Origin of the sequence: Sulfitobacter dubius, from assembly GCF_900113435.1 — a bacterium.
Taxonomy (GTDB): domain Bacteria; phylum Pseudomonadota; class Alphaproteobacteria; order Rhodobacterales; family Rhodobacteraceae; genus Sulfitobacter; species Sulfitobacter dubius.
The window spans coordinates 959,369-1,014,614 of sequence record NZ_FOPG01000001.1 but is presented as its reverse complement, the minus strand read 5'-3'; the positions used below and the strand labels follow the sequence as shown (position 1 = coordinate 1,014,614).

54 protein-coding genes and 4 tRNA genes (2 of these 58 cut by a window edge) are annotated in these 55,246 nt (G+C 60.5%); 25 read left to right on the top strand and 33 right to left on the bottom strand.

Annotated features, from left to right (window positions below; all coding sequences use genetic code 11):
• Window positions 1-552, bottom strand: partial view of a helix-turn-helix transcriptional regulator gene (locus tag BM229_RS04995; RefSeq protein WP_093926541.1) — the 5' portion only. The gene continues 105 nt to the left of window position 1, outside the view; only the first 552 of its 657 coding nucleotides appear in the window; the start codon lies at window positions 550-552; its stop codon lies off the left edge, out of view.
• Between the two features lie 171 nt (window positions 553-723).
• Between BM229_RS04995 and BM229_RS04990 the strand changes: the two genes are divergently transcribed.
• From BM229_RS04990 to BM229_RS04975, 4 genes are read left to right on the top strand one after another with little or no spacing between them, the layout of a single operon-like run.
• Window positions 724-993, top strand: coding sequence for a twin-arginine translocase TatA/TatE family subunit (locus tag BM229_RS04990; RefSeq protein ID WP_093926540.1), 270 nt, complete (start codon window positions 724-726; stop codon window positions 991-993).
• 4 nt (window positions 994-997) lie between these two features.
• Window positions 998-1,618, top strand: coding sequence for a Sec-independent protein translocase protein TatB (gene tatB, locus BM229_RS04985; protein WP_093926539.1), 621 nt, complete (start codon window positions 998-1,000; stop codon window positions 1,616-1,618).
• 5 nt (window positions 1,619-1,623) lie between these two features.
• A complete protein-coding gene (gene tatC, locus BM229_RS04980) occupies window positions 1,624-2,481 on the top strand; it encodes a twin-arginine translocase subunit TatC (protein WP_093926538.1) in 858 nt (285 codons plus the stop codon).
• A complete protein-coding gene (locus BM229_RS04975) occupies window positions 2,478-3,326 on the top strand; it encodes an ATP-binding protein (RefSeq protein WP_093926537.1) in 849 nt (282 codons plus the stop codon). Before tatC ends, BM229_RS04975 begins: the two co-directional genes overlap by 4 nt.
• A gap of 64 nt (window positions 3,327-3,390) precedes the next feature.
• Here BM229_RS04975 and BM229_RS04970 read toward each other — a convergent pair whose 3' ends face one another.
• From BM229_RS04970 to cysG, 11 genes are all read right to left on the bottom strand, one after another.
• Window positions 3,391-4,641, bottom strand: a complete 1,251-nt coding sequence (locus BM229_RS04970; protein WP_244152112.1) for a M23 family metallopeptidase — start codon at window positions 4,639-4,641, stop codon at window positions 3,391-3,393.
• Between the two features lie 56 nt (window positions 4,642-4,697).
• Window positions 4,698-5,354: a protein-L-isoaspartate(D-aspartate) O-methyltransferase gene (locus tag BM229_RS04965; protein ID WP_093926535.1), complete on the bottom strand. Its 657-nt coding sequence runs from the start codon at window positions 5,352-5,354 to the stop codon at window positions 4,698-4,700.
• Complete coding sequence (gene surE / locus BM229_RS04960; RefSeq protein WP_093926534.1) at window positions 5,351-6,136, bottom strand: 5'/3'-nucleotidase SurE; 786 nt, start codon at window positions 6,134-6,136, stop codon at window positions 5,351-5,353. The genes BM229_RS04965 and surE overlap by 4 nt, the downstream gene beginning before the upstream one ends.
• Before the next feature lie 72 nt (window positions 6,137-6,208).
• Complete coding sequence (locus tag BM229_RS04955; protein ID WP_093926533.1) at window positions 6,209-6,862, bottom strand: SDR family NAD(P)-dependent oxidoreductase; 654 nt, start codon at window positions 6,860-6,862, stop codon at window positions 6,209-6,211.
• Between the two features lie 65 nt (window positions 6,863-6,927).
• On the bottom strand, window positions 6,928-7,188 hold the full coding sequence (locus tag BM229_RS04950; RefSeq protein ID WP_093926532.1) for a pilus assembly protein PilZ: 261 nt from the start codon (window positions 7,186-7,188) through the stop codon (window positions 6,928-6,930).
• A gap of 190 nt (window positions 7,189-7,378) precedes the next feature.
• Window positions 7,379-8,227, bottom strand: a complete 849-nt coding sequence (locus BM229_RS04945; protein ID WP_093927221.1) for a ferredoxin--NADP reductase — start codon at window positions 8,225-8,227, stop codon at window positions 7,379-7,381.
• Between the two features lie 68 nt (window positions 8,228-8,295).
• The gene (locus BM229_RS04940; RefSeq protein ID WP_093926531.1) at window positions 8,296-8,724 is read right to left on the bottom strand and encodes a DUF934 domain-containing protein; all 429 of its coding nucleotides are present in this window, start codon (window positions 8,722-8,724) and stop codon (window positions 8,296-8,298) included.
• Window positions 8,721-9,512: a phosphoadenylyl-sulfate reductase gene (locus BM229_RS04935; RefSeq protein WP_093926530.1), complete on the bottom strand. Its 792-nt coding sequence runs from the start codon at window positions 9,510-9,512 to the stop codon at window positions 8,721-8,723. The genes BM229_RS04940 and BM229_RS04935 overlap by 4 nt, the downstream gene beginning before the upstream one ends.
• Window positions 9,502-11,178 (bottom strand): nitrite/sulfite reductase, encoded by a 1,677-nt coding sequence (locus BM229_RS04930; protein ID WP_093926529.1) that lies wholly within the window; start codon window positions 11,176-11,178, stop codon window positions 9,502-9,504. The genes BM229_RS04935 and BM229_RS04930 overlap by 11 nt, the downstream gene beginning before the upstream one ends.
• Window positions 11,178-11,474, bottom strand: coding sequence for a DUF2849 domain-containing protein (locus BM229_RS04925; protein ID WP_093926528.1), 297 nt, complete (start codon window positions 11,472-11,474; stop codon window positions 11,178-11,180). Before BM229_RS04925 ends, BM229_RS04930 begins: the two co-directional genes overlap by 1 nt.
• 1 nt (window position 11,475) lies before the next feature.
• Entirely contained in the window at window positions 11,476-12,870 is a 1,395-nt protein-coding gene (gene cysG / locus BM229_RS04920) for a siroheme synthase CysG (RefSeq protein WP_093926527.1), read from the bottom strand.
• A 144-nt stretch (window positions 12,871-13,014) separates the two neighbouring features.
• Between cysG and BM229_RS04915 the strand changes: the two genes are divergently transcribed.
• Window positions 13,015-13,476: an Lrp/AsnC family transcriptional regulator gene (locus BM229_RS04915; RefSeq protein ID WP_007120312.1), complete on the top strand. Its 462-nt coding sequence runs from the start codon at window positions 13,015-13,017 to the stop codon at window positions 13,474-13,476.
• Between the two features lie 45 nt (window positions 13,477-13,521).
• Here the strand turns inward: BM229_RS04915 and tpiA are convergent, their stop codons facing one another.
• The 10 genes from tpiA to BM229_RS04865 all read right to left on the bottom strand — a co-directional run bounded on the left by tpiA (window position 13,522) and on the right by BM229_RS04865 (window position 22,549).
• Window positions 13,522-14,271, bottom strand: coding sequence for a triose-phosphate isomerase (gene tpiA, locus BM229_RS04910; RefSeq protein ID WP_093926526.1), 750 nt, complete (start codon window positions 14,269-14,271; stop codon window positions 13,522-13,524).
• 83 nt (window positions 14,272-14,354) lie between these two features.
• On the bottom strand, window positions 14,355-14,717 hold the full coding sequence (locus tag BM229_RS04905) for a HesB/IscA family protein (RefSeq protein WP_067265014.1): 363 nt from the start codon (window positions 14,715-14,717) through the stop codon (window positions 14,355-14,357).
• A 54-nt stretch (window positions 14,718-14,771) separates the two neighbouring features.
• Window positions 14,772-15,485, bottom strand: a complete 714-nt coding sequence (locus BM229_RS04900; protein ID WP_093926525.1) for a DUF3307 domain-containing protein — start codon at window positions 15,483-15,485, stop codon at window positions 14,772-14,774.
• Between the two features lie 114 nt (window positions 15,486-15,599).
• On the bottom strand, window positions 15,600-16,217 hold the full coding sequence (locus BM229_RS04895) for a hypothetical protein (RefSeq protein ID WP_093926524.1): 618 nt from the start codon (window positions 16,215-16,217) through the stop codon (window positions 15,600-15,602).
• Between the two features lie 117 nt (window positions 16,218-16,334).
• Window positions 16,335-17,546: a glycerophosphodiester phosphodiesterase family protein gene (locus BM229_RS04890; protein WP_093926523.1), complete on the bottom strand. Its 1,212-nt coding sequence runs from the start codon at window positions 17,544-17,546 to the stop codon at window positions 16,335-16,337.
• A gap of 187 nt (window positions 17,547-17,733) precedes the next feature.
• Entirely contained in the window at window positions 17,734-18,096 is a 363-nt protein-coding gene (locus tag BM229_RS04885; protein ID WP_093926522.1) for an SUF system Fe-S cluster assembly protein, read from the bottom strand.
• A 95-nt stretch (window positions 18,097-18,191) separates the two neighbouring features.
• Window positions 18,192-19,574, bottom strand: a complete 1,383-nt coding sequence (rimK, locus tag BM229_RS04880) for a 30S ribosomal protein S6--L-glutamate ligase (protein ID WP_093926521.1) — start codon at window positions 19,572-19,574, stop codon at window positions 18,192-18,194.
• A 68-nt stretch (window positions 19,575-19,642) separates the two neighbouring features.
• Complete coding sequence (locus tag BM229_RS04875; RefSeq protein ID WP_167360194.1) at window positions 19,643-21,295, bottom strand: mechanosensitive ion channel family protein; 1,653 nt, start codon at window positions 21,293-21,295, stop codon at window positions 19,643-19,645.
• 100 nt (window positions 21,296-21,395) lie between these two features.
• Window positions 21,396-21,671, bottom strand: coding sequence for an NfeD family protein (locus tag BM229_RS04870; protein ID WP_093926519.1), 276 nt, complete (start codon window positions 21,669-21,671; stop codon window positions 21,396-21,398).
• Complete coding sequence (locus BM229_RS04865) at window positions 21,671-22,549, bottom strand: SPFH domain-containing protein (protein WP_093927220.1); 879 nt, start codon at window positions 22,547-22,549, stop codon at window positions 21,671-21,673. Before BM229_RS04865 ends, BM229_RS04870 begins: the two co-directional genes overlap by 1 nt.
• A gap of 127 nt (window positions 22,550-22,676) precedes the next feature.
• Here BM229_RS04865 and tgt point away from each other — a divergent pair, with 127 nt between their 5' ends.
• From tgt to BM229_RS04820, 9 genes are all read left to right on the top strand, one after another.
• Window positions 22,677-23,804 carry a tRNA guanosine(34) transglycosylase Tgt gene (gene tgt / locus BM229_RS04860; protein WP_093926518.1) on the top strand — a complete coding sequence of 376 codons (1,128 nt, stop codon included), beginning with the start codon at window positions 22,677-22,679 and terminating at the stop codon, window positions 23,802-23,804.
• 96 nt (window positions 23,805-23,900) lie between these two features.
• On the top strand, window positions 23,901-24,995 hold the full coding sequence (locus BM229_RS04855) for an alkene reductase (RefSeq protein WP_093926517.1): 1,095 nt from the start codon (window positions 23,901-23,903) through the stop codon (window positions 24,993-24,995).
• Between the two features lie 233 nt (window positions 24,996-25,228).
• Window positions 25,229-27,640: an endopeptidase La gene (lon, locus tag BM229_RS04850; protein ID WP_093926516.1), complete on the top strand. Its 2,412-nt coding sequence runs from the start codon at window positions 25,229-25,231 to the stop codon at window positions 27,638-27,640.
• Window positions 27,641-27,790: 150 nt separating this feature from the next.
• Window positions 27,791-27,865 (top strand) — tRNA-Val (locus BM229_RS04845).
• A gap of 115 nt (window positions 27,866-27,980) precedes the next feature.
• The gene (locus tag BM229_RS04840; protein WP_093926515.1) at window positions 27,981-28,562 is read left to right on the top strand and encodes a histidine phosphatase family protein; all 582 of its coding nucleotides are present in this window, start codon (window positions 27,981-27,983) and stop codon (window positions 28,560-28,562) included.
• Window positions 28,559-29,128, top strand: coding sequence for a histidine phosphatase family protein (locus tag BM229_RS04835; protein ID WP_093926514.1), 570 nt, complete (start codon window positions 28,559-28,561; stop codon window positions 29,126-29,128). The genes BM229_RS04840 and BM229_RS04835 overlap by 4 nt, the downstream gene beginning before the upstream one ends.
• Window positions 29,129-29,169: 41 nt before the next feature.
• Window positions 29,170-29,245 (top strand) — tRNA-Val (locus BM229_RS04830).
• A 348-nt stretch (window positions 29,246-29,593) separates the two neighbouring features.
• Window positions 29,594-29,670: transfer RNA gene (locus BM229_RS04825), tRNA-Asp, on the top strand.
• A 151-nt stretch (window positions 29,671-29,821) separates the two neighbouring features.
• Window positions 29,822-29,898: transfer RNA gene (locus BM229_RS04820), tRNA-Asp, on the top strand.
• A gap of 126 nt (window positions 29,899-30,024) precedes the next feature.
• Here the strand turns inward: BM229_RS04820 and BM229_RS04815 are convergent.
• Both BM229_RS04815 and BM229_RS04810 read right to left on the bottom strand, forming a co-directional pair.
• Window positions 30,025-31,395, bottom strand: coding sequence for a M20/M25/M40 family metallo-hydrolase (locus tag BM229_RS04815; protein ID WP_093926513.1), 1,371 nt, complete (start codon window positions 31,393-31,395; stop codon window positions 30,025-30,027).
• A 79-nt stretch (window positions 31,396-31,474) separates the two neighbouring features.
• The gene (locus tag BM229_RS04810) at window positions 31,475-32,557 is read right to left on the bottom strand and encodes a histidine kinase dimerization/phosphoacceptor domain -containing protein (protein ID WP_167360193.1); all 1,083 of its coding nucleotides are present in this window, start codon (window positions 32,555-32,557) and stop codon (window positions 31,475-31,477) included.
• Window positions 32,558-32,780: 223 nt separating this feature from the next.
• Between BM229_RS04810 and hemA the strand changes: the two genes are divergently transcribed.
• The 3 genes from hemA (at window position 32,781) to ispG (ending at window position 36,626) form a co-directional block, all read left to right on the top strand.
• Window positions 32,781-34,004, top strand: coding sequence for a 5-aminolevulinate synthase (hemA, locus tag BM229_RS04805; RefSeq protein WP_093926511.1), 1,224 nt, complete (start codon window positions 32,781-32,783; stop codon window positions 34,002-34,004).
• Between the two features lie 120 nt (window positions 34,005-34,124).
• Window positions 34,125-35,414, top strand: a complete 1,290-nt coding sequence (locus BM229_RS04800) for a helix-turn-helix domain-containing protein (RefSeq protein ID WP_093926510.1) — start codon at window positions 34,125-34,127, stop codon at window positions 35,412-35,414.
• 87 nt (window positions 35,415-35,501) lie between these two features.
• Window positions 35,502-36,626: a flavodoxin-dependent (E)-4-hydroxy-3-methylbut-2-enyl-diphosphate synthase gene (ispG, locus tag BM229_RS04795; RefSeq protein ID WP_093926509.1), complete on the top strand. Its 1,125-nt coding sequence runs from the start codon at window positions 35,502-35,504 to the stop codon at window positions 36,624-36,626.
• A 160-nt stretch (window positions 36,627-36,786) separates the two neighbouring features.
• Here the strand turns inward: ispG and BM229_RS04790 are convergent, their stop codons facing one another.
• Together BM229_RS04790 and BM229_RS04785 are read right to left on the bottom strand one after the other, a co-directional pair.
• A complete protein-coding gene (locus BM229_RS04790; protein WP_093926508.1) occupies window positions 36,787-37,170 on the bottom strand; it encodes a hypothetical protein in 384 nt (127 codons plus the stop codon).
• Between the two features lie 103 nt (window positions 37,171-37,273).
• Window positions 37,274-38,023, bottom strand: coding sequence for a DsbA family protein (locus BM229_RS04785; RefSeq protein WP_093926507.1), 750 nt, complete (start codon window positions 38,021-38,023; stop codon window positions 37,274-37,276).
• 96 nt (window positions 38,024-38,119) lie between these two features.
• Between BM229_RS04785 and BM229_RS04780 the strand changes: the two genes are divergently transcribed.
• The 4 genes from BM229_RS04780 (at window position 38,120) to prfB (ending at window position 44,475) form a co-directional block, all read left to right on the top strand.
• A complete protein-coding gene (locus BM229_RS04780; RefSeq protein WP_093926506.1) occupies window positions 38,120-39,262 on the top strand; it encodes a pyridoxal phosphate-dependent aminotransferase in 1,143 nt (380 codons plus the stop codon).
• Window positions 39,263-39,321: 59 nt separating this feature from the next.
• Window positions 39,322-40,542: an N-acetylmuramoyl-L-alanine amidase gene (locus BM229_RS04775; RefSeq protein WP_244152111.1), complete on the top strand. Its 1,221-nt coding sequence runs from the start codon at window positions 39,322-39,324 to the stop codon at window positions 40,540-40,542.
• Window positions 40,543-40,671: 129 nt separating this feature from the next.
• Window positions 40,672-43,227, top strand: coding sequence for a penicillin-binding protein 1A (locus BM229_RS04770; RefSeq protein WP_093926504.1), 2,556 nt, complete (start codon window positions 40,672-40,674; stop codon window positions 43,225-43,227).
• Window positions 43,228-43,350: 123 nt separating this feature from the next.
• Window positions 43,351-44,475 (top strand): peptide chain release factor 2, encoded by a 1,125-nt coding sequence (prfB, locus tag BM229_RS04765; RefSeq protein WP_093926503.1) that lies wholly within the window; start codon window positions 43,351-43,353, stop codon window positions 44,473-44,475.
• A 6-nt stretch (window positions 44,476-44,481) separates the two neighbouring features.
• Here prfB and BM229_RS04760 read toward each other — a convergent pair whose 3' ends face one another.
• On the bottom strand, window positions 44,482-45,279 hold the full coding sequence (locus tag BM229_RS04760; protein ID WP_167360192.1) for a helix-turn-helix domain-containing protein: 798 nt from the start codon (window positions 45,277-45,279) through the stop codon (window positions 44,482-44,484).
• A 217-nt stretch (window positions 45,280-45,496) separates the two neighbouring features.
• On the opposite strand from BM229_RS04760, the gene BM229_RS04755 reads away from it, so the two are divergent.
• Window positions 45,497-45,856: a hypothetical protein gene (locus BM229_RS04755; RefSeq protein WP_093926501.1), complete on the top strand. Its 360-nt coding sequence runs from the start codon at window positions 45,497-45,499 to the stop codon at window positions 45,854-45,856.
• 13 nt (window positions 45,857-45,869) lie between these two features.
• On the opposite strand, the gene ilvN is transcribed toward BM229_RS04755, so the two are convergent.
• From ilvN to BM229_RS04725, 6 genes are all read right to left on the bottom strand, one after another.
• The gene (ilvN, locus tag BM229_RS04750; RefSeq protein ID WP_093926500.1) at window positions 45,870-46,430 is read right to left on the bottom strand and encodes an acetolactate synthase small subunit; all 561 of its coding nucleotides are present in this window, start codon (window positions 46,428-46,430) and stop codon (window positions 45,870-45,872) included.
• 71 nt (window positions 46,431-46,501) lie between these two features.
• Complete coding sequence (locus tag BM229_RS04745) at window positions 46,502-48,256, bottom strand: acetolactate synthase 3 large subunit (protein ID WP_093926499.1); 1,755 nt, start codon at window positions 48,254-48,256, stop codon at window positions 46,502-46,504.
• Between the two features lie 411 nt (window positions 48,257-48,667).
• Window positions 48,668-49,486, bottom strand: coding sequence for an arginyltransferase (locus tag BM229_RS04740; RefSeq protein WP_093926498.1), 819 nt, complete (start codon window positions 49,484-49,486; stop codon window positions 48,668-48,670).
• Between the two features lie 72 nt (window positions 49,487-49,558).
• A complete protein-coding gene (locus tag BM229_RS04735; protein ID WP_093926497.1) occupies window positions 49,559-49,996 on the bottom strand; it encodes an RDD family protein in 438 nt (145 codons plus the stop codon).
• Window positions 49,997-50,069: 73 nt separating this feature from the next.
• The gene (locus tag BM229_RS04730; RefSeq protein WP_093926496.1) at window positions 50,070-50,477 is read right to left on the bottom strand and encodes a DUF2852 domain-containing protein; all 408 of its coding nucleotides are present in this window, start codon (window positions 50,475-50,477) and stop codon (window positions 50,070-50,072) included.
• A 134-nt stretch (window positions 50,478-50,611) separates the two neighbouring features.
• Window positions 50,612-51,079, bottom strand: coding sequence for a YbaK/EbsC family protein (locus BM229_RS04725; protein WP_093926495.1), 468 nt, complete (start codon window positions 51,077-51,079; stop codon window positions 50,612-50,614).
• 142 nt (window positions 51,080-51,221) lie between these two features.
• Between BM229_RS04725 and BM229_RS04720 the strand changes: the two genes are divergently transcribed.
• From BM229_RS04720 to BM229_RS04710, 3 genes are all read left to right on the top strand, one after another.
• Window positions 51,222-54,023, top strand: a complete 2,802-nt coding sequence (locus tag BM229_RS04720) for a [protein-PII] uridylyltransferase family protein (protein ID WP_093926494.1) — start codon at window positions 51,222-51,224, stop codon at window positions 54,021-54,023.
• Entirely contained in the window at window positions 54,020-54,292 is a 273-nt protein-coding gene (locus BM229_RS04715) for a hypothetical protein (RefSeq protein ID WP_093926493.1), read from the top strand. The genes BM229_RS04720 and BM229_RS04715 overlap by 4 nt, the downstream gene beginning before the upstream one ends.
• A 61-nt stretch (window positions 54,293-54,353) precedes the next feature.
• On the top strand, window positions 54,354-55,246 hold the 5' portion of the coding sequence (locus tag BM229_RS04710; RefSeq protein ID WP_093926492.1) for an RSP_2647 family RNA methyltransferase. Its footprint extends 334 nt past the window's final position; the window shows 893 of its 1,227 coding nt (coding positions 1-893); it begins with the start codon at window positions 54,354-54,356; its stop codon lies off the right edge, out of view.

Below are 55,246 nucleotides of genomic sequence, written 5' to 3'. Positions count from 1 at the left end.
GTCGTCTTCACACCATGCGGTCAGCAGCCAAAAACGCCCCCAATTCTCTACCCTAAGCGGTCGGACGACCCGAGCGTCTTCGTTCACGATGCCAATCCGCAATTTCTGCCGCGCCTGTATCGCCGCGCGCAGCACGGGTAGATGTGCAAAGATCCGTGTCGCCTTGCCCTGCGGGTGCAGCGCGTGGCGCCATGCGGCACCTTCGGCGATGCTCTCGGTCGGTAGGACGGCGTCGAACTTTGCGGCCAATGTCCCGGCCGCGCCCTGCAAATCGGCATCACCCACCTCCGCCGCAACTGCGAGGCCAAGGTTTAGCGCCTCTAGTTCAGTTGGGGTGAGGGTGATGGGCGGCAGGGTGATTGCAGGCGTGATCCGGTAGCCTTCGCCCCGCGTCCCGGCGACGGGCACGCCCGAGGCGCTGAGCTTGTCCATATCGCGGTAAATTGTACGCACCGATACACCCAGAGAGGCCGCCAGATCATCCGCCCGATGCACCCGGCCATCCCGCAGGGTGTCGATCAGTGTGACCAGCCTAAGATTGTTGTTTCTCATGCTCCTGACATAAGCACGTCAGGAGTGATTCTGCATCCGCGAAATCTGCGGTGCATGGCACCAAGCGCTGCCGTCTCGATCGCTTTGCCTCTTCATGGCCCCGGCAAGGGCCGCTATCACAGGACAAACCGGTGCGCCCGCACGCGTGCCAAACAAGATGGGAGAACAGACATGTTGAACAATATCGGATTGCCGGGCCTGCTGCTGATCGCGGTTGTCGTGCTGGTGCTTTTTGGCCGTGGCAAGATTTCCTCGCTCATGGGCGAAGTCGGCAAAGGCATCACCAGCTTCAAAAAAGGTATCAGCGAAGGCGAAGAAGAGACCAAGCGCACGGACGACATCAAACATGTCGACGAAGTGCATCATGCCGACCTGCCCGAGCATGCCGATCAGGGCACGCATCCTAAGACCGACCTGAAGGCCGACAAGGACCGGGTGTAACCCGATGTTCGATCTGGGTTGGACGGAACTTCTGGTCATTGGCGTGGTGGCCCTGATCGTGGTCGGCCCCAAGGATCTGCCCGTGCTGTTTCGGCGCGTCGGGCAATTCGTGGGCAAGGCCAAGGGCATGGCGCGTGAATTCAGCCAAGCTATGAACGACGCCGCTGATGAAAGCGGTATGCGCGAGGTGTCCTCGTCGCTGAACAAATCGCTGAAAACCGCGACCAATCCCCTGGGCAGCGCGATGGACGAGGTAAAGGACGCGACCCGTTCGCTGACCAACTTTGACCCCGACAGCGAGACCGGCAAACTGGCGGCGCAAAAGGCAGAGGATGTGAAAAAGATCCAAGCCAGCACCGCCCGCGCCGCTGCCGAGCGCAAGCAACGCGAAGCGGCTGAAGCCATGACACAGGCCGAGGCGGCTGAGGCAAAGTTGTCTGACGCGACCCCGGCAGAGGCTGCCAAACCTGCGGCAAAAAAGGCGGCCCCGGCAAAACCTGCCATCGAAAAGGCGCCAGCGGCTAAGAAGCCAGCGGTTAAGAAGACGGCCGCCAAGAAACCTGCTGCGAAAAAGCCTGCCACCAAGAAGCCAGCGGCCCCCAAACCAGCCGCGAAAAAAGAGTAAATTAAATGAGCGCCTCCGACGACTATGATATCGACGACAGCTCGGCCCCGCTGATCGAGCATCTGGCCGAGCTGCGCACGCGGCTCATCCACTCTGTCATCGCCTTCATCATCGGTATGGTGATCTGCTTTACCGTCTGGAATCCGATCTTCAACTTCCTGACCGAACCGCTGTGCTCGGCCATGGCCGAACGGGGGCAGGAAGACTGCGGACTGATCCTGATCAAGCTGCAAGAAGGTTTCTTTGTCGCGATCTCGATCTCGCTGTTGGGCGGTCTGGTGCTGGGTTTTCCTTTCATCAGCTACCAGCTGTGGCGCTTTGTGGCGCCGGGGCTTTACAAGAACGAGAAGGGCGCCTTTCTACCTTTCCTGATCTCCTCGCCGGTGATGTTTTTCCTCGGTGCGGCCTTTGCCTTTTACGTCGTCACCCCGCTGGCCTTCGATTTTTTCCTTGGGTTCCAGCAGGCTGGCACGCTTGTTGGTGAAGGGCCCGATGGTGAGAACGGCATCGCGGCCATCGCATTCCAAGGCTCGGCGCAGGAATACCTCTCGCTTACGATCAAGTTCATCGTAGCCTTTGGCCTGTGCTTCCAGCTGCCCGTGCTGCTGACCCTAATGGGCAAGGCCGGGCTGGTCAGTTCCGAAGGTCTCGGCAATGTGCGCAAATATGCCGTGGTGGCGATCCTTGTGCTGGCAGCCCTTGTCACGCCGCCAGATGTGATCACGCAGGTGATCTTGTTTGTTGTGGTCTACGGCCTTTACGAAATCTCGATCTTCCTCGTGCGCCGGGTCGAGAAAAAGCGCGACGAGAAGCTGCGCGAAGAGGGCTACTTTGACGACGAAGACGAGGAAGACCTGCTGTGATCGACGATCCGATGGACCGTATTGCGGCGGCGCTGGAGCGCATGTCTCCGGCGCCGCTTTCAGCCCCCGACTTTGACGCGGCGACGGCGTTTGTCTGGCACACCGACCCCGACCGTCTGGTGCCGGTGCCGCAGGTCGCGCGGATAGACCTACCGCTGTTGATTGGCGTTGACCGGGCAAGGGATACTTTGCTGGCTAATACCCGGCAGTTTGCAGCTGGATTGCCTGCGAACAATGCCCTTCTTTGGGGTGCGCGCGGCATGGGAAAATCAAGCCTTGTCAAAGCAATACATGCTGATGTTCATGCATCGCATGAAGGGCTGCGCATTGTTGAATTGCAGCGCGAGGATCTGCCGTCGGTCGGGCGTCTGCTGAGCCTTCTGCGCGGGGCATCGCAGCGGTTCATCTTGTTTTGTGATGACCTCAGCTTTGGCCATGATGATGCGCATTACAAGTCGCTGAAGGCGGTGCTGGATGGCGGTATCGAGGGGCGGCCTAATAATGTCGTGCTCTATGCCACATCCAATCGCCGTCACCTGATGCCGCGCGACATGATCGAGAATGAGCGTGGCAGTGCGATAAACCCGTCCGAAGCAGTGGAGGAAAAGGTCTCTCTCTCTGACCGTTTTGGGCTGTGGCTGGGGTTCCACCCCTGCGATCAGGACCAGTATCTCGCCATGATCCGGGGCTATTGCGATGCATTCGGGGTCGAGATCGACGACGAAACCCTGTGTGCAGAGGCTGTCGAATGGCAGGCCACGCGCGGTGCCCGGTCGGGGCGTGTGGCATGGCAGTACTTTGTGGATCTCGCCGGCCGCAAGGGTGTCCCGGTTACGGGCGGCTGAGCAACGGTATCTCGATGTTAGACAAAAGGGGCCTGCATTACTTGCGGGCCCCTTTTTCGTATTCTTACTGAATATAGGGCGTTGGATCGACGCTTTCAAAACCCTTACGCACCTCGAAATGCACATGCGATTCTGATCCGCCGCGCAACTTGGCAATCTGCTGGCCGCGGCTGACACTGTCGCCTTTCGAGACGTTCACCCCATCCACATTTGCATAGACCGTCAGCAGGTTGTCTGGGTGGCGGACCACGACAATCGGGATGCCATCCGCGCTTTTGGTGATGGCGGCGACAGTGCCGCCCTCGGCGGCTTTCACAGGCGCGCCGGGGCTACCTTGGATGTTGATACCCTCGTTCTTGCCCTTCGCATAGGCGCGGATGATTGAACCCTGAACGGGCGGGGTCATTTTGGCGGCTTTGGCGGGCGCAGTGGTCTTGCCGACATCGGCCACGGGCTTTTCTGGCTCGGCCTTGGGCGGCAATGGCTGCGCGGTCTCATCTTGGGGCAGCGGTTTGGCGGCCGAGGGTGGCGTAGGCGTAGGGCTGCCCGCGCCGGGGGCGCTGGTGGCGGGCTGCACAGGAGGTGTCGCAGCAGCACTTGAGGTCGTGTTGGTCGCCTGACGGGGGGGCGCTTGTTTTTCAACTGGGATCAGCAAGAACTGGCCTTCGCGGATCGCAAAATCGGGGCCAAGCCCGTTCCATTCGGCCAGCGCTTTGACTGGCACGTTATAGAGGCGGGCAACGGTATAGGCCGTCTCTCCGCGCTCCACCCGGTGACGGACCGGCTCTTTGGATTGCGGTGCCGAGGGCTGAGGCGCGGGCGCGCTGGTGGAGGGGCTGCTGCTTGCGGGCGGCAGGCTTTGTGTCTGCACCGTTGGCGTCGCCGGGGCGCGATCAATCGCGCTGCCTGCGAGGGTGGTGATGTCGACGCTGCCATCGGTGCCGGGGGCGGGTTCGGCCACACGGCGGGGCAGGGCGATGATTTCGCCTTGGCGCAGCGGTACGCTGAGTTCGATGCCGTTGTAGCGGGCCAATTCATTGCCATCTGCGCCTACGCGGGCAGCCACGTCTTTGAGCGTATCACCCCGGCGGGCGACAGCGACTTGGTAATTTGGATAAGCGATGACGCCCCGCGCATCGGGTTTGGGGCGATCCGCAAGGGGGCCGCGTGCGGCCTCGGCAGTTGAAAAACCATCGCCAAAGGTACTGCGCATGTCGTAATCAAGCGGCTGATTTTCGCAACCGGCCAGCAGTATCGCACTGGTTCCGGCCATTAGGGTCAGCCGCGTGTGGCGGCGCAAGCGTGTTTGGCGCATCTGCAAGTCCTCATCTTCGCCCCCTTAAAGATATGGGGCGTTGTCTCTCTAACCTATTAACCGTCCTTGCCCAAGCCTTCCAGCAGGGGGACAAAGCGCACGGCACGCAATTCGTCGTATTCCAGCCCGTCAGCGGTCTTTCGCACGCGAATTAGGTGCTGAACAGTGTCCGATTGGCCCACGGGCAGCACCATGATGCCACCCTCTTTGAGTTGGGCAAGCAAGGGGCCGGGCGGGTCTTCGGCGGCGGCGGTGACGATGATCCGATCAAAGGGCGCCTGTTCGGCAAGGCCGAAGCTGCCGTCGGCGGTAATCGCGGTGATGTTGTTGAGATCCATCGCTTCAAACACGCCCCGCGCCTCTTGTACCAAGCGCCGGTGCCGGTCGATCGTATAGACCCGCCGCGCGAGCTTGCTGAGGATCGCCGCCTGATAGCCCGAGCCGGTGCCGATTTCGAGCACCTTATCGCGGGACGACACCTGCAAGGCTTGGCTCATCAACCCCACGACTGAAGGCTGGCTGATCGTCTGGCCGCAGGCGATGGGCAGGGGCATATCCTCATAGGCGCGGCTGGCGAAGATGCCGCGGATAAAGGGGCCGCGGTCAATCGCTTCCATCGCCGTCAGCACACGCGCGTCGGTCACGCCCTTGGAGCGCAGCGCGTAGAGGAACTGCATCTTACGTTCCGCTTCAGAGATGGGCGGCTCATTCATCCGTTAATGCCTGCCAGTGTGTCTAAGGCCGTGTGATCCGTCAAATCGCAGCGCATTGGTGTGACCGAAACATAGCCGTCAAGGTTCACGCAGGCATCGCTGCCCGGTGCAGTTTGCACGCGCTGGTCGCCGCCTTTAATCCACAAGAAACGGCGCCCCGATGGCGAAAGATGTGCTTCGGTGGAAAAACCGGTGCCGGGGCGGCGGCCTTGGGGGGCCAGCCGGATGCCGCGCACGTCCGCCCCTGCGACGGGGGGGAAGTTCACGTTGTAGAAAAGGCCATAGGCGGCTTCTTCGCTGGGACTGTGGTCCAGAATGCGACGGCAGGTTTCAACGCCGTGTTGGGCGGCGGCCTCAAAAGGATCGGCCAGATCGCGGTTCGCCGGGCCGAAGTATTGCGACAGGGCGATGGCCGGAAGGCCCTGCAACGCCGCCTCTATCGCGCCGCCAAGCGTGCCGGAATAGAGCGCGTTTTCAGCGGCATTGTTGCCCCGGTTCACGCCGGAAAGCACCAGATCGGGGGGGGCGGCAGTCATTGTGTCATGGATCGCGGCAAGCACGCAATCGGCGGGGGAGCCTTCGGTGGCGAAGACGCGGTCGTCCAATTGCGTGATCATCATCGGCTTGGTGTAGCTGATGCAATGACCCACGCCGGATTGCTCGAACGCGGGTGCGACGGTCCAGACCTCGCCCTTGGGCCCGGCCAGTTCCTCGGCAATGGCGCGCAACACGGCCAGACCGGGCGCGTTGATGCCGTCATCGTTTGTAATCAAAATACGCATGAATGGCCCCTTTTTGCCTTGATAGGCGAGGGGCGGACCGGCGGCAAGCGCAGCGCGCCGGTGCCGCGCAGTTCAGGAGGCGGAGTTTTCCGACAGTTGCGCCAATACCGCAGCGGCCTGCGTGGCTGTGTCGCTGAGCGCCGCGCGGTCCTCACCGGGGAAGAAGCGCGCGCGGGTGGCGGTGGGCATCGGGTCGGGGGTGAGGATATGCACGCGCGGGCCGATCTGCGCGGTCTCGACCTGCCAAGAGGTCGCTAGCGCGATCTGCGCGGCCTTGGTAGCCCCGTAGCTGCCGAAGAATTTCGTCCCCGCCCTCGGATCGTCAAAGAAGACCGCCGTGCCATCGGCCCCCAAAAGCGGCGAGACGAAGGTGATCAACCGCGCGGTGGCGGTGACGTTTCCGGCGATGGATTTCTCCATATCCTTGGCGTCGATGTGATCGGTGGGCGTTAGCGGAGCAGCGTGAACGGCGCAGTGCAGCCAAAGGTCGAGCCCGCCCCAGCGGTCATGGATGCCCCGGCACAGCACGGCCATGGCATCGGCGTTGGTGATGTCCATCGGGGCCAGCGTGGCGCTGCCGCCCTTGGCTTGGATGCGGTCATCCAACTCTTCCAGCGCGCCGGTCGTGCGACCGACCGCGATGATGTGATGGGTGGGGGCCAAGGCCTCTGCCAATGCGGCGCCAAGGCCGCGCGATGCGCCGGTGATCAATGCTGTCTTGCTCATGACCGCGATGTGCACTGCCCCGCGCGGCAGGTCAAGAGGCGCGGTGCCGCGCCTCCTTGGACGTGTTAGCTTTGCGGCAATCGCAGCACCTTGTTGCCGCGACGGCTGGACAGCACCAGCGCGCCTTGCCCAATTGCCGCGACAACGCCACCTGCGACTTGATCGCCCACGCCGACGCGGGAAATCTTGCCGCCGCCTTCGCGGATCAGGGCCCCGGGCGTCGTTTCACTGCCGAAGATGCCAATCAGCGCGGTGCTGGACAGATCGGCTTTTTCAGTTGCCAGATCGGAGACTTTCTTTGGGGTCGGGGTCCCAGTGCTCGCCATGATGTGCCTTTCGCCTTTGATTGCATTTCGCGCGGCGGTCCCCCACGCTAGAAAGCCGTCAGCTAACGCCTGCCGCAGTGCAGCGGAAGGGGGCGAAATTGGCGTGCGCAGGGTTCTGCCAGATCGTCGGCAAAGGGGCGCCGACGATGCATGGTGTAACGTTGCGACCTTTCGGAAGGCTTAACTTGGCCTAACCGACAAAGGCTTTTTCAACGACGAAATGTTGTGGGTCGGAATTGGCACCCTCGGTCAGGCCAAAGCCTTCGAGAATCTCCATAATATCCTTGTTGAAGCCCAGACTGCCGCAGACCATGGCGCGGTCATGAGTGGCGTTGATCTGCGGAACGTCCAAATCTGCAAATACCGTTCCATCCTGCAAAAGGTGCGTGATGCGGCCCATCTTGGGGCTCTCTTCGCGGGTGGTGGTCGGATAATAACGAATCTTGGCAAGGTTGTCGGTGCCGATCAACTCTTGCATCAGCTCGTCGGCCTTCAGCCCTTCGATCAACTGGCGGCCATACTCCAGTTCCGCCACATCGCGGCAGGTGTGGGTGACGATGACCTCGTCGAATTTCTCATAGGTCTCGGGTTCGCGCAGCAGGCTGGCGAAAGGCGCAAAGCCGGTGCCGGTGGCGAACATCCACAGCCGGTCGCCCGGCAGCAGCGCATCATGGACCAGCGTACCCACGGGCTTGGGCCGCAGGATGATCTGATCGCCGGGCTGGATGTGCTGTAGTTTCGAAGTCAGCGGGCCGTCCTGCACTTTGATCGAATAGAACTCCAACTCATCGTCCCACGCGGGCGAGGCGATGGAATAGGCGCGCAGCAGCGGTTTTTGCTTGCCCGTCTCGGGCTGCGGATCGCCCATCAGGCCGATCATGACGAACTCGCCCGAGCGGAAGCGCAAGGACGCGGGCCGCGATACCCGGAACGAAAATAGCTGATCCGTCCAGTGGGTGACTGAGGTCACGGTCTGGGCGTCGGGCAACGTCGGGACGGGCTTGGCGGCGGTTTGGTTCACTGTGCTTTGCTCGGTCATCATGGTTTCCGCAAATCGGTTTGCGGCCTCTACTTATGGCATGGAAGGGGGGAGGGCAATGAAGCGGCCTATTTGGCCGCCGCTGCCTGTGGGGAGGCTCCGCGAAGGCGCGACTGATAGTCATGGGCCTGCCAATCGGCGCGGGCCAGCCATTGGTCCTCAGGTTGACGCGCGGCCAGATCCTTGTCGATCTCGACCTCATCAAAACCCGCGCGGCGGGCCATGGCGTATTGGTCGGCCAGCACATGCCCGCGGGCGCGCAAACGGCCCTTGTAGCCGCGGAGGCGCAGAACGCGCGCGATGGTAAAACCGCGCCCATCCGCGAAAGAGGGGAAGTCGACGCGGATCATCTCGAGCGCCGGGGTCAGCGTGAGGGCATGGGCATCGGCGTCAGAGGCTAGATCGACGGCGCGGCAATCATTCGCCGCACCCTCCTCGCAATAGCCATGGGTCCAGTCGTCGGCGGTGAAACCTGTGTCGGTTACGAGTACGCTCATGATTTGTCTCCTGTTCGGACCACTTTGCCGTTTACAAAATGGATGCCGCATTCTTCTTTGTTCTGATCGCGCCAGCGTCCGGCACGCGGGTCTTCGCCGGGTGCCACGGGCGAGGTGCAGGGCGCGCAGCCGATCGAAGGGTAGCCCTTGGCCACCAGCGGATGCCGGGGCAGGCGGTTCTCGGTGATGTAATCCGCCACATCCGAGGTTGCCCAATAGGCCAGCGGGTTCACCTTGATGCGCGGGGCAGCACCATCATCGGGGATCTCGACTTCAAAGAACTCCAAGGTCGCGCGGCTGCCCGATTGAAAGCGCTTGCGCCCGGTGATCCAGCCGTCATGGCCCGCCAGCGCGCTTTGCAGGGGCCGGGTCTTGCGCAGGGCACAGCAGGCGTCGGTGTCATACTGATGCAGCGTGCCATCGGGATCCTGTGCCGCGATCTCTTCGCTGCGCAGGGTCGTGACATTGCGCAGGCCCAGCCGCTCGCTCAGCTCCTGCTGGTAAACCAGCGTTTCGGCAAAGAGCATTTCGGTGTCGATAAAGAGCACCGGAATATCCCGCGACACCATGGAGGCAAGGTGCAACAGCGCCACCGACTCCGCGCCAAAGCTGGAGACGAGGGTGAGGTTCTCGATCTCAGCATCGGCGCGGCGGATGACATCCGTGGCCCCGTGGTGGCGCAGGTCGGCATTAAGCCGCGCTACCTTTTCCTCGACCGCGCGCAGCCCCTCGGGGGACGGCGCAGCGGTATTTGAAAAAGGATGAAGTTCAGGGGTGTCAAGCGGCATTGGCCTGATCCTTGCTGGCCGTCTCAGGGTAAAGCGCGGCCTTGAAGGGGGCGAGGCCGAGGCGGCGGTAGGCTTGCAGAAAGGTCTCCGAAGGATCGTTACGCAGGTCGAGATAGCCCAGAACGAGGCGTTCGATGGCCGGGATGATTTCCTCAGCCGAGAAACCGGGGCCTGCACGTTCACCGATGCTGGCGTTCTCAGTGCCGTCGCCGCCGAGCGTGATCTGATAGTTCTCCACGCCCGCACGGTCGAGGCCGAGGATGCCAATGTGGCCCACATGGTGGTGGCCGCAGGCGTTGATGCAACCGGAGATTTTTATTTTAAGCGGGCCGACGTCATGCTCCAGCTTCAACTCGTCGAAGCGGGTGGCGATCTCTTGGGCGATGGGAATCGAGCGGGCGGTGGCCAGCGCGCAGTAGTCCATGCCGGGGCAGGCGATGATGTCCGAGATCAAGCCGATGTTGGCAGTGGCGAGTTTTGCCTCTTTCAGCGCGGCATGCAGTGCGGGCAGGTCGCTGCGGTGCACATGGGGGAGGATCACGTTTTGCTCATGGCTGATGCGTAGCTCATCATGGCCAAAGCGGCGGGCAAGGTCGGCCATCACGCGCATCTGATTTGCCGTCGCGTCGCCCGGCGTGGCGCCGTGGGCCTTGAGGCTGATCGAGACGATGGCATAGCCCGGCGCGCGGTGCTCGGCGAGGTTGGTGTCAGCCCACGCGCGGAAGACCGGATCGTTGGTATAGGCGGACTCGTAGGCCGCGAGCGAGGCGGTTTTGAACTGGGGGGCGGCGAAATCAGATTCGATGCGCGACAGCACTTGTTGATCAACGCCGGTGAACTGGCTGCGGATCAGCGCATATTGCGCGTCGACGCGGGCGCGGATGTCTTCGATGCCGTTCTCGTGGACGGTGATCTTGATGCGCGCCTTATACTTGTTGTCGCGGCGACCGAGCACGTTGTAGACGCTGACGATGGCTTCGAGCGTGGGCAGCAGATCGTCGGCACTGACGAAGTCGTAGAGCACCTTGCCGATCATCGGGGTGCGGCCAAGGCCGCCGCCGACGATGACCTCGAATCCTTGCTCCCCGTCGCGCTCGACGATGCGCAGGCCGATGTCGTGGGCTTTGATGACTGCACGGTCGGCGGCGGCACCGGTGACGGCGACCTTGAATTTGCGCGGCAGGAACTGGAATTCCGGGTGGTCGGTGGACCACTGGCGGATCAACTCGGCCACGGGGCGGGGGTCGGCGACCTCATCGGCGGCGGCACCGGCGAAATGGTCGGCGGTCACGTTGCGGATCGTGTTGCCGGAGGTTTGGATCGCGTGCAGGTTCACCTCGGCCAGCGCGTCGAGCATATCGGGCACGTCGCGCAGCTCGGGCCAGTTGTACTGGATGTTCTGGCGCGTGGTGAAGTGGCCGTAGCCCTTGTCCCACTGCTCGGCGATACGGGCGAGCTGGTCCATCTGGGCGCTGTTGAGCGTGCCATAGGGGATCGCCACGCGCAGCATATAGGCGTGCAGTTGCAAGTAGAGGCCATTCATCAGGCGCAGCGGTTTGAACTCATCCTCAGTGAGCGAGCCATCGATGCGTCGCTCGACTTGGGCGCGGAACTGGGCGTTGCGCTCGGCGAGGAATTTATCGTCGAATTCGGTATAGCTATACATCACAGGGTCTCCTGTTTGCCGTGGGCGTAGTTCGACGGGCCTTTGGCGCGGAACTCTTCGCGGAAGTGTGTGGGGCGGGGGCCGCCCGCTTCGGGGGCCACATCGGCGAGGTAGACGCCGACGACCAGATCCTGCTGGCTCAGCGCGTCGATCAGGCGCAGATCGGCGTCGGCCTCATCGGTGAGGACTTCGGCCTCGGAAAGGCTGCGGGTCCAGCCGGTGGCGGTTTGGTAGACAACGTCGCCTTCGAGCAGCGCATTGGCGGTGATGACCTTGGGGGTGAAAGGCTTGGGCATATCAGGCCAGCTCCTCTAGCGGGGTTTGGGTGGCAGCTTGGACGGCGGCGCGCGGGGCGAGGCCGTAGAAGGTGAGCGCGGGGCCGGTCATCTCGGCATCGGCCAGATCGCGGGGCAGATCGTTCAGCGTGGTCGACAGCACCCGTTGATCGGCGCGCGAGGCGTTTTCGATCACGGTGACGGGTGTGGCGCGGTCGGCCCCGTGCATCAGCAGGCGGCCTTGGACAAAGCGGGCAGATTTCTTGCCCATATAGATCGCGGCGACCTCGTTGGGACGCGCGAGGGCGGCCCAGTCGTGATCGGCGAAACCTTTCATGTCATGCCCGGTCAGAAAGCGGACCGAGGCATTGCGGCCCCGTTTGGTCAGGCTTTGACCGATGCCCGCCACAGCGGCAGAGGCGGCGGTGATGCCGGGCACGATGTGCCAGCCGATGTCATGGGCGTCGACCGCGTCGATCTCTTCGTCGAGGCGGCCAAAGACGGTGGCATCGCCGGATTTCAGCCGCACCACTTGCGCGCCGCTTTGGGTGTGTTCGACCAGCAGGGTGTTGATGTGCTCCTGGGCCGTGGAGGGGCCAAAGCCCTCTTTGCCCACGTCGATCATCAGTGCTTCGCGGCGGGCGAGTTCGAGAATCTCGGGGCTGATCAGGCGGTCGTAGATCACCACATCGGCCTCATCCAGCGCACGTCGGGCTTTGAGCGTCAGCAGTTCCGGATCGCCGGGGCCGCCGCCAACGAAAGCCACATGACCTGCGCGGGCTTCGCGGGCGAGGTGGGTCTGCAGCAGGTCTTTCAACGCCGGGCGCACGCTATCCTTGCCCTCGGCCATGGCGCGGGGGCCAGCGGCAAAATAGTAGTCGCGCCAGAAATCGCGGCGCGCGCGGCCCATGGGCAGGGCGTCGGCGAGCTTGCGAAAGCCTTTGCCGATCCGCGCCAGCGGGCCGAGGGTGACGGGCAGGCGTTCTTCAAGATCGGCCTTGATGGCGCGGGCCAGCACCGGGGCGGCGCCTTCGGTGCCGATGGCCACGGTCACCGGGTCACGGTCGACGATGGCGGGGGTGATGAACTGGCTGTCGTGCAGATTGTCGACGATGTTGACCAGCACGCCAGCCGCGCGGGCAAGGGACGCGTTTTCGGCATCCAGCGCGTCATGCTCATCTGCCGCATAGAACAGCAGGGCACCGGGGAGGTCGGCAGCGCTGAGCGCGCGGCGGTGCAGGGTCAACTTGCCCGCCGCCTGCCACTCCACGATCTCAGGCGCAGGGTTCGGCGCAAAAATATGCAGTTCGGCGCGTGTCTTCATCAATAGGCGCAACTTGGCCAGCGCCGCTTCGCCGCCGCCGGAAAGGAGGATCTTTTTCTCGCTCGTGGCGAGGAAGATGGGAAAGTGATCCATGATGCGCCCTGTATTCTGTTTGACGTGACCTCATATATAGGAAATATTCCCGATAATTGGCTAGTTGCTGGCGCAGATAAGAACGTGTGTTCGCTTTAGTCGTGGGTTGAGTATGAACGTCCTGCCGGGACGAGAGAGAAGAGAATGACTGTCCGAATTGATGAGACCGACCGGAAGATTTTGGCGCAGCTGCAACGGGATGCGAGCCAATCGCTGGACGATATCGCCCGCGAAGTGGGCTCTTCAAAGACCCCGGTGTGGAATCGGATCCGCAAGCTGCGGGAGGCCGGGGTGATCGGACAACAGACCGTGGTGCTGGATTCCGAAGCGCTTGGGTTTGAGGCGTGCTTTTTCGTGCTGATCCGCACCTCGGAGCATGAGGCAGCGTGGCAGGCGGCGTTTCTGAAGGCGTTGCAAGACCGGCCAGAGGTGCAAGAGGCGCACCGGCTGGCGGGGGATATCGACTACATTCTAAAGGTACGGGTCAAGAATGCGCGGGCCTATGATGTGTTCTATCAGGCGCTGATTTCGGAGGTGAAGGTGCACAACGTGACGGCGCTTTTGTCGATGGAAGAGATCAAATCGACGACGATGCTGCCGTTGTAAAACCTTGGGGCGGCGCATCTTTTCAGATGGCCGCCCCGGTTGTTTTCAGGACTGCGCGAGCGCTGCGACGATGGGCGCGAAGTCCGCGGCCTTGAGGCTGGCCCCGCCGACTAACGCGCCGTCGACATTCTCCACTGCAAAGATCTCGACCGCATTTGTTGCTTTCACCGAGCCGCCGTAGAGCAGGGGAAGCGCATTGCCGATATCTGCACCGAAACGACTGATGAGGCGCGTGCGGATGAAGTCATGCACTTCTTTGATCTGCGCGATGCTGGGCACTTTACCGGTGCCGATGGCCCAGATCGGCTCATAGGCGATCACGGTATTTTCCGCATCAACAGCATCGGAGAGGGAGCCGTCAAGCTGGCCCCCGATGATGTCGAGCGTTTCGTCCGCGTCACGCTGTGCCTCACTCTCGCCGATACAGACAATGGCGGTGAGCCCGGCAGCCCAAGCGGCGCGGGTCTTGGCTTGCACATCAGCGTCGGTCTCACGGTGCGCATCGCGGCGTTCGGAATGGCCAAGGATCACATGGGTCGCGCCGCTGTCGGCCACCATGGAGGCGGAAATATCGCCCGTATAAGCGCCCGCATCTTCGGCATGGCAATCCTGCGCACCGATCTGGATCGGGCTGCCGTGGGTCGCGTCGGTGGCGCGGAACAGCAGGGTGCTGGGCGGGCAGATCACGACCTGTGGCGGGTTTTCGGGCAGGCCCGTGGCAAGGCTGTGAAGTTCTGCCAAAGAGGCGGCGGTGCCGTTCATTTTCCAGTTGCCGGCGGCGATTTTGGGGCGCATCGGTTCCGTCCTGATCTGTTGATATTGTTAGATCAGTTCGCAGGCCCGTGGCCTTTCGTCAAGGCCGGGGCAGATCGGCACGCTTACTTCGCGCCGAGGCTTTCGTCGAATTTGATCGATTCGCCGCACCCGCAGGCTTCGGTCACATTGGGATTGCGGAACTTGAAGCCGGACTCGAGCAGCGTTGTCTCATAGTCGATCTCGGTGCCGAAGAGGAACATCTGCGCCATCGGTGCGATCATCACGCGCGCGCCATCTTGCTCAACCACCTCATCGTTGGGGTCGGTCGCTTCGACATATTCCATGGTGTATTCCATGCCCGCACAGCCGCCTTTTTTGACGCCAATGCGCAGCCCCGCATGGCCCGCCGATTGCATCAACTTTGCAATCTGACCAGCGGCTTTGGGGGTCATGGTGACGGCTTGCTTGCCGGGTATGCCAAACATCAGAAATTCTCCTATGCCGCCAAGATAGGGGTGCGGGGCGGCGATCTCAAGCCGTCAGAAGGAATTCATTGCAGCCTTGGTAGCAAAGGCCGCGATAAGCGCCCAGCCGAAGGACGCCAGCGTGCCGATAATGACGTATTCGCTGATTTTTTGGTTCTTTTTCACCGTGTCGAACCGCAGAATCGATTTTGCCGCGATGAGAAAGCCGATGCCCGCAGGCTCTCCAATCATAACCATGAGGAAAATCAGGGCACGTTCCAGCAAACCGATGATACGGCCCGCATTATCAAGCCCATCGGGCTGGGCCTGCGCTTTGTGGGGGAGCATAAGGCCACCCACCGCTGGGCCACCTGCAAGGGTGGCGATGATTAACCCCGCGAGGAAGAGGGCGGGCGGAATAAGCGTTGTGCTATGGGCGGCCCAGATGCCACTTGCGAAAGCCTCAGGCAGATAGAGGGCAAGGAGGGCGATGGTGACAAGATGCGCGGCCTGATCGGTGAGGTAGGGCCAAGGCCGCTCACGGTGGCGCGCAGGCACGGCGTAGGTTTTGGCCGCGTCAATCGCTACATGAGCGAGGGCAAGAAAGGCGGCGGGGATGGGGCTACCGCCAAGAGCCAGTGCCGTCAGGGCAAAGACAATGACCCCATGCAGCAAAAGGACTTGGGGTTTGCGTTTGGCGGTGACCATCGCATTGGTTTGAAAGACGAAATCCGCTAGCAGATGGGCGAGCAGGCAAGCGAGGGCGGTGGCGATGGCCTGTTCGGTCATAGGGGGTCCGGCTGTTGGTGGTTGTTGTCATTTGAAAAGCCGTAGCGAGCGATGGCAAGGGTCTTTCTCTACATGAAATACAGGTTTATTTGGCTGTAATTATAAATAACAGCTTTAAAGGGCTGTTTGTCGATCTTCCAGTACGTCGCAAACCTCTCGTAACTCATCGATCCCCGCCGCATCGACATGACCCTGCACGCTTTGCTGGGTGAGGTCGAACTGCTGGGCGAGGCTGGCTTGCACAGGGGGCTCGGGGGCGAGCATGTAATAGGCGACATCGGCCTGCCTGACCGTCCACCCGCCTGCGATCCGGTCAGCAAGGGGGAGAGCCGTGCGCAGGGCGGGCGGGGCATCCGGCGCATGCATCCGCCGCGCGCGGGGCATCGTATCAAGTGCGTGGCCGGAACGGACCAGCGCCGCCCCGTCGGCGCGGGAGAGGTCACCGCCGGCGAAATGCGCATCTCCCAGCCCGATCCCGAAACGCGTGTCTGCGGTCTTGCCACAACGGCGCACGGCAGCGCGCAGGACGAGGGCCGCGCGAAAGGTGAACTGAGGCGTCACGGCCATTTGCCAGCCGTCACCGCGAAAGCGGGTTATACGTGTGGGCTGGTCTTGCCACGTTGCGACGGCGTCGGCGGCCTCCTCAAGTCGGGCAAAAACCGTATCCAGCTCCGCGCGTGTCATCGCAGTGGATTTCACGATATCGCCGGTAAAAATTGCCCAAGTTTCCATGGCTTGCCTCTTGTTTCCCGCAATGTCGCAGGAAGGCGAAACCCATGCAAGCCCGGCCAAAGAAAAGGGCCGCCCGGTGAAGGGCGGCCCTGAAAGCGATCTAAAGTAGTGGGCGGATCAGAGGCCCATGCAGTTCGCGTAATAGGTCACGGTCGCGGGCCAGTCGGAGAAGACACCGGCCACGCCCACGTCTTGGGCCAGCACATCCAGCGCCACCAGATAGTCGCTATCGTCTTTCACCACGTCGCTGATTGATTGGAAGTACCAGCCGCCACCGGAGGCCAGCGGGCCGGAGCGTTCCAGCGTCCATGCGATCAGGGTCAGACCCGCCTCTTTCGCGGCCATGGCATAGTCAGAGCCCGCGATTGCGCCGTCCTTGTTGGTCATTAGCATGTTCAACGATGGAGCGAGGTAATTCACGCCCTTGGCTTTCAGATCGGCGAAATCTTCTTTCCATGTTTCTGGGTTCTGCTCATCAAAACCATCGGACCATTCAACCAGATAGACGGCCTGCTTGCCGAATTCGGGCGTGTTCTCAACCCAGTAGAGCACATCGTCGAGATTGAAGGACTGCGGCCAGACGTCAGAGGCGGGGATGCCTGCAGCGACATATTCATCCACAAGTTTCTGCGCGTAGTCTTCCTGAGAGAAGCCGTCATGGGGCATCTCTACGGAGGGGGATTTAAGCTCTGGCGTGAATTTCGCACCGAGGGATTTGAACAGTTCGATCGATTCCGCATGGGTCATCAGATCGGCTTTGTCGCTGTAAAGCTCAGTGCGCCAATTCGCGACACCGCCCTGATAGTCCTCGGCGGTGGTGGCGGTCTTGTCCGCGCTGTCCATCTTGGGGGTCAGGGTGCGAAACTCTGCCAAAGTGATGTCAGAGGTGCGACATTCGGCGTTGGCGGGCGTGTCGCCCGAAGCAGCGGTAAAGCCGGTGGTGCATTTCTCGGCCAGATCGGAGACGAGGATGTTCGTGGTGGTGTGCAGATCGTTTTGCGCGTGGCGGCAGACCAGCTCATGATCGGCAGTAAAGGTCACATCGCATTCTAGAATGCCCGCGCCCATCCGCGCGGCGGCGACGTTGGATTGCACGGTATGTTCAGGGAACATCAGTGGCGCGCCGCGGTGGCCAATGGAGAAATCGGACTTGGAGGCATCTTGGCCCATGCAGGAGGCCAACTTGTCCTTCAGATCGCCGTCGGGCAGCTTATCGATAAGATAGGCTGGGCGGGGGCCGTATTCGACCGGTATCGCGGTGGCGTGAGCCTCGGCCAGCGCCATGCCGGGCGCGAGGACCAGAGCGGCGAGAGAAACAAGTGTACGCATAATGGTGTCCGTTCGTGAATGAAGTTCTGGGGCTTCTATGGGTGCCCTTTGTTACGGTTTCACGACGGTCTGATGTCAGTCAAATGAACTATGCGCCGGGGATGCATTCGGCGGAAAATGGCCAAAAGAAAACGCCGCCAATGTCCTGCATTGACGACGTTTTTTGTTCACTCTGCGGAACGGGTGCTTACATGAAGCCCAGTTCGAGGCGGGCTTCGTCGGACATCATGTCCATGCCCCAAGGCGGTTCCCAAACAAGGGCCACATCGACCTGCTTGACCCCCGCAATCGGTTCGACCGCATCGGCAACCCAACCCGGCATCTCACCTGCCACGGGGCAGCCGGGCGCAGTCAGCGACATCTTGATGTCGACTTCGTTTTCATCGTTGATGTCGATGGTATAGATCAGGCCCAGTTCGTAGATATTCACCGGGATCTCAGGGTCATAAACCGTGCGACAAGCCTCGACGATCTGCTCATAGAGCGGGTGATCGGTGGAAGAGGGCGCAATCAGCGGCGTCCCTTCAAGCGGTTGGGTCTGTTCGGTCATCTCTCGCCTCGCATCATTCTCGACATTTTATATAGGGATAGGGACGCGGGCCGTAAAGTGCGCGCGGCGCTGCGGCTACGGCAGCGCCATCCCCTTTACCCCGTTTTGCGCCGCCGCGCAGGCTGCGGTTTCACGCGGGCTTCGATCTCATCATAGACCTTACCGACGATATCCTTGCTCGTCGCCTTCTCGATCCCCTCGAAACCGGGGGAGGAGTTGACCTCTAGCACTTTCGGTCCGGTTTCCGAGCGTAGCAGGTCGACCCCGGCGATGCCAAGGCCAAAGGCCCGCGCGGCGCGCACGGCGGTGTCGCGTTCCTCTTTCGAAATCCGCACCACTTTGGCCGAACCGCCCCGGTGCAGGTTCGAGCGGAAATCGCCCTCCGCCCCGGTGCGCTTCATGGAGGCGACGACCTTGCCCGCCACCACGAGGCAGCGAATGTCTTCGCCGGCGGCTTCCTTGACGAAATCCTGCACGAGGAAGTTGGCGCGCAGGCCGCGGAAGGCGTCGATGACACTCTCGGCAGCTTTCTTGGTTTCGGCCAGCACGACGCCCTTGCCTTGGGTCGACTCCAGCAGCTTTACGATCAGCGGTGCGGTGCCCACCAAAGCCATCAGGTTTGAAGTGTCTTTGGGCGATGCGGCGAAAGCCGTGGTCGGCATGCCGATCTTTTTCGCAGCCAAGACCTGATGCGCGTGCAGTTTGTCACGGCTGGCGGTGATCCCGGCAGAGCCGTTGACGCAATAGGTGCCGATCGTCTCGAACTGGCGGATCACGGCGGTGCCATAGGGGGTGATCGACGCGCCGATGCGCGGAATTACGGCGTCATAACGGGGCAGGCGCTTGCCGTCGTAATGCACTTCGGGGGCCAGTTGGTTGATCGCCATATAGCAGCGCGTCGTGTCGATGACCTCAACCACATGGCCGCGGGCTTCGCCAACCTCGACCAGACGGCGGGTTGAGTAGTTATCTTCACGACTCAAAACGGCGATGCGCAGCGCGCGCTGTGGCGCAGTGTGGCGCAGGCTCGCGGTGTGGTAGACGTCATAGTTCAGGTCCGGCTGCAAACGCCGCTCGGTCGCGGAGATGTTGATGTGTTCCGTCAGCGCCTGACGGCCCAGCAACATGCGGCTTGTCATGCCCGCGCGGTTGGTCAGGGTGACATCGATAGGCCAGCTTTGGCCGTTCACTTCCAAGGTTGTGGCAATCACGAAACGATGCTCGGATTCGCCGTTGGAGGAGGTCACCTCGCGCCGGTCGATGATCGGCGCCGAACAGGTGATGGAGATGTCTTCGCGGCCCGAGATCGGGTGTACATTAAAGCGGACCTTGGGCTTGGACGCGGGGCCAAAGACTTCAATATCATGGGCATGCAGCGCTGAGGTGCGCGCGCCAGTGTCTACTTTGGCTTTGATCGCGGGCAGGCCAAGATCGGGCAGGGCGACCCATTCTTCCCAGCCAAATGTGAGTTTTTCCATTACCTGCTCCTTGGGTCATTGGTCTGCCTGCCTAACCTGCGGCAGGGATCGCTTCAAGCGGTGCTGTGTTACGGTTTGCCCATATCTGCAGGCGCGGGGGGCAACATGCGGACGTCGTCTTCTTTCTCCATCCGCGCCGCGGCGGCGAGGAGCTCTTCGCGCACGCGGCACTCTATATCCCAGAATGTCGCCGCGTTGTCGGTGGGCAGTTCAAAACGCACCTTGATGCCGAATGCGTCTTGCTCAAGCACATGGACCTTGGCCCTGTCCATCGGTTTGACGTCATTGGGGTCTTCGCGGGCCAGAATGTCAAAGAACACGCGGCGCAGGGCGGCCACATCAGCATTCTGCGAAAGGGTCAGGATGATGGGTCGGACCATGGCGTGATTCTCAATTGACCAGTTTTCAAAGGCGTCAGAGACGAAATAGCTAACCGGCACAATCAAACGCGTGCCGTTCCAGTTCAGCAGTTGTACATAGGTGAAATGGATTTGCTCTACCGTGCAGAAATGCCCTTCGAAGATCAGTTGATCGCCAATCCGGGCGGAGCGGTTCAGCGCGATCTGAATAGAGGCGAGGATATTGCCCAGAACCTCACGCGCGGCGAAACCCAGAACGATGGTCACCGCACCAGCAGAGGCCAGCAGTGACAGGCCGATGGTGTTGTCTGCGTTGCTCGAGACAAGGATCACGCCTGAGGCCACCAGTACCGCGATCACGATCACCCCTTTGCGGGCAGCGGCGATCGTGGTGGCGATAGAGCGCATATGCGCGTTCATCGGATCGGCCAGCTCATAGGCGTTGTTGGGGCTGATCCGGTCAAAGATTTCGTCAAAGGTAAAGACGATGGCGAGGGTGGCAGCAGTCACATAGGCAATCATCAAGATCGGGCTCAGCACCGCGTCGATGAAGCCGGATACAACCAGCACGCGGCTGGTGGCCGTGCCGATGATCGCGGCGCAGAGCACAATGGCTGCGGGCCAGCGGAAGGACCGCAGTACAAAACGCATCCAGCGGCGTTTGGCCACTTTGCCTAGACGGCGCATGAGGCCAAATGCGAACCAACCTGCGGTCAAGGCCACCACCAGCAACAGCGGCAGAAACAGCACCTCCCACAAATACATGCCCCAAAATGCCCGTATCCGAAGCCAATCGGGCAACATCGTTTCAATCTCCGTCGGCCCGTACTGGCCGTGAAGGTGGGGAATGTTATCAACGCTTTGCCGCGAGAAGACCCAGACAGGTTCAGCATCTTCGCCCGGTTTGATGCGGTTCAGCCGCAACGGCACGTCATGGCCACCAAGCTCCAAGCGGTCAATTAGCAGCGACCGTCGCACCCGCCCCGTGTCATTATCCTCGGCAGAGCCAGAGAGCCACCCGTCGGGCCGATCCGCCAGCCTGCGCCATGGCACGACGACCTTTCGTTCCATCAACACCGACAATTGAAAGGCGCGTTCTGCACCAACTACCGCCTGCTCGGATTGAGGCAGGTCCGATAGGTCCAAGATATGAGCCGCACTGGAGTAGTGGCCGTTGTCGGTTAGGTAGATAAAACTCTCAAGCGCGGCCATGGGGGTGCCGCGATCCAATATTCCGGGCGCGGGCGGCAGGCCGGGGTTCAGTTCGTTGGTTTGAAACCATCCCTCCTGTGCCTGACCCGTGGCAGCGCCGGAAAGCAGAGCCAGCGCCAGCACAAATGCCCCCGTAAGACGAGGAACCACAGACGCAAAAGCGCGTAGGAGTATGGCAAGCCGCTGCATGAATAGGGCAATGTAGCGGGGGTTTGCGCAAATCAAGGCTGCGCCGCCGTTTTGAATGGGTTCAGTTCTCGTTAATGTCGCGGGTCACGATCCGCGCCCCGCTGGATTGACGTTTGAACAATACGCGCAGCGCCATCCATGCGACCAGTGATAGAACCGCGAAAACCGCCAGCAGCAGCGCGACATTGCCGGGTGCCCAAAATGCCACGACCAATGCCATCGCCAAGGCGCCAAGGGCAAAGCCCAAGAAGATCCAGCCGGGAAGCAGCAACTCAACCACGCCAAGCGCCAATGCGGCGCAGACCCAGACCCACCAAAGTGTTAACCAAGCGGCCATCAGCCTTTGCCCTTAAGCAATTTAAACGCATCGCCAAAGGCTTCCAGTGCCTGCGCAGGAACCACAATGGTTTGAGTGCCCGACCCCTTGCCCATGGCGTTGAGGGCATCAACCTGTTTCAGGGCGATCTGGTATTGCGCCGCCTCCAGCCCGTTTTCATTGATCGCGGTGGCCACGACCTGTGTGGCATAGGCCTCGGCATCGGCCAGAATGCGCCGCGCCTTGGCGGTCTGCTCCGAGGCATAAAGCTCGGCTTCGGCGGCAAGTTCAACTGCGCGTTTGCTGCCCTCGGCTTCGGTCACCTGCGCACGGCGGGCGCGTTCGGCATTGAGCTGCTGCATCATCGCGGCGCGTGTCGCGGCATCAAGGTTCACATCGAGGATCTCGGCACGGGTGACCTCAATGCCCCAACTGTCGACCGCATCTTCGACGCTGGCCTTTATCGTGGTGATAAGCTGGCTGCGATTGGCCTGCACCTCGTCCAGATCCATCTTGCCGATCTCGGCCCGAACAATCCCGGCGACGGTGGTGGAAATGGCGCTGTCAACATTACGGATGCGGTAGACGGTCTTCTCCGGCTCGGTGATGCGGTAAAAGACGGATGTGTCGACCTGCACAAGCACGTTGTCGCGGGTGATCGCATCTTGGCTGGCAGTGGGCAACTGACGCTCTAGGATCGAGATTTTATGCGCCACGCTGTCGATGAATGGCACGATCATATTAATCCCCGGGCCCAAGACCGCGCGCAACCGGCCAAAGCGTTCGATCACATGCTGTTCTGATTGTGGTACGATTTTTACTGATTTGAGGATCAGGATAACGACCAGCAGCGCCAGCAAAAGCCAAGCAAGGTTGTTCTCAAGCAGGCCGATCAGCATGTCTTCGATGTTCAAGATAATGGTCCTTTGACAGGTATAACTTTGTGCAATTCCCTGTATTTTACATTTATTGCATGTTCCACGCCACTGGTTTATCGCCCCAGTCGCAGCCAGAGAGGGCCAGAGTATGACCAGCACCGGATTCACCAAACACGCGCAGGACGGCAAGGCACGCAGCGGCGTGATCCAGACCCCGCGCGGCGAGATCCGCACGCCCGCCTTCATGCCCGTGGGCACGGCGGCGACGGTCAAGGCGATGATGCCCGAAAGCGTGGCCTCGACGGGTGCGGATATCCTGCTGGGCAATACCTATCACCTGATGCTGCGCCCCACGGCAGAGCGTATCGCAAAGCTAGGCGGGCTGCATAAATTCATGAACTGGGACAAGCCGATCCTGACGGACAGCGGCGGCTTTCAGGTGATGAGCCTTGCCGGGTTGCGCAAGCTGACCGAACGCGGCGTGACTTTTAAAAGCCATATCGACGGCTCCAAGCACGAAATCACGCCGGAACGTTCGATGGAGATTCAGGAACTGCTTGGTTCCGACATCGTCATGTGTTTCGACGAATGCCCCGCGCTGCCCGCTGACCGCGACCGCATCGCCAGCAGCATGCGCATGTCGATGCGGTGGGCCAAGCGCAGCCGCGAGGCGTTTGGGGACCGCCCGGGGCATATGCTCTTTGGCATCCAGCAGGGCGGGCTTGAGGAAGACTTCCGCAAAGAAAGCGCCGAGGCGCTGTGCGAGATCGGTTTTGATGGCTATGCCGTCGGTGGTCTGGCCGTGGGGGAGGGGCAGCAGGCGATGTTCTCCACCCTCGATTTCTCGAACGACATGCTGCCAGAGGACAAGCCGCGCTACCTGATGGGCGTGGGCAAGCCTGACGATATCGTGGGCGCCGTCGCTCGCGGCATTGATATGATGGACTGCGTGCTGCCCAGCCGTTCGGGGCGCACGGGGCAGGTGTTTACCCGGATGGGGGTGCTCAACATCAAGAACGCGCGGCACATGGATGATCCGCGCCCCTTGGATGAGAATTGCAGTTGCCCGGCCTGTCAGAACTACTCTCGCGCCTACCTGCATCATGTTTTCCGCAGCCAAGAGATCATCTCGTCGATGCTGCTGACATGGCACAACCTGCAATATTACCAAGACATCATGGCCGGCATGCGCGAGGCCATCGCGGCGGGGCGGTTTGCCCAGTGGCAGGCCGACTTCCACGCAGGGCGCGAGCAGGGCGATATCGACCCGCTTTGATCTAATGCTCACGCGAAATTGTGTGGGCATGCCTTGCTGCACTGCGGAGGGGTCTTAGGTGCCCTTGCACAGTCTATTGCAAGGAAAGGCCCGAATATGACCGAGAAGCTATTTACCCCCTTCACCGCCGGTGAGATTGTGGCCGACAACCGTCTGGTCATGGCCCCGCTGACCCGCAACCGTGCAGATAACGAGACAGGCGAAGTCTCGGACATGCATGTCGAGTATTACCGCCAGCGCGCGGGAGCGGGCATCATCATCACCGAAGCCACCCAGATCAGCCCCGAGGGCAAAGGGTACTTCCAAACCCCCGGCATCCATACCGAAGGCCAAGTCGCTGCATGGCGCAAAGTGACCGATGCAGTGCATTCCGAAGGTGGGCGCATTGTGATCCAACTGTGGCACGTGGGCCGGATCAGCCATACTTCCCTGCAGCCTGAGGGCGGCAAGCCTGTCGCACCCTCGGCCATCGCGGCGGGGGTAAAAACCTTTACCGCCAACGGGTTTGAAGACACTTCCGAGCCGCGCGCGCTGGACTTGGATGAGATACCACGTCTGGTCGCCGACTACGCCCATGCCGCTGAGATGGCAAAGAAAGGCGGTTTCGACGGGGTCGAGGTGCATGGGGCCAATGGCTACCTGCTGGATCAATTCCTGAAAACCGGCAGCAACAAACGCGATGACGCCTATGGTGGCAGTGTGGAAAACCGCGCGCGGTTGCTGTTCGAAGTGCTGGATGCTGTGACAAAGGTCTGGGGTGGTGAGCGTGTGGGGCTGCGGCTCTCGCCCTTCTCGCCCGCCAATGGGATCGAAGACGCCAACCCGCAAGAGACTTTTGAGTATGTGGTCGAAGGGTTGAACCGCTACAACCTGTCCTATCTGCACCTCGTCGAAGGTGCGACAGGCGGCTCGCGTGAGCTGGACGAAGGCGAGAGTATCGCCGCCCTGCGCCGGCTGTTCAAAGGGCCCTACATGGCCAACAACGGCTATGACCGCGAGATGGCGCTAGAGGCCGTGGCCAATGACAAGGCCGATCTGATCGCAGTGGGCCGCCCCTTTATCGCCAACCCCGATCTGCCGCGTCGGTGGCAGATGAACGGGCCGCTGAACAAGGGGGACACAGATACCTACTATGGTGGCGGGCGCGAAGGCTTTACCGATTATCCGACACTAGAACAGGCCAAGGTCTAACCTATCCGGGGGCGTCTACGCGGCGCCCCTTGGCAAAGCGGCGCGGGAATGGCTCAAAAACAGCCAATCCCGCGCTTGCCTCCATCTCGCCAAACCGCGATGATGGCGGCTTAAAACCCCGCAGGGGATTGAAACAGGCGGATAGGATGCACACATGTCCTGTCCAGAAAAGGGGATGTCAGAGGCCGCCTATAACAGGGGCCCGGATGTCTTGCTAAGATAAGGAATTGAGCATGTTAGAGCCACTGAACGCATCCTACCCGGTGCTTCCGCTGCGCGACATCGTCGTGTTTCCCCACATGATCGTGCCGCTTTTCGTTGGCCGCGAAAAATCTGTCCGCGCCCTTGAAGAGGTGATGGCGGACGACAAACAAATCCTGCTGTCGAGCCAGGTCGACCCCGCCGAGGATGATCCCGATACCGGCGGTATCTTTAAAGCGGGCGTGCTGGCTAATGTGCTGCAACTGCTGAAACTGCCCGATGGCACCGTCAAAGTGCTGGTCGAAGGTCAGGCGCGGGTGCGCATCACCGAATACCTTGAGAACGACAATTTCTTTGAGGCCCGCGCTGAGTATCTGACCGAGATGCCGGGCGATGCGGCCACCACGCAGGCGCTGTTGCGCACCGTGGCGGATGAGTTCGAGCGCTACGCCAAGGTCAAGAAAAACGTCCCCGAAGAAGCGCTCGCCGCCGTTGGTGAAAGCGCCGAACCTGCGCGTCTGGCCGATCTCGTGGCCGGCCACCTCGGCATCGAAGTTGAGCAGAAGCAGGACCTGCTGGAGACGCTCAGCATTTCTGAGCGGCTTGAGAAAGTTTACGGCCTGATGCAGGGCGAAATGTCTGTCCTGCAGGTCGAGAAAAAGATCAAGACACGCGTCAAATCCCAGATGGAGCGCACGCAGCGCGAATACTATCTGAATGAGCAAATGAAGGCCATTCAGCACGAGTTGGGCGATGGCGAAGACGGCAAGAACGAAGTGGCCGAGCTTGAAGCCCGTGTCGCTGAGACCAAACTGAGCAAGGAAGCCCGCGAAAAGGCCGATGCCGAGATCAAAAAGCTCAAGAATATGAGCCCGATGTCTGCCGAAGCCACTGTCGTGCGCAATTACCTCGATTGGATGCTGTCGATCCCATGGGGCGTGAAGTCGCGCGTTAAGAAAGACCTGGGCAAGGCGCAGAAGGTGCTGGATGACGACCACTATGGCCTTGAGAAGGTCAAGGAGCGGATCGTTGAGTATCTCGCCGTCCAACAGCGCTCGACCAAGATGAAAGGCCCGATCATGTGCCTCGTCGGCCCTCCGGGCGTCGGCAAGACCTCCTTGGGCAAGTCGGTGGCCAAAGCCACGGGGCGCGAGTTCATTCGCATCTCGCTCGGTGGCGTGCGCGATGAATCCGAGATCCGCGGCCACCGTCGGACCTACATCGGCTCCATGCCCGGCAAGATCATTCAGGCGCTGAAAAAGGCGAAAACCACGAACCCGCTCATCCTGCTCGATGAAATCGACAAGATGGGGCAGGACTTCCGTGGCGATCCGGCTTCCGCGATGCTCGAAGTGCTTGATCCGGAACAGAACGGCACCTTCGTCGACCACTACTTGGAGGTGGAATATGACCTCTCGAACGTGATGTTCCTGACCACATCGAACAGCTACAACATGCCCGGGCCGCTGCTGGATCGGATGGAGATTATCCCGCTTTCCGGCTACACAGAGGACGAAAAGCGCGAGATCGCCAAGCAGCATTTGGTGCAGAAGCAGATCAAGAACCACGGCTTGAAAGAGAAAGAGTTCAAGATCGAAGACTCCGCTCTGACAGGCATGATCCGGTACTACACCCGTGAGGCCGGCGTGCGGAACCTTGAGCGTGAGATTGCCAAGGTGGCGCGTAAGTCGCTGACCAAGATCGTGAAAAAGGAAGCAGAGAACGTCACCGTGACCGGCGACAACCTCGAAGACTTCCTTGGTGTGCGCAAACACCGCTACGGTCTGGCTGAGGAGAAAGATCAGATCGGTGTCGTGACCGGGCTGGCCTATACCTCCGTGGGTGGCGAGCTGCTGCAAATCGAAGCGCTGCGTCTGCCGGGCAAGGGCCGGATGAAAACCACCGGTAAGCTGGGCGACGTGATGAAGGAAAGCATCGACGCGGCGAGCTCCTACGTGCGCTCGATCAGCCCGCAGATCGGGGTGAAGCCGCCGAAGTTCGACACGCTGGACATCCACGTCCACGTGCCCGATGGCGCCACACCCAAGGACGGCCCTTCGGCCGGTCTGGCGATGGTGACTTCGATCGTGTCGGTGCTGACGCAGATCCCCGTGCGGCGTGACATTGCCATGACAGGCGAGGTTTCACTGCGTGGTAACGCGATGCCAATCGGCGGCCTGAAGGAAAAGCTCCTTGCGGCCCTGCGCGGCGGTATCACCACGGTGCTGATCCCGCAGGAGAACGAGAAAGACCTGCCGGATATTCCGGATAACGTCAAAGAAGGGCTGACCATCATTCCGGTGAACCACGTATCGGAAGTGTTGGAACATGCGCTGGTGAGTAAGCCGAAGGCGATTGAGTGGGACGAAGCCGCCCAAGAAGCCGCCGAAGCTGCCGCAATAAAGGCCCGTGCCGGTGGCATGGATGTGACCACCACGCATTGAGCTCTTGCCCTTGCTGAAAGATAAAAACGCGCGCCTTCAGGGGCGCGCGTTTCTCGTTAGGGCAGGGGGTGCCAACCCCTTTCACTAGGGTTGTTTTTTGCGCAAACCCCTCTTGCATGCACCGCCGCAATTGGCTACTTCGCCCCGCAAGGGTGATTAGCTCAGTGGTAGAGCGCTTCGTTCACATCGAAGATGTCAGGAGTTCAAATCTCTTATCACCCACCATTCCTTTTTCTGACCTGATCGTTCACACCGTCACCGACCCCCGTCGTTCCCTGCGCGGGGCTGGTCCTTATCGGGTCAACTGCCCTATACCATGGGTGAAAATGGCGGAGCGCATATGTCAGTACACCCGAAAATCTGGTTTCTTCGCCACGGTCAGACTGAGGGGAACCGTGCCTTTCGCTTGCAGGGGCATCTCGATTCCCCACTGACCGCACAAGGTGTTGCAGAGGCAGAACAGCAGGCCCGGCTGATGGAGCCGATCCTTGCGCAGAATCCAGATATCCTTGTGTCACCGCTGGGTCGTGCGCAGCAGACGGCGCGTATCGCGCTGAATGGTGCGCCTTACCGTGACGATCCGCGTTTGATGAAAATTCATGCCGGGGAGTGGCAGGGCCTGTCCCGCGATGAGATTTTTGCAGCGCACCCAGACCTCGCCACTCGCGATCCGGCCCCCTTAGACATCTACGGCGCCGCCCCAGGTGGGGAAGGGGTCGCCGCTTTTCGCGCCCGCATCCGGGAGGTACTGAACGGTTTGACCGCGCCGACGGTACTGGTCGCCCACGGCCTTTGGGGGCAGGTATTGCGCGCTGAGGTGTGCGGCCTTGATCTGGCCGATGCGGGGCGGCTCAGCAACCGGCAGGGTTGTGTTTATCTGCTGGACGATGGCAGCGAGACCATCTTGGATACCCCTGCATGAGCCACTATCCGACCCTCTATATCCTTCGGCACGGAGAAACGGAGTGGAACCTAGCCAACCGGCTGCAAGGGCATTTCGATTCTTCCCTGACCGAAAAAGGCCGCGCGCAGGCTATGGCGCAGAACGCGATTCTGCAGCGCTGCGAATTATCTGGTTTTGCTGCGCTTAGCAGTCCGCAGGGGCGGGCACTGACCACGGCGCAAATCGCGCTCGCGGGGATGGGAATTGAGGTCGGAACGGATGCGCGCCTTGGTGAGATCGGCATCGGCACGTGGGCGGGCGAAGAACGTGAGACTTTGCTCCGGCAGACCCCTGCTGCGCGTGATTCCTATGATCTGTACGAATATGCCCCCGAAGGCGAAGGATTCGCCGCCCTTTACCAGCGTTGCCTTGCCTTTCTCGACAGTTTGACCGGCCCGCATGTGCTGGTGACACACGGCATCACGTCGCGCATGTTGCGACTTATTTTATTGGGCCAAAGCCCTGCCAACTTGCGCGATATGCAAGGCGGGCAGGGGGTGGTTTTCTGCCTTGAGCATGGTCAGCAAAAAAGGCTGACATTATAGGGTTGAAGCCCGCCCCCACCTTGCGCTATGAGGTCCAAGTCGGGTCGTTAGCTCAGTTGGTAGAGCGCTTCGTTTACACCGAAGATGTCGGGAGTTCGAGCCTCTCACGACCCACCAATCCCTTTCCTGTATTGATCAGTCGGCTGGCACAGTTGCAGGCCCGACCGACGCCCGTCCGCGTCGCGGCAGTCTGGGACGGGCGTTCGAGCTTCTCACGAGTCGCGACCCTTGCCTCATTGGGTGCTTTGAGGCGGTTCCACGGGAGCCCGTGCTGCTTAGCCCGGTATCATAAACCTTTCTTTCACAGGATCACTGTTCCCCTTCATCGCCCCAAACTCTCACTGTATCCAACGACATACCCACCAAAGCGAAAATTTCGCATTTTCCGCGAAACCGCGCTTGACGGCAGAGCGGGGTCACCATAGAACACCCAAACGCTTCGGGGTGACCCGGAGAGTGCAGCGGGCGGTTGTAGCTCAGTTGGTTAGAGTACCGGCCTGTCACGCCGGGGGTCGCGGGTTCGAGCCCCGTCAACCGCGCCACCGCTGCCTGAAAAGGGGACCTCTCTGAGGTCCCTTTTTTCGTTTCTAAACCTTAGTAAATCAGCTGCAAAACTTCTTTTCACAAAGACGAATTTTCTCGCTCAAATACGCTTGACGCCCCCCGCCCCTTGGCCTATTCCGCCCACATCGCGCGGTTGTAGCTCAGCTGGTTAGAGTACCGGCCTGTCACGCCGGGGGTCGCGGGTTCGAGCCCCGTCAACCGCGCCACTTTCTCTTTTTCATAGTAGATATACACTGTGACCAAAGCGGTCGCAGCGGCGCTACGTGCCGGGGTTCTGGCGTTTCTTGATGGGGGTTGGTTTGGCGACCGGGCAGACCCGATCGCCAGATGGTTTAGGTCAGCGCATCAAGGATGCGGGCCCAAGACCGGATGCCTTTGTGAAAGCTTTCCATGTCGTACTTTTCATTCGGTGAGTGGATTTGATCGTCGTCTTTGCCAAACCCGACCAGCATCGGCTCTGTGCCTAGGATTTTTTGAAAATGCCCCGCAATCGGGATCGAGCCGCCGCAGCCGATATAGGCTGCTGGCACCTGCCATTCATCGCTCAGCGCTTTGCGTGCGGGTTCAAACATCGGATGGTCAATTTCGACACCTGACGCTTGGCTGGCGCCGTGGCCGGAGAATTCGACAGTGCAATCCTCTGGCAGCATCTCGGTCACCATCTTGCGGAAGTTCTCGCGGATGGCGAGCGGGTCTTGGGTGCCGACAAGGCGAAAGCTGATCTTGGCGTGTGCCTCAGAGGGCAAGACCGTTTTGAAGCCGTCGCCGGTATAGCCACCCCAGATGCCGTTCACCTCACAGGTGGGGCGGGACCAGATCATCTCAAGCGGCGTGCGGTCCTGCTCGCCCGCGGGTTTGCTGAGGCCCACATCGCCAAGAAAGGCGGCATGGTCAAAGGCCAGCCCCTGCCACTGCGCTTCGAGATCTTCGGGCAGGTCCGGCACGCCGTCATAGAAGCCGGGAATGGTAATGCGGCCCTCGTCGTCATGCAGCGATGCAATCACCTTGCTGAGCGCGAGGATTGGGTTCATCGCGATGCCGCCGTACATGCCAGAATGCAGGTCTTTCGATGGCGCGGTCACGGTCAACTCTTCGCCCAAAAGCCCGCGCAGCATGGTGACGATGGCAGGCGTCTTGGATTCGAACAGCCCGGTGTCGCAGATCATCGCCACGTCGGCTTTCAATTCTTGGGCGTTCTCCTCCATGAACGGGACGAGCGAGGGCGAGCCGGATTCCTCTTCGCCCTCAAGGAAGAAGGTAATGCGACACGGCCAATCGCCTTTCACCTCTTTCCACGCGCGCAGGGCCTCGATGATGGTCATCAGCTGGCCCTTGTCGTCGGCAGCCCCACGGCCACGGATCACGCGGCCCTTTTCGGTGTCCTCAATCGCAGGATCGAAAGGGTCACGGTCCCAAAGGTTCAGCGGGTCGACCGGCTGCACGTCATAGTGGCCATAGAACAGCAGATGAGGCTTGCCTTCACCCACATGGCCCACAACCATCGGATGGCCCGGCGTGGCGCGTTTTTCGGCGTCTACACCCATGGATTTAAGGTCAGCCACCAGCCAATCCGCCGCCCGGTCACAATCCGCCTTAAATGCCGGATCGGTTGAGATCGACGGGATGCGTAGTAATTCTAGTAGGCGGTCGGTTGCGGCGGGCAGATCATGATCGATCCGGGCGAGAACGTCGTCGAGGGACATGGCTAATTTCCTTGCGCTTTGATTTCTGCGCGAAGGTATCAGGCGGGTAAGGCGTGTCCAGTGGCCGCAGGGCGGACACTCAGAAAGTAAGCGAGAGGCGGCTGCCCTCGGGGGTAAGCTTATGATCTACCTGTGCATCTAGCTGCGAGGCCGCTGCCGCCATTAAGGTCTGGCCGATGCTATCAGGCCTCTGTTTGCTCTCGCTTTTTGTGCCCAGCCCGTTGTCTTTGCAGGTCAGGTGAAAATGGCCATCCCGTAGCGCTAGATCAATCGTGATATGGCCGGGAGTTGTGCCGGGAAACCCGTGTTTGATCGAATTGGCGGCAAATTCACTGATGATCAGGCCCAAGGACGACGCCACATTGGCACGCAGCAGAGCTTGGTCAGCTGTGTAGCTGATTTTGATATGATCCGGCGCGGTTTGCTGTAAAAGCCCCGCGACCTTGTCGAGGTATTTTTCTGCATCCACTTCATCGCGCCCTCCGCTTGATTGAAGCTCGCCGTGTAGTGTTGCCATGGCGTTGACCCGGCGCTGGATGCTATCAAGCACATCGATCGTGGCTTTGTCGTCCAACTGCCTCGCGTGCAGCCGAACCATCGCTGAAAGTGTCTGCAGTGAGTTTTTGACGCGGTGATCCGCTTCGCTCATCAATACAGCCTGACGGCTGAGCGAAAGGCGCAGGTCAAGCTGCTTCATCACCTGACGGGCCAACACGGCGACGGCCTTGCGTTGATGTGCGCTCAGCGCGCGGGGTTTGTTATCAAGGATGCAAAGCGTGCCCAACGGCAGACCATCGGGGGCCACCAGCAAAGCACCAGCGTAAAAGCGCAGCCCGTTCCCATCGCCTGCCGTGCAAAGCGGATTGTCCGCCATGCGCGGGTCTTCTAACGTGTCCGGGATCTCTACGAAGGGCGCTTCGAGGATGGCGTGAGAGCACAGCGATGTATCCAGTGGAGTTTCGCGCGCGCCAAGGCCAACCTCCGCTTTGAACCACTGGCGGTCCTTGTCGATCAGGTTGATTACCGAAATAGGTGCGTCGCAGATCTCTGCGGCAAGCTCGACGATCTCGTCAAACTCCGCCTCGCGCGGGGTGTCGAGGATGTCATAACCATAGAGCGTCCGAAGGCGCTGGTCCTGCTGGGGGTGGGGATTGGCGCGCAAAACAATGGCCCTTTCTGGGTTTGTTCTTGAAAACATGAATGCGTCCGAAAATACAAGCAGACAATCACAAATCGCCCTCGGATCCGCGCCCATACCTGCGACAGTTCGCCCCGCAGGCGTCACCCGATAAGAGATTGAAGCTTTGGTCTCAAATCTGTAATCATTCTAAAAGCTGAATATGGAAGGGGTCCTTCCTGTTCGCGCCAAAAGATGGAGACGCGCAATGGACTATAACGAGAAGCTCGACGCGGCGATTGCGCGCCTGCATGACGAAGGACGCTACCGGACCTTTATCGACATTGAGCGCCGTAACGGCCAGTTCCCCCATGCGGTCTGGACCAAGCCCGACGGCAGTCAGCAGGACATCACCGTTTGGTGCGGCAATGACTACCTCGGCATGGGGCAAAACCCTGTGGTGATCGAGGCGATGGAAGAGGCGTTGCGGTCAACTGGCGCAGGCTCTGGCGGCACGCGCAACATCTCTGGCACGACCGTTTATCACAAGCAGCTGGAGGCTGAACTGGCCGACCTGCATGGCAAGGAAGCCGCGCTGCTGTTTACCTCGGCCTATATCGCTAACGATGCCACACTTTCGACGCTGCCAAAGCTCTTTCCCGGTCTGATCATCTATTCCGACGCGCTGAACCACGCCTCCATGATCGAAGGGGTGCGCCGCAATGGCGGGGCGAAACGCATTTTCCGCCACAATGACGTGGCCCATCTGCGCGAGTTGATGGAAGCTGATGATCCTGCAGCGCCCAAGTTGATTGCTTTCGAATCGATCTACTCCATGGACGGTGACTTCGGCCCGATCGAAGAGATTTGCGATCTCGCGGATGAATTCGGCGCGCTTACATATATCGACGAAGTGCACGCGGTGGGCATGTACGGCCCACGCGGGGCAGGGGTGGCAGAGCGTGATCGCCTGATGCACCGCCTCGACATCATCAACGGCACGCTGGCTAAGGCCTACGGCGTGATGGGCGGCTATATCGCGGCCTCGGCAAAAATGTGCGACGCGATCCGCTCCTATGCACCGGGGTTTATCTTTACCACCTCGTTGCCGCCTGCGGTGGCGGCTGGCGCGGCGGCCTCTGTCGCCTATCTTAAGCGTGCGCCAGAGCTGCGCGAGAAGCATCAGCAGCAAGCTAAAGCGCTGAAATTGCGTCTTAAAGGTTTGGGCTTGCCGATCATCGACCATGGCAGTCACATCGTGCCCGTCATGGTGGGCAACCCGGTCCATACCAAGCTGCTGTCGGACATGCTGCTTGAAGATCACGGCATCTATGTCCAGCCCATCAACTTCCCAACTGTGCCGCGCGGAACGGAGCGGCTGCGCTTTACCCCGTCGCCCTTGCACGGGCCCAAAGAAATGGACGCCCTCGTTCGTGGAATGGACACGCTCTGGTCTCATTGTGCGCTGAATCGTGCCGAAGCTGCTGGATAACGCAGCGCTATTCGTGTTTTGCGTTGTCTTGTGGTAGCCTTTTGTCAAGAAAAGGCTACATCCGAATCGTTGGGGCGTGTTTGGATCAAAGCTACAGGCTAACTGGGACAGGGCATATTGATGATCGGGCGTTGGGCCTCCAAATCCGCTGAGGACGAAACAGTCGAACCCAAAGGGTTCGATGCATTCGAATTGCGGTTGGGGGATGTCATGCGCGGCGAACGCGCGACGCTTGGCAAATCTCTGCTCGACGTACAGCGCGAATTGCGCATCAAAGCCTCTTATATTGCTGCCATCGAAAACTGCGATCCCGGTGCATTTGATACGCCCGGCTTTATCGCGGGCTATGTGCGATCTTATGCACGCTACCTCAACATGGATCCTGACCGTGCCTTTACGGCCTTTTGCAAGGAATCCGGTTTCGCGGTTGCGCATGGCATGTCCGCCGAAGCCTCTGTTGTCAAAAAGCCGAGCTTTGAAGAGCGGCGTAAGTCCCCGAAAGAGGACGATCTTTTTGCTCGCCCCAACACGCCCTTCGTGCCCACGGGCGACGGTTTGCTCAGCCGGATTGAGCCGGGTGCCGTCGGCTCTTCGCTGGTGCTGATCGCGCTGATTTCGGCCATTGGGTTTGGCGGCTGGACCGTGCTGAAAGAAGTGCAGCGTGTGCAGGTCGCGCCTGTGGATCAAACGCCTATCGTCCTGTCAGACCTTGATCCGCTGGACGGCGCATTGGCCCGCGCCCCTGATACTGACGATGATTCCGCTGCCCCTCAAAGTGTCGAAAGCCCCCGCGCCGATGCGCTTGACCGGCTTTACCGTCCGCAAGCGCTGGACGTGCCGGTTCTGGTGGCCCGTGATGCGCCGATTGCGTCTATCGATCCGCGTTCCGTTAGTAATTTCCCGACCCCCGACCGCCCGGATACACCGGGGCAGGGCACCGCTGTGGCTGAGAATGGCACGATAAATGACGCCATCGACGAAGCCTTGATGCTTGCCAATGCCGATACCGGCCTGCCCAGACCGCAGGTGGTTGAGCCCTTGGGCGACAAGGTGCGCATGGTTGCGGCCTATCCCTCTTGGGTGCGGGTGCGCGCCGCAGATGGCACAGTGATTTTCGAAGGCGTGATGAACAAGGGCGACACATGGGATATCCCCGTCACCGAAGAGCCGCCGACCCTGCGCACAGGCGAATCCGGTGCGCTTTATTTCGCCATGGCGGATGGGTGCTTTGGCCCCGTCGGACCACGCGGCGCGGTCACATCCAACGTCTCGCTGCATGCGCAGGCGCTGGCCGAGCTGTATCAGCCGGTCGATCCGAAGGCAGAGCAATCCCTCAGCCGGATGTTTGCCGATCTTGAAGGTTCGCTTGACCCTTCCGCGCTGGCGTCAATGCCCTGTCAGGGCAGCTAAGCGCGCGGGTCTTCGCTTCCCATTGCACATGAGGCCCCGGCTGAATAGTTAGGGGCCATAGCCCCTGATCCCGCGAAAGGTGTCTTCATGTCGCTTCATTCCATTCGCCCTTGGCGCGATATTCCGCGTCGAAAATCCCGGCAGATCATGGTGGGCAATGTGCCGGTCGGGGGTGATGCGCCGATCACCGTGCAGACGATGACCAATACGCTGACAACCGATGTGGCTGGGACCATCGCGCAGGTACAAGCCGCCGCGGATGCGGGGGCGGATATCGTGCGGGTCTCGGTTCCGGATGAGGCGTCCTCCAAGGCGCTGCGAGAGATTGTCCCTGAAGTGTCTGTGCCGATCGTCGCGGATATCCATTTTCACTACAAGCGCGGGATCGAAGCCGCCGAAGCCGGTGCCGCCTGCCTGCGGATCAACCCGGGCAACATCGGCGATGAGAAACGTGTGCGCGAGGTTATCAAAGCTGCGCGGGACCACAATTGTTCTATCCGCATCGGTGTGAACGCTGGCTCATTGGAGCGGCACCTGCTTGAGAAATACGGTGAGCCTTGCCCCGATGCGATGGTGGAAAGCGGGCTGGATCATATCAAAATCTTGCAGGACAACGATTTCCACGAATTCAAGATTTCCTGCAAAGCGTCCGATGTTTTCATGGCTGCGGCCGCGTACCAACAGCTTGCTGATGCTACCGACGCCCCCATCCACCTTGGCATTACCGAGGCGGGCGGCTTGATGTCAGGCACGATCAAATCGGCCATCGGTCTGGGCAATCTGCTGTGGAGCGGCATCGGCGACACCATTCGCGTTTCGCTCTCTGCCGATCCCGTCGAAGAGGTGAAAGTCGGCTACGAGATTCTTAAATCCCTTGGCCTGCGCCATCGCGGCGTGAACATCATCTCTTGCCCCTCCTGCGCGCGGCAGGGGTTTGATGTGATCAAAACCGTCGAGGCATTGGAAAAGCGCCTCGAACATATCAAGACGCCCATGAGCCTGTCGATTATCGGCTGTGTGGTGAACGGCCCCGGAGAGGCGCTGATGACCGACGTCGGCTTTACCGGCGGTGGGGCGGGGTCCGGTATGGTTTATCTCGCGGGCAAGCAAAGCCATAAGCTCGGCAACGAGGGCATGATCGATCATATCGTCGAGCAGGTTGAAGAACGTGCCGCGCAGATCGAAGCCGAGGCGGTGAAGGCGGCGGAATAGGCTGGTGGCTGGGCCGCTGGCCGGGTGGTGGCGGACAGGGTGCGCTGCGGTATTTTTAAAAGGATGAAGATGGGAATGGGGTGTGCGAACCGTGAGGGGCGCGCTTTGTTTTATGCTGGAAGGTATTTTGTAATCAGTGGGTTGGCGGGGACTGCTAATGTTAGTTGGGGGCGAGGTGTTTTTCGAGGACCACCGGCGGCATGTGGCCGTTGAGGATCAATTCGGGCAGCACATAGAAGGGGGCTGCGTCGAGACCTAGGGCGGCGGCCCAACGGACAACTTGGGGCGCCTGTAAGTCGTGTTGGATGAACGTCAGGCCGTAACACTCTGTGATTTCGGTCAGATCTCTGACTGCGGCCGCGCAGGTCTCGCAGTCCTTTGCGGTGAAAAGCGCCACGGCGTGACCTGCCAGAAGGTCGGGGGCAAGGCGTTCGAGCAGGGTCAGATCGTCCTGAATATATTGCCGCATTTCGGACTGGGCGGGCTGTGGCCCTGCCAAAGCCTCGGCTATGATATCGCCATTCGCCAAGATGGCGGCGCGCATTTCGGCATTGAAGGCAGCGCGCGCGGCAGGGCCGAGCGCGCTGAGATCATCGGCCCAGGCAGAGCCATTGCAAGGGCCGCCATGACTGCCGGGGCGCGCATCGTTAGCCGCGTTTTTCTTCCACCAGTGCCATCATTTGATCGTAGGGCAGGTAACCGCGCAGCATTTCATCTTGCATGACGAATGTGGGGGTGCCGGTGATCTGCAGCGTTTGCGCCAAGGCGCGGGTCTGGGCGATTTCTTGGGTAACTTCATCGCTGTCCATCTTGGCCTCGATCGCCGCGACATCCAGTTCAAAGCTTTCGCCCAAACGACGCAGCGCAGGCAGGGAGACTTCGCCGTTGAAGGCCATCAGCGCGTCGTTCAACTGCTTATATGCATCACCCCCCGCGACCTGTTTGGTGGCCACGGCAAAGCGCGAGGCCAGCAGGGACTGATCGCCGAGGATTGGGAACTCCTTGACGATGAGTTTGATATTGCCGTCAGTTTCCAGCAGCTTGGCCACTTCGCCGTGGGCGCGTTTGCAATAGCCGCAGCGGTAGTCGAGGAATTCGACCAGCGTGATGTCCCCATCAGGGTTGCCCCCGACCCAAGAATACCCATCGTCAAAAATCTCATCGGCGTTGGCGGTGACCAGATCGAAATCCGCCTGCAACTGCGCTTGGGCCTGGTTGTTCTGCATCTGCTCAACCGCCTGAAGGATCACTTCGGGGTTTTCCATCAGATAGGCGCGGACTTCGGCGCGGAACTGTGCGCGCTCGGCGTCGGTCAGCTCGGTCAGGTCCATGGCCCCGGCGGGGGCGGCAAGGGCCAGTGCGCTGGCAAAGGCAGGGGCGATGAGGCGGGCGAACATGGGCGGTCCTTTCGGTAGGTCTGCGAAATAGGGGCCAAGGGTTGACGCCCGGCATCAGGCGCGGTGAAAGCACATGCCGAGAGTAGGAGCAAGCCCATGCGCAATTCAACCCGATCTGCCGTTGATCCCTTTATCGTGATGGACGTAATGCAAGCCGCCAGTGCCGCCGAAGAGGCAGGCCGTCACATCATTCATATGGAGGTCGGGCAACCCGGCACCGGTGCGCCAAAAGGGGCGGCTGAGGCGCTGACCGGGGCCATGGGCGAAGGGGCTTTGGGCTATACTGTGGCGCTCGGTTTGCCTGCGTTGCGCGCAAGGATCGCGCAGATGTATGGCGAGTGGTATAACGTCGATCTTGATCCGGCGCGGGTGGTGATCACCCCCGGATCCTCGGGCGGGTTTTTGCTGGCCTTTACCGCGTTGTTTGATTCCAGTGATCGCGTCGGCATCGGCGCGCCGGGCTATCCCAGTTACCGCCAAATCCTGCGGGCCTTGGGCATGCAGCCGGTCGATCTGCCCGCCGCGCCGGAGAACCGCTACCAGCCCGTGGCGGCGGATTTCGCGGGGGCGGACCTGCGCGGGTTGCTGGTGGCCTCACCCGCCAATCCGTCGGGCACCATGCTGGACCGTCCGGCGCTTTCGGCGCTCACAGACGCCTGTGAGGCCAATGACATGTCGTTTATTTCGGATGAGATTTACCACGGCATTGAATATGACAAGAAGGCCGTGACCGCGCTGGAGGTCACCGACGACTGCTATGTCATCAACTCCTTCTCTAAGTATTTCTCAATGACTGGCTGGCGCGTCGGCTGGATGGTGGTGCCCGAAGATCAGGTGCGCGTGGTTGAGCGGATCGCGCAGAACATGTTCATCTGCGCCCCCCATGCCAGCCAGATTGCGGCACTGGCGGCCATGGATTGTGATGATGAATTGCAGGCCAATCTTGCGGTCTATCGCCGCAATCGGGATCTGATGATCGAGGGGCTGAAAGAAGCCGGATTCACTGATATCGCCCCGCCTGATGGCGCGTTCTATGTCTATGCGGATGTTTCGCGTTTCACCGATGACAGTCGCGCTTTTGCGGCCGAGATTTTGGAAAAGGCGGGTGTCGCTGTGACCCCCGGGCTCGATTTCGATCCGGCGCGGGGGCATAAGACATTGCGCTTTTCCTACGCCCGCAGCACGGCGGATATGGAAGAGGGCATCGCGCGGCTCAAAGCCTTTATGGCTGCACGCTGAACGCTGGTTTGCCCGCGCGGCAAATGGTACAACGGCGAAAACGAGCAGGGTGATGAAACATGCGGGCAATTCTAAAGGGTCTGGCAATGGCGCTGGCCTGTGCGGCGCCGGTGGATGTAGGGGCGCAAGAATTGACCGCGCTGGCGCGAGTCGATCCAGTTGCAAGCGCTGTGAAAGACGGCTGGTTTGGCAAGACTGACCTGACCGTGGCGTTAAGCCAAGGCGTGCCGTTCCGCGTTTTCCTGCTGGATGATCCCGCCCGCCTGATCGTCGATTTTCGCGAGGCAGATTGGAGCGAGGTGGTAACTGGGGATCTGTTGGCCAAGCCGGGTCGCATTTCGGCCCTGCGCTTTGGCGCGTTTCAACCCGGTTGGTCGCGGCTGGTGGCCGACCTGGCCGAGCCGATGGCGCCTGCCGAGATTGGGATGCCAGTGGATGCGGCCAGCGGCAAGGCGCGGCTGGAAATCACGCTTGAAACCGTAGCGGCCGAGGTTTTCACTGAGGCCGCAGGCGTACCCGTTGATCCCGATTGGACCACCGCGCTGACCGCGGCGCCGAAACCGCCAGCGGTCGACAAAAACACCTTCACCGTCGTGCTGGACCCCGGCCACGGCGGCATCGACCCCGGTGCGCAGCGCGAAGGGCTGGATGAAAAAGACCTGATGCTGAACTTTGCCCGCGATCTGCGCGATGCGCTGCGGCGCAAAGGGGTGGATGTGCTGCTCACCCGTGACGAAGACCTCTTCGTGGCGCTTGAGCATCGCGTCGCCATCGCCCATCAGGCGGAGGCCGATCTGTTTATCTCGCTCCATGCGGATAGCCTGTCACAGGGCGGGGCGAGCGGGGCGACGGTCTACACGCTATCGGATGATGCCAGCGACGTGGCGACCGAACATCTTGCCGCGCGGCACGATCGGTCTGACATTATCGCAGGCGCAGATTTGACGGGATCAGATGATCAGGTGGCCGGTATTTTGCTTGATCTTGCGCGCCAAGAAACCGAGCCGCGCTCGGATGCGCTGGCAAAGGTGCTGGTAGAGGGGATGCGCGCGGCGGGCGGGCCGATGAACAACCGCCCCCTGCGGCGGGCTGGGTTTTCGGTGTTGAAATCCGCCGATATTCCCTCTGTTTTGGTCGAAGTCGGATTTCTCAGCTCCAAGCGGGATCTAACCAATTTGCGCGATCCCGTATGGCGTGCGTCGATGGTAACGGCGATGGCTGATGCAATTGTCAACTGGCGCGATCAGGATGCGGCGCTCAAACCTTTGATCCGAAAGTAGAATAGATAGATATGGCCAGTTCGGCGATGGGCGGACATTCGCCCCTTGCTGGCGGCCATGTGTTTTGACCCGCGCCAGTGCATCCTGTATAGGCTCGGTTCTATCCCTAGCCAATGGTGGTCCGCGCGCGTGTTTCGATTTGTCCTGTCCTTTTTGGGGGGTATCTTTACCTCCCTGACCCTGGCCGTCGGCATGGTCGCTTTGACCATCGGTGCGGTGTTCTGGATGTATGGCCGGGATCTGCCCAGCCATGAGTCGCTGGCCCAATACACGCCGCCGACAATCAGCCGGATCTACTCGGGCCAAGGTCGTTTGATTGATGAATTTGCCAAGGAACGTCGTCTGTTTGCCCCGGCAAGCACGATCCCCGATTTGGTGAAACAGGCGTTCATTTCGGCGGAAGACAAGAATTTCTACACTCACGAAGGCTATGACCTGCGCGGCATTGGTGCGGCGGCGGTTGATGCGGTGAAATCGCGCGGGCGCGATGTGCGCGGTGCATCGACGATCACGCAGCAGGTAATGAAGAACTTTCTGCTGTCCGGCGACCGGCGGGCCGAGCGCAAGATCAAAGAAATCATCCTCGCCACGCGGATCGAAGAGACGCTGAGCAAAGAGAAGATCCTTGAGTTGTATCTCAACGAGATTTTCCTCGGCCAGAACTCCTATGGGGTTGCTGCGGCCAGCCAGACATATTTCAACAAAACGCTGAGCGAGTTGGCCCCACATGAGGCGGCTTTCCTCGCCTCGCTGCCCAAAGCGCCGTCGGACTATCACCCGGTGCGCCGCAAGGACCGGCTGCTGGCGCGGCGGAACTTCGTGCTGCGCGAGATGAAAGAGAACGGTTATATCACTGCGGCGGAATATGAGACCGAAGTGGCGCTGCCGCTACGCTCGGTTCAGAATGGCGATTTCGAGAGCTTCAAGGCTGAACTGCCGCCCCGTGATTACTTTACCGACGAAATCCGCCGGCAGTTGAGCGAAGATTTCGGCGAGGGTGAGTTCTTTACAGGCGGTCTGACCGTGCGCGCGACCATCGACAATGAAATGCAGCCTATTGCCGCCAATGCGCTGCGTCTTCAGCTTGAGCAATATGACCGAGGGCAAGGCATTTGGCGCGGCACGCGCTTTGACATTCCAGCCGAGCAGTTGACCAGCGAAGAGAAATGGCGCGCCGCCCTCGCGGACCTACGGGTGCCACGCGATATCGATTTGGAAAACCAATGGTATCCGGCAGTGGTGCTGGAGGTGGGCAATAACGACGCCCGCGTTGGGATCGAAGGCGTTGAAGAAGACGAAGACGGCCACTGGATCCCCGCGAAGGACGTGCAGTGGGCGCGCAAGCGGCTGGATGATGGTAAACTTGGCCGTAAGGCGCAGGTTGCCGGGGACCTGCTCGACGTGGGTGAAGTTGTGCTGGTACGCCGCATGACCTCGGACAGCGATGGGTCGTTCATCCGCTGGACCCTGCGGCAGGTGCCAGAAGTGCAGGGCGGTTTCGTTGCGATGGACGTGCATACAGGCCGTGTGATTGCGATGCAGGGCGGGTTCTCCTACCAGTCGAGCGTATTTAACCGCTCAACTCAAGCCAAGCGGCAGCCTGGGTCGAGCTTCAAGCCCTTCGTCTATGCCTCCGCGCTGGACAGTGGATATAGCCCGGCGACCATCGTGGTGGACGCCCCGATTGAGATCAACACACCGCAGGGTGTGTGGCGACCTCAGAACGCGTCGCATAAGTTCTATGGGCCCGCGCCACTGCGTACCGGGATCGAACAGTCGCGGAACTTGATGACCATCCGTCTGGCCCAAGAGGTCGGCATGGATGTGGTCGGCAGCTATGCTGAACGCTTTGGCGTTTACGACGATCTCGCACCGCTGCTGTCCAACGCGCTTGGCAGTCAGGAAACCACACTTTACCAAATGGTGTCGGCCTATGCGATGTTCGCTAATGGGGGGGAACGGGTTCAGCCCACGTTGGTAGACCGGGTGCAAGACCGCTATGGCCGCACCGTTTATAAACACGATGAGCGCAAATGCTACGACTGTGAGCAAATCAACCTCGCCCCCGGTGCAGCGCCACGCATCATTTCTAATCGCGAGCGGGTGATGGACCCTGTAACGGCGTATCAGTTGACGTCGATGATGCGCGGCGTGGTTGAGCGCGGCACAGCGCGCAATGCCGTTAACCTGCCGGTTCCGATCGCAGGCAAAACCGGTACCACCAACGATGAAAAAGACGCGTGGTTCGTCGGATTCTCGTCCAATGTGGTAGCAGGATGTTACATCGGTTTCGATACGCCGCGCCCGATGGGTCGCGGGGCAGGCGGCGGGCGTCTTTGCGCACCAGTGTTCCAGCGCTTTATGTCTGAGGCGATCAAGAAATACGGCGGCGGTGATTTCAAAGTCCCCGAGCAGTGCCGTTTCATCAAGATCGACCGTTTCACCGGCGCACGGCTGAGCGATAGTGCGACGGGTGCCAACGTTGTGTCGGAATGTTTCCGCAATGGCGAAGAGCCGCTTTTTGGCATCGCTTTCGACGGCGGTTTTGCCATGGGCGCGGACTTGCCTCTGGTCGAAGAACTGGGCGGTTCCTCCTCGCGTGAGGTCACCACATCGACCGGCAAAAAGGCCACCGTAGGCCCCAAGGCGAGCTTTGGCACGCTCAGCTCCGGCGGTTTGTACTAAGCCGACATAGGGGGCGGGCAGGCGTTCGGTTTGCCACCCCCACTTGCCGCCGCTGGCGGGCTGGTCTATCTCTCGTGCGGCTCCGGTATTCGGGGCCGCATTACTTATCAAAGGCAGGCACACATGCGCGCAGAGGCACAGAATACCGCGGACCAGATCAGCAAATCGCTGGAATTGCTGGCCCAGCGACTGGATGTGGAGACCGCGCCCTACCGGCTGGAAGAATTCAACGCCCGCGTCGAAGATCCGAACCTTTGGGATAACCCCGATGCTGCGCAAAAGCTGATGCGCGAACGGCAGTCGCTGGTGGATGCCATCGACACCTATGAGGGCATCAAACAGGAACTGGCCGATAACGTCGAACTGATCGAGTTGGGCGAGATGGAAGAGGACGAAGAGGTCATCAAAGAGGCCGAAGGCGCGCTGAAAACTCTGGCCGCAACCGCCGCGCAAAAGGAACTCGAAGCGCTGCTGAACGGCGAGGCCGATAGCAACGACACCTTCCTTGAAATCAACTCTGGCGCGGGCGGCACCGAAAGCTGCGATTGGGCCAGCATGCTGGCGCGGATGTACGTTCGCTGGGCCGAAAAGAAGGGCTATAAGGTCGAGCTTCAGGCCGAGAGCGCGGGCGAAGAGGCAGGGATCAAATCCGCGACCTATAAGATTGAGGGGCATAACGCCTATGGCTGGCTGAAATCCGAAAGCGGCGTGCACCGTTTGGTGCGCATCTCGCCCTTCGACTCGGCGGCCAAGCGGCACACCTCCTTTACCTCTGTTAAAGTCTACCCCGTGGTCGACGACAATATCGAGATCGAAGTGAACCCTTCGGACATCCGCATCGACACCTACCGGTCATCCGGCGCGGGCGGTCAGCACGTCAACACCACCGACTCGGCGGTGCGAATCACCCACCACCCCACCGGGATCGTTGTGACCTCTTCCGAAAAGTCGCAGCACCAGAACCGTGACATCGCTATGAAAGCGCTGAAATCGCGGCTCTATCAGATGGAGTTGGACAAGCGTTCGGCACTGGTCAACGAAGCGCATGAGAACGCGGGCGATGCGGGGTGGGGCAACCAGATCCGATCCTACGTGCTGCAGCCCTACCAAATGGTCAAAGACCTGCGGACCAACTACGAGACATCCGACACCAAAGGTGTGCTTGACGGTGATCTTGATGGATTGATGGGTGCCACACTGGCATTGGCCGTCGCGGGCAAAAGCCGGGCAGAGGCGCAGGGCGACTAAGCTGCCTTAGTTGAACGGCACGTCCGGTTGTAGCAGTCGGCGGTGGTAAGGCATCAGCGCGTCAATGTCGGTAAACCCCGCATGCCGGGCGGCGGGGAGAACTACTTTGTGGTCTCTGCCGATATACTCGTAAGTCAACCGTGTGACACGTGTTCCAGCGGCACTTTCGGGGGCCGTTCGGGTGACATAGCCCACCCAAAAGTTATTCTCGAATGAAGCCACGCGGTTAAGGTAGTTAAACGACCCGGTCAGCGTCCTGCGCCGTGATACCATGATCGAAACACCGTTTTCCTGCTGCGAAACGATGCCACGATATTCGCGTGCATCGGGGTTTGTGGGCAACCCCTGCTCGCGTAGGGATCGGGCGCTTTCATATCCGCGCAGGAAGGTGCTGCTGTTGTGCCGAGCGACGAGAACGACACCCGTGACAAACCTGTCATGATCCAAGAAAGAGCGTCGCGCGAAGCGATAAAAACCGCTGGGAAAGTCCGCCTCAGGGATGTTCTGAACCCCGGTGCCCAGAAAATCGCGCAGAAAGCCGTTGTTGATCGGATCTTGGTTAAGGGAAATTTCGGTGACCGGCTCTAGCAGAACCCGCGCATCAATCTCAAAGAAACGGCAAATCCGGGCTAATACATCGGGCCGAGGGAAGCTTTCGCCCGACAGGTAACGGTTGAACTGGGTGCGGTTGATCCCAAGCTTTCGTGCAAGTTCTGATATTGAGGGGTGGTCGGCTGCCAATTGCCGCAAATTCGCACCAAACATGCTACGGAGTTCGGAGGGGGAGCGAGTCGGAGCGGACATTCTGCCTCGTTCTGATTTCCGTGCCGGTCTCAGTGCAAAGACCGTCGCAGGCAAGTTGTTAAGGGTCTGATGCTGGTTAGCGTCAGACGTGACGCGAATTTGAGGCGAAGCCTAAGGGAGCCGTCACAAATTGCAAGCGCACGTTGCATTTTAACCTATGTTTTACCTCCCCCGATTGTCGCAGACTGTAAGCCATTGATCGAAAGCGGGGTGTACTATGATAGGTGTAGTTCTGTGGAGCGATAACAGCGCTGGCAAGGCAGTCTTTTGGTGTGAAGATCATGGCGATCTGGCGTATTACGAAGAACCAATTGTCCAGATTGGGTGTGGTTCCGGATTTGATACCGGCGACATGGTGCAGTTCGATATTTCTGTGCATCGCAAACTACGGATTGCCGGGAACCCACGACTTGTCCAAGAAAATGCGGGCGGACATTTGCCTGACGCGCTGCGCGGCAATTCCCTTGCGGCTGAGGCGCTGAACGGCACAAAGGCACCGCGCAGGACCGCACAGATCATTCCCTTCGCACCAAAGGCCGGACAGCACCGCCTCGGCGCTGCCCAACTAAAAGCCTAAGATTAGGGGTGGGTCAGACTCCCCGTGCGAGGGCCGCAACCCCAGTGCGGGCCACATCGGCAAGGCCCAACGGGCGCATCAATTCGGCGAAGGCGTCAATTTTCTCCGGCGCGCCGGTGATCTCAAACACAAAGCTCTCGAGCGTGCTATCGACTACGTTAACGCGAAAAATATCCGCCAGACGCAGCGCCTCGACCCGGTGTTCGCCTTTGCAGATAACTTTGAACATCGCCAGTTCACGTTCCACGCTTGGGCCTTCGACGGTGAGGTCATGCACCTCATGGACTGGCACGATCCGACCGACCTGCGCCTTGATCTGCTCGATCACCTGCGGGGTGCCGCTGGTGACGATGGTGATGCGCGACAGATGACCGGTGTGATCGACCTCTGCCACGGTGAGGCTGTCGATGTTATAGCCCCGGCCTGAGAACAAGCCGATCACCCGCGCCAGCGCGCCGGGTTCGTTCTCGACCAGCACCGCCAGCGTGTGTTTTTCGACCACATCCGAGAAGTTGGGCCGTAGGTTATAGGCGGAATGCGAGGTCGCACCTTTCTTGATTTTTAGGGCAGCCATGTCTTTGTCCTTCTATCTAGCCGCGGGAATTTTTCAAAAATTCCCGGTCGTTTTCTTTGAAAGAAAACGGGTCACACCAGCACTGAGCCTTTTGCATCGATCACACCTTGGGTCTCATGATCGCCCGGCAGCAGCATCTCGTTATGCGCTTTGCCTGAGGGGATCATCGGGAAGCAGTTTTCATGCTTCTCGACCAGACAGTCAAAGATCACCGGCCCGTCGTAGTTGATCATCTCCATGATCGCGTCATCAAGGTCATCGGGGTCCGAACAAATGATCCCTTTGGCCCCAAAGGCTTCGGCCAGTTTGACGAAATCGGGCAGGGCTTCGGACCAGCTTTGCGAATAGCGCTCGCCGTGCAGCAGTTCTTGCCACTGGCGGACCATGCCAAGGCGCTCATTGTTGAGGATGAACTGTTTGACCGGCAGGCCGAATTGCATCGCCGTGCCCATCTCTTGCATGTTCATCAGCCAAGACGCTTCGCCCGCCACGTTAATCACAAGGCTTTCCGGATGCGCCATCTGCACACCGATAGAGGCGGGGAAGCCATAGCCCATGGTTCCCAGACCGCCTGACGTCATCCAGCGGTTCGGCTCTTCAAAACCGAGGTATTGCGCCGCCCACATTTGGTGCTGGCCCACTTCGGTGGTGATATAGCGGTCGTGGTCCTTGGTCAGTGCTTCGAGCCGCGTCAGCGCGTGTTGGGGTTTAATCACCTTGCCGGATTGGGTGAACTTCAGACAATCCTTCGCGCGCCATTCTTCGATCTTGGACCACCATTTGGCGAGCCCCTCGCTATTGGTCTTGCGGCCGCGCGACTTCCAGACCTTCAGCAGGTCTTCGAGCACATGGCCCACGTCACCGACAATTGGAATGTCGATGCGGATCACCTTGTTGATCGACGAGGGGTCGATGTCGATATGCGCCTTGGTGGATTTGGGGCTGAAACTGTCGATGACGCCGGTGATCCGGTCGTCGAACCGCGCGCCGATGTTGATCATCAGATCGCAGTCATGCATCGCCATATTAGCTTCATACAGCCCGTGCATCCCCAACATGCCCAGCCATTTGTCACCCGACGCCGGGTATGCGCCGAGGCCCATCAACGTCGACGTGACCGGGAAACCCGTCGCATCCACCAATTCGCGCAAAAGCTGGCTTGCCGCCGGGCCGGAGTTGATGACCCCGCCACCAGTGTAGAAGATCGGGCGCTTGGCAGTCTCCATCGCGGCGACCAGTTCTGTGATCTCTTCCATATTGCCTTTGACCTGCGGCTGATAGCGCGAGGTTGAGGGTTTGGGGGACTCGTAGCTGCCGGTCGCGAATTGCACGTCTTTCGGAATGTCGATCAGCACCGGGCCGGGGCGACCATGGGTGGCGACGTGAAAAGCCTCGTGCAGGGTGGCACCCAGATTGTCGGTCTCTTTCACCAGCCAGTTGTGCTTGGTGCAGGGGCGGGTGATGCCCACGGTATCGGCCTCCTGAAAGGCATCCGAGCCGATCATGAAGGTCGGGACCTGACCGGTCAGCACAACCAGCGGGATCGAGTCGAGCAATGCATCCGTCAGGCCGGTGACCGCGTTGGTGGCACCGGGGCCGGAGGTCACCAGCACCACGCCGGGTTTGCCGGTCGAACGGGCATAGCCTTCGGCGGCATGGACCGCTCCCTGCTCGTGGCGCACCAGCACGTGTTTGATCGAGTTTTGCTGAAAGACTTCGTCGTAGATCGGTAGCACCGCACCACCGGGATATCCAAAGACGGTGTCCACACCCTGGTCAATCAGGGCTTGGACGATCATTTTCGCTCCGGTCATTTGGCGTTTCATCTTAGGTGCTCCGTAAGGCAGGTTGTTGGCGTTTGGCATAAAAAAACCCCCGGTCTGACGGGGGCGCATGGGAAGTAGTATGGTTAACCGTTACCGGCCCATGCGCGTCTGTCCTACAATAATGACTAGGTTTATCATCTCTGGGTCCTCTTAGCTTGGCGTGAGATTAGGAGGGCTGCCGAGGGGCGTCAACAGCGAAAAGGCGAAAAACTTGCCCCGACACGGGTCTCATTTGGAGTTTTGTTTCTTCTGCGGCTTATCTCGAGACATTTTCGGAAAGAATCTTGCGCGATCGCGTATCTTTATCTCGAGATTGGGCGAAATTGGGCCGGCGAATAGGTAGCAGTCGATCGCGACTCGGCGCTCGCGGGGGCACCGTGACATAATCAAAAAAGCAAAAACTATGCTGACTTAGCGTGGACCGACATCCGGCAGGGTAATATTGGCGACCTGTTCAGCAATCGGATCATTGCTCAGCGGGTGCTGGTCGGGCACAAACTGCTCAGGATTGCGCAGCTTTTGCCAATCGCCGCCCAAATAAACCTCAAGCCCGGAAAACTTGGCCTTATACCCCATCTTTTGGCTGCCCGGCACCCAATAGCCAAGGTAGACATAGGGCAGGCCAGCAGCGCGGGCGATCTCGATATGATCAAGGATAATGTAATTGCCCAATCCGTTGCGCGGGCGATCTGGAGTGTAAAAGGAATAGACCATACTCACCCCGTCATTGAGCACATCGGTCAGGCAAACACCGACGAGTGCATCATCCGCTTCGGGATCGGTGTATTCAATCACCCGGCTGCGGATCGGTGTTTCTTCGATCATCGCGGCGAACTCGAAAACGTCCATATCCGCCATGCCTCCATCTGCGTGGCGGCTGTCAAGGTAGCTCCGGAAGAGGTCATATTGCTCCTCCGTCGCCCAAGGAGAGGTTGCGCGACGCTCAAGCCCCGCGTTGCGGTTCAGAATGCGGCGCTGGCTTTTGCTGGGTCGAAAGGCCGCCACATCAATCCGCGCCGAGAGGCAGGCGGCGCAATCGGCGCAGGAGGGGCGATAAAGCACGTTCTGAGAGCGGCGGAACCCTTGGCTCGACAGGCTGTCATTTAGGCGCGCGGCATTGTCGCCCTGAAGGGCGGTGAACAGCTTGCGCTCCATCCGGCCCTCTAGATAGGGGCAGGGTTGCGGCGCTGTGACATAGAATTGCGGTGTCAAAGGCAGTGTATGTCGCATGGGTTTCCAGCATTGATCGGGGGATGCTATCAACCACCCCCCGCTGCGCCAAGGGCAAATTTGCGTGAGCGCCTAGCGGCTGAGGCGACGGTTCACCGGCGCGGTGCCAAGCGCCATATCCGTAAGGCTTTGACGGCGTGCGGTGGTACAGATCAAAACCGCCGAGACGACCTGGATGATCGTCACCGTCATCGACAGCGAATAGCCGATCGTATGCAGCAATGCGGTGATGAAGTCAAAGGGCTGGTCGCGGCGGTCGCGCAGTTCCATCGCCATCAGCCGCATCCCCCATGTCGCCGAGCCGCTGGTCAGGGTGGCCACACGATAAGCAAAGCCAACCACCAGCACCAAAAAGGGAAAGAAGAACAGCGTAGTGAAGGCGGTGAACGGCACAAGCAGCAAGCAAAAGCCGACGATAATTATCACATCGATGATCCAAGCCAACAGGCGCTTACCAGCGATCCCGTCGTAGAATTGCGGGTGCAGATCGGGGTCAGGGGTCTGGGTCATGTCATGTCCTGCAAAGGGCCTCCCGGCGCGGAGCCGGAAGGCTGGGGTGAGGGGACGATGGTCAGGGGCCGGATCAGGCGCCGGTTGCCGTGTCGTCTTGCTTGGCGCGGTCGTTCATGAACTGGTCAAACTCCGCCTTGTCTTTGGCTTCGCGCAGCCGCTCAAGGAAGGCTTCGAAATTGCCCTGTTCCTCTTCCAAACGGCGCAGCGTGTCGGCCTTATAGGCGTCAAAGGCGCTGTTGCCAGTGCTGCGTGACATCATCGAACGGCTGGATTTGCGGCTGCAGGATTTCGAAGAGAACATACGTTTGCTCCAAGTCATATAGGCAAGAAGGGCGAGGCCAACAGGCCAGAAGAAGATGAAGCCAAGCACCATGGCGGCGATCCATGCGCCTTTGCCGCGGGCGTCCATCCAGCTTTCGGCACGGGCAATCCAGTTGCCGCGGCTGCCATAGATCGGGTCGGTGGTCACTGTCGTCATTGTAGAGCCTTTCGGTTCGTGACGGGCCTGTCGCCGGCCCGGGCGTTTTAGCTAATGTGAATGTCTTTCACATTGAATAGATCGGCACGCCCGGCCCGTTTCGCAAGGGGGTATGTGAATGTTTTTTACATTGGTCAGGATATCGCAACAAAGTCAGATACTTGGGCATCTGAAAGTTCCGCCATTTTTTGCGGATCGAGGCTGAAAACATGATGCGGTGTGCCTGCGGCGGCCCAAACCAGCGGGAATTTCAATAGGCTGCGGTCAAACCACGCGCGGGGTGGGGTGATATGGCCCACGGGGGCGACACCGCCGATGGCAAAGCCTGTCTGCGCACGGATCAGGGCCGCCTCGGCCTTGCCCAACGCCTCTCCGGCCAAGGCCAAGGCCGAGGCGCGGGCCAGATCGATCTGCTGCGCACCGGCGGTGACAAAGAGCAATGCCTTGCCGCTGTCCTCTCCGCGCAGAACGATGGACTTGGCGATCTGATCCACCGCGCAACCCAATGCGGTTGCCGCATCTTGCGCCGTGCGCGCCAAGGCAGTTTCGCGGATATCTGGCGTGATCCCGGCGGCTTCTAATGTTGCGCGCACCCGTTTCAAACTCTTGCTCCATCTTTTGCCTCTTGATGGTTGGGGCCTTGGTTGGGGCACGGGTCAAAGTCCTACCAACCCCGCGCCCTGCCGCAACCCCCATCCACGGCAGCCATTGACGCCGTGCAGATCAGCCCGCAAAGCTGGACAGATGACAGACCAATCCCTTGCCGCCCGGATCACCCGTTCCCCCCGCATCTACCACCGCGAACGCGCGCAGGATGCCGCTGCGCTGTTGCCTGATCTTGTACCCGACCTTCGCGATATGGTTTCGGCCGCTGCCTCTACCGCGCCTTATCTCATGGCGCTTTTAGAAAAGGAGGCCGATTGGCTTACGCAGGCCGTCGATAACCCCGAAGCCGCGCTTGCGGCCAACCGCGATGCGGCGGCGGAATTTGCGCCAGACCGTCTGGCTGATGGGCTGCGTCAGGGCAAGCGGCGCATGGCGCTTCTGACCGGGCTGGCCGATCTTGGCGGGGCATGGTCGCTAGAGGAGGTGACTGGTGCGCTGACCGATTACGCCGATGCCGCCTGTGGCGCTGCGCTGAGGGCGGGGCTTGCCGCCCAGATCAAACGCGGCAAGCTGCCCGGCATGACGATGGACGATCTGGCCGATTGCGCGGGGATGGTCGTTTTCGCGATGGGCAAGATGGGCGCGCGGGAATTGAACTATTCCTCCGACATCGATCTTATCTGCCTCTTTGACGAGAGCCGTTTTGAGCCCGATGATTTTCACGCGGCCCGCAGCGCTTTTGTCAAAGCGACGCGGGCCATGTCGGGCACGCTGAGCGATATCACCGCCCAAGGGTATGTTTTTCGGACCGATCTGCGCCTGCGTCCCGATCCTGCCGTCACTCCCGTTTGCATCGCGATGGAGGCGGCAGAGCGTTACTATGAAAGCCTTGGTCGCACATGGGAACGCGCCGCCTACATCAAGGCGCGGCCCGCCGTGGGCGACACGGCGGCGGGCAAGACATTCCTGCAATCGCTACGGCCCTTTGTCTGGCGCCGCCATCTTGATTTCGCCGCCATCCAAGACGCCCATGACATGCGGCTGGCGATCCGCGAGCACAAGGGTCTGGGCGGCCCCATTACCCTGCCGGGGCATGACATGAAACTGGGCCGGGGTGGCATCCGCGAGATTGAGTTCTTTACCCAGACCCGACAATTGATCGCCGGGGGACGCGACCCTGAACTGCGCGCGCGTGGCACGTTGGCCGGGCTCAAGGTGCTGGCCGAAAAGAACTGGGTGCCGCAAGAGGTCGCCGAGACACTCAGTGATCACTACCGCGCGCACCGCACGGTAGAGCATCGGTTGCAAATTGTGCAAGACGCCCAAACCCACACGCTGCCGCGGAGCAAAGCGGATTTTGAACGTCTCGCGTGTATGATGGATATGGACACGCACGCGTTGGAGGCAGACCTGCACCGCCGCTTGCAGGGGGTGCACGATCTGATCGAGAGCTTCTTTGCAGCCACCCGCGAAGAGCCCCAAACTGCCAGTCTGGCACATCAATTCGACACTTCGGTGCTGGACCGTTGGCCCAGCTACCCGGCATTGCGTTCAGAACGGGGGGCCGATATTTTTGGGCGGCTGAAGCCACTGCTGCTTGATCGGCTGGCACGATCGGCAAAGCCAGATGAGGGGCTTTTTGCCTTCGACGGGTTTCTATCCGGCTTGCCTGCGGGGGTGCAATTGTTCTCGCTTTTGAGGGCCAATCCGCAGCTGGGGGATCTGCTGGTCGATATTGTTGCCACATCGCCTGCACTGGCCGCCCATCTGTCGCGCAATTCGGGTGTGTTCGATGCGGTGATCGGGGGGGATTTCTTCTCCGAGTGGCCGGGACAGGAGCCGCTGACCAAGATGCTCCAAGAGCATCTCGCGCAAGAGGCCGATTATGAGTTGCGCCTCGACGGTACCCGCCGTTGGGCGCGGGAGTGGCATTTTCGGATCGGCGTACATCTGCTGCGCGGGCTAATCGACGCGGCCACCGCCAGCCGCCAATATGCCGAGCTTGCCCAAGCCGTTTTGCAGGCGCTTTGGCCCGTGGTTGTCGATCAATTCGCCACCCGCCACGGCCCGCCACCCGGGCGTGGGGCGGTGATCCTTGGCATGGGCTCGCTTGGGGCGGGGCGGCTGACGCCGACCTCTGACCTCGACATGCTGGTGATCTATGATGCCGATGGGGTGGATACATCCGACGGGCGCAGGCCCCTTGCCACGCGCACCTATTATGCACGGCTGACGCAGGCGATGATTACCGCGATGACGGCCCCGATGGCACAAGGCAAGCTTTATGACATCGACATGCGGCTGCGGCCTTCGGGCAATCAGGGGCCCGTGGCGACCAGCCTCGCCAGCTTTGAGAGCTATCAAAAAGAACAGGCATGGGTGTGGGAGCATCTGGCGCTGACCCGGGCAAGGGTAATCGCGGGCCCCGACGATCTGGGCCGGGATGTGGAAGCCTTGCGCCAAGAGATACTGGGCCGCGCAGCGCCGCGCGACAATGTGCTGGGCGAAGTGGGCAAGATGCGCTTGCGCATCGCCGCCGCGCGCAGTCCGACTGGGCCACTTGATGCCAAAACCGGCGCGGGGCGGTTGCAAGACATAGAGCTTTTCGCCCAAGCGGGCGCGCTGATCGGCGGCACTGGGGCACGCGAGATTGACGCAGGACTGGCCGCGGCGCGTGCGGCAGGGGTGATCAATGCAGATGCCGAGGCTGCGCTTTCAGGCGCTTATACCAACGCATGGACCCTGATCTGTGCAAAACGCCTGCTGTCGGCCAAACCTTTGGACGCTGCCGCGTTGGGGCAGGCGGGAACAAGTTTCCTTTGCCGAGTGCTTGACTGCGATGATCTTTCCGCTTTGGAGGCTAAAGTGCAGGCCGACTATGCCACCGCAGGCGATATTATCGCGGCCGCGTTGCCGGAGCCAGCACAGGAGGGGGCATGACTGACGTTAATCCCGACGACCCTAAAGGATTGATCCGCGAATCCTACCGGATGGAGGGGATCGGCCCCACTGAGTGTCGCAGTGTCTTTCTTGATTGGGCGTTAAGCCTACCGGAAGGGCGCGACAGCGGGGCGGCCATTGCGCGCTTGCTGGACCAATACGGCGGGGCAGCCGCGGACCACCCGATGACGCAGGTGTTGTCTGAGGGGCAGGCAACCCTTACCACGCCGCGGCGCCGGGGCGGCTGGCGGGGTAGGGCGCGCAATTGATCGCTGGTTGGGTGATGTAAAACCTCTTTCCCAAACGGCACGAACCCAGTACGAGGGCGCTATGACAACGCCCCAAACCCCCTCCGCCCCGCAGCCCGCCACGCTTCCCGTGGTGCGCCTTTTGCCCAAGGCCAACGCCCGTGCCATCCGCCATGGCTTTCCTTGGGTCTATGCCAATGAATTGGTCACTGACCGCCGCACGCGGGGCCTTGCCCCCGGCACGCTGGCGCGGCTTGAGGACGAAAACCGCACGCCCATGGGGCTGGTCGCGGTCAATCCGAACTCCAAGATCATCGCCCGGATGCTAGACCAAAACCCGGAAACTGAGATCGACCAAGCGTGGTTTGAGACCCGCATCACCCGCGCCCTTGCCCTCCGCGGCCAGCTTTACGATCAGCCTTACTACCGCCTGATCCATGCCGAGGCAGATGGTCTGCCCGGCGTCATCATCGACCGCTTTGGCGACACCTGCGTGATCCAGCCCAACGCCGCTTGGGCCGACGCGCTGCTTGAGCCGCTCGTGGCCGCCCTGCAATCAGTGACCGGTGTGACCAATGTGCTGAAGAACGCCTCTGGCCGCACGCGCAAGCTCGAAGGGTTGGACGATGCCTCGGTCACGGTCGCCGGGACCACGCCCGAAGGCCCGCTGCCCGTACCGATGAACGGGGCCACCTATATGGCCGACCTCACCGGCGGCCAGAAAACCGGCCTGTTCTATGACCAACGCCCGAACCATGCCTTTGCCGCCAATCTGGCGCGCAATGGGGCACGGGTGCTTGATGTCTTTGCCCATGTCGGCGGCTTCTCCCTCGCGGCCCTCGCAAACGGCGCGTCATCGGCGCTGGCCGTTGACGGGTCTGCGCCTGCGTTGGAGCTGGCCGAAGCCGGGGCCGCCGCGATGAACATGCAAGACCGTTTCGCGACCCGCCAAGGCGATGCATTTGACGTGCTGAC

What these genes read in the sequence shown, in the direction of transcription:
- BM229_RS04990 (WP_093926540.1), top strand. Translation starts at nt 724, where the DNA reads ATGTTGAACAATATCGGATTGCCGGGCCTGCTGCTGATCGCGGTTGTC.
- tatB (WP_093926539.1), top strand. Translation starts at nt 998, where the DNA reads ATGTTCGATCTGGGTTGGACGGAACTTCTGGTCATTGGCGTGGTGGCC.
- tatC (WP_093926538.1), top strand. Translation starts at nt 1,624, where the DNA reads ATGAGCGCCTCCGACGACTATGATATCGACGACAGCTCGGCCCCGCTG.
- BM229_RS04970 (WP_244152112.1), bottom strand. Translation starts at nt 4,641, where the DNA reads ATGCGCCAAACACGCTTGCGCCGCCACACGCGGCTGACCCTAATGGCC.
- BM229_RS04965 (WP_093926535.1), bottom strand. Translation starts at nt 5,354, where the DNA reads ATGAATGAGCCGCCCATCTCTGAAGCGGAACGTAAGATGCAGTTCCTC.
- surE (WP_093926534.1), bottom strand. Translation starts at nt 6,136, where the DNA reads ATGCGTATTTTGATTACAAACGATGACGGCATCAACGCGCCCGGTCTG.
- BM229_RS04955 (WP_093926533.1), bottom strand. Translation starts at nt 6,862, where the DNA reads ATGAGCAAGACAGCATTGATCACCGGCGCATCGCGCGGCCTTGGCGCC.
- BM229_RS04950 (WP_093926532.1), bottom strand. Translation starts at nt 7,188, where the DNA reads ATGGCGAGCACTGGGACCCCGACCCCAAAGAAAGTCTCCGATCTGGCA.
- BM229_RS04945 (WP_093927221.1), bottom strand. Translation starts at nt 8,227, where the DNA reads ATGACCGAGCAAAGCACAGTGAACCAAACCGCCGCCAAGCCCGTCCCG.
- BM229_RS04940 (WP_093926531.1), bottom strand. Translation starts at nt 8,724, where the DNA reads ATGAGCGTACTCGTAACCGACACAGGTTTCACCGCCGACGACTGGACC.
- BM229_RS04935 (WP_093926530.1), bottom strand. Translation starts at nt 9,512, where the DNA reads ATGCCGCTTGACACCCCTGAACTTCATCCTTTTTCAAATACCGCTGCG.
- BM229_RS04930 (WP_093926529.1), bottom strand. Translation starts at nt 11,178, where the DNA reads ATGTATAGCTATACCGAATTCGACGATAAATTCCTCGCCGAGCGCAAC.
- BM229_RS04925 (WP_093926528.1), bottom strand. Translation starts at nt 11,474, where the DNA reads ATGCCCAAGCCTTTCACCCCCAAGGTCATCACCGCCAATGCGCTGCTC.
- cysG (WP_093926527.1), bottom strand. Translation starts at nt 12,870, where the DNA reads ATGGATCACTTTCCCATCTTCCTCGCCACGAGCGAGAAAAAGATCCTC.
- BM229_RS04915 (WP_007120312.1), top strand. Translation starts at nt 13,015, where the DNA reads ATGACTGTCCGAATTGATGAGACCGACCGGAAGATTTTGGCGCAGCTG.
- tpiA (WP_093926526.1), bottom strand. Translation starts at nt 14,271, where the DNA reads ATGCGCCCCAAAATCGCCGCCGGCAACTGGAAAATGAACGGCACCGCC.
- BM229_RS04905 (WP_067265014.1), bottom strand. Translation starts at nt 14,717, where the DNA reads ATGTTTGGCATACCCGGCAAGCAAGCCGTCACCATGACCCCCAAAGCC.
- BM229_RS04900 (WP_093926525.1), bottom strand. Translation starts at nt 15,485, where the DNA reads ATGACCGAACAGGCCATCGCCACCGCCCTCGCTTGCCTGCTCGCCCAT.
- BM229_RS04895 (WP_093926524.1), bottom strand. Translation starts at nt 16,217, where the DNA reads ATGGAAACTTGGGCAATTTTTACCGGCGATATCGTGAAATCCACTGCG.
- BM229_RS04890 (WP_093926523.1), bottom strand. Translation starts at nt 17,546, where the DNA reads ATGCGTACACTTGTTTCTCTCGCCGCTCTGGTCCTCGCGCCCGGCATG.
- BM229_RS04885 (WP_093926522.1), bottom strand. Translation starts at nt 18,096, where the DNA reads ATGACCGAACAGACCCAACCGCTTGAAGGGACGCCGCTGATTGCGCCC.
- rimK (WP_093926521.1), bottom strand. Translation starts at nt 19,574, where the DNA reads ATGGAAAAACTCACATTTGGCTGGGAAGAATGGGTCGCCCTGCCCGAT.
- BM229_RS04870 (WP_093926519.1), bottom strand. Translation starts at nt 21,671, where the DNA reads ATGGCCGCTTGGTTAACACTTTGGTGGGTCTGGGTCTGCGCCGCATTG.
- BM229_RS04865 (WP_093927220.1), bottom strand. Translation starts at nt 22,549, where the DNA reads ATGCTGATCGGCCTGCTTGAGAACAACCTTGCTTGGCTTTTGCTGGCG.
- tgt (WP_093926518.1), top strand. Translation starts at nt 22,677, where the DNA reads ATGACCAGCACCGGATTCACCAAACACGCGCAGGACGGCAAGGCACGC.
- BM229_RS04855 (WP_093926517.1), top strand. Translation starts at nt 23,901, where the DNA reads ATGACCGAGAAGCTATTTACCCCCTTCACCGCCGGTGAGATTGTGGCC.
- lon (WP_093926516.1), top strand. Translation starts at nt 25,229, where the DNA reads ATGTTAGAGCCACTGAACGCATCCTACCCGGTGCTTCCGCTGCGCGAC.
- BM229_RS04840 (WP_093926515.1), top strand. Translation starts at nt 27,981, where the DNA reads ATGTCAGTACACCCGAAAATCTGGTTTCTTCGCCACGGTCAGACTGAG.
- BM229_RS04835 (WP_093926514.1), top strand. Translation starts at nt 28,559, where the DNA reads ATGAGCCACTATCCGACCCTCTATATCCTTCGGCACGGAGAAACGGAG.
- BM229_RS04815 (WP_093926513.1), bottom strand. Translation starts at nt 31,395, where the DNA reads ATGTCCCTCGACGACGTTCTCGCCCGGATCGATCATGATCTGCCCGCC.
- hemA (WP_093926511.1), top strand. Translation starts at nt 32,781, where the DNA reads ATGGACTATAACGAGAAGCTCGACGCGGCGATTGCGCGCCTGCATGAC.
- BM229_RS04800 (WP_093926510.1), top strand. Translation starts at nt 34,125, where the DNA reads ATGATCGGGCGTTGGGCCTCCAAATCCGCTGAGGACGAAACAGTCGAA.
- ispG (WP_093926509.1), top strand. Translation starts at nt 35,502, where the DNA reads ATGTCGCTTCATTCCATTCGCCCTTGGCGCGATATTCCGCGTCGAAAA.
- BM229_RS04790 (WP_093926508.1), bottom strand. Translation starts at nt 37,170, where the DNA reads ATGCGCGCCGCCATCTTGGCGAATGGCGATATCATAGCCGAGGCTTTG.
- BM229_RS04785 (WP_093926507.1), bottom strand. Translation starts at nt 38,023, where the DNA reads ATGTTCGCCCGCCTCATCGCCCCTGCCTTTGCCAGCGCACTGGCCCTT.
- BM229_RS04780 (WP_093926506.1), top strand. Translation starts at nt 38,120, where the DNA reads ATGCGCAATTCAACCCGATCTGCCGTTGATCCCTTTATCGTGATGGAC.
- BM229_RS04775 (WP_244152111.1), top strand. Translation starts at nt 39,322, where the DNA reads ATGCGGGCAATTCTAAAGGGTCTGGCAATGGCGCTGGCCTGTGCGGCG.
- prfB (WP_093926503.1), top strand. Translation starts at nt 43,351, where the DNA reads ATGCGCGCAGAGGCACAGAATACCGCGGACCAGATCAGCAAATCGCTG.
- BM229_RS04760 (WP_167360192.1), bottom strand. Translation starts at nt 45,279, where the DNA reads ATGTCCGCTCCGACTCGCTCCCCCTCCGAACTCCGTAGCATGTTTGGT.
- BM229_RS04755 (WP_093926501.1), top strand. Translation starts at nt 45,497, where the DNA reads ATGATAGGTGTAGTTCTGTGGAGCGATAACAGCGCTGGCAAGGCAGTC.
- ilvN (WP_093926500.1), bottom strand. Translation starts at nt 46,430, where the DNA reads ATGGCTGCCCTAAAAATCAAGAAAGGTGCGACCTCGCATTCCGCCTAT.
- BM229_RS04745 (WP_093926499.1), bottom strand. Translation starts at nt 48,256, where the DNA reads ATGAAACGCCAAATGACCGGAGCGAAAATGATCGTCCAAGCCCTGATT.
- BM229_RS04740 (WP_093926498.1), bottom strand. Translation starts at nt 49,486, where the DNA reads ATGCGACATACACTGCCTTTGACACCGCAATTCTATGTCACAGCGCCG.
- BM229_RS04735 (WP_093926497.1), bottom strand. Translation starts at nt 49,996, where the DNA reads ATGACCCAGACCCCTGACCCCGATCTGCACCCGCAATTCTACGACGGG.
- BM229_RS04730 (WP_093926496.1), bottom strand. Translation starts at nt 50,477, where the DNA reads ATGACGACAGTGACCACCGACCCGATCTATGGCAGCCGCGGCAACTGG.
- BM229_RS04720 (WP_093926494.1), top strand. Translation starts at nt 51,222, where the DNA reads ATGACAGACCAATCCCTTGCCGCCCGGATCACCCGTTCCCCCCGCATC.
- BM229_RS04715 (WP_093926493.1), top strand. Translation starts at nt 54,020, where the DNA reads ATGACTGACGTTAATCCCGACGACCCTAAAGGATTGATCCGCGAATCC.